At 63.8% G+C, this 56,554-nt stretch carries 58 protein-coding genes (1 of these 58 cut by a window edge); 41 read left to right on the top strand and 17 right to left on the bottom strand.

Features of this window, described 5'->3' with window-relative positions; translation table 11 throughout:
- The 7 genes from K7W41_RS16520 to K7W41_RS16550 form a co-directional block, all read left to right on the top strand.
- Positions 1–553: 5'-3' exonuclease (locus tag K7W41_RS16520; RefSeq protein WP_224610773.1), on the top strand; the 553-nt coding region annotated here is incomplete at its 5' end.
- Positions 554–588: 35 nt separating this feature from the next.
- Complete coding sequence (locus K7W41_RS16525) at positions 589–1,146, top strand: hypothetical protein (protein WP_224610775.1); 558 nt, start codon at positions 589–591, stop codon at positions 1,144–1,146.
- Between the two features lie 127 nt (positions 1,147–1,273).
- Positions 1,274–1,534 carry a hypothetical protein gene (locus K7W41_RS16530; RefSeq protein WP_224610777.1) on the top strand — a complete coding sequence of 87 codons (261 nt, stop codon included), beginning with the start codon at positions 1,274–1,276 and terminating at the stop codon, positions 1,532–1,534.
- Positions 1,535–1,732: 198 nt separating this feature from the next.
- Complete coding sequence (locus tag K7W41_RS16535) at positions 1,733–2,314, top strand: hypothetical protein (protein WP_224610779.1); 582 nt, start codon at positions 1,733–1,735, stop codon at positions 2,312–2,314.
- Positions 2,315–2,417: 103 nt separating this feature from the next.
- Entirely contained in the window at positions 2,418–3,461 is a 1,044-nt protein-coding gene (locus K7W41_RS16540) for a PEGA domain-containing protein (protein WP_224610781.1), read from the top strand.
- Positions 3,462–3,530: 69 nt separating this feature from the next.
- Positions 3,531–3,737: a PRTRC system protein C gene (locus K7W41_RS16545; RefSeq protein ID WP_224610783.1), complete on the top strand. Its 207-nt coding sequence runs from the start codon at positions 3,531–3,533 to the stop codon at positions 3,735–3,737.
- Positions 3,738–3,908: 171 nt separating this feature from the next.
- Positions 3,909–5,027: a hypothetical protein gene (locus K7W41_RS16550; RefSeq protein ID WP_224610785.1), complete on the top strand. Its 1,119-nt coding sequence runs from the start codon at positions 3,909–3,911 to the stop codon at positions 5,025–5,027.
- Between the two features lie 252 nt (positions 5,028–5,279).
- Here K7W41_RS16550 and K7W41_RS16555 read toward each other — a convergent pair whose 3' ends face one another.
- On the bottom strand, positions 5,280–5,441 hold the full coding sequence (locus tag K7W41_RS16555) for a hypothetical protein (RefSeq protein ID WP_224610786.1): 162 nt from the start codon (positions 5,439–5,441) through the stop codon (positions 5,280–5,282).
- A gap of 190 nt (positions 5,442–5,631) precedes the next feature.
- On the opposite strand from K7W41_RS16555, the gene K7W41_RS16560 reads away from it, so the two are divergent.
- The 4 genes from K7W41_RS16560 to K7W41_RS16575 all read left to right on the top strand — a co-directional run bounded on the left by K7W41_RS16560 (position 5,632) and on the right by K7W41_RS16575 (position 9,084).
- On the top strand, positions 5,632–6,792 hold the full coding sequence (locus tag K7W41_RS16560) for a hypothetical protein (protein ID WP_224610796.1): 1,161 nt from the start codon (positions 5,632–5,634) through the stop codon (positions 6,790–6,792).
- Positions 6,793–6,910: 118 nt separating this feature from the next.
- On the top strand, positions 6,911–7,576 hold the full coding sequence (locus tag K7W41_RS16565) for a hypothetical protein (RefSeq protein WP_224610797.1): 666 nt from the start codon (positions 6,911–6,913) through the stop codon (positions 7,574–7,576).
- A 63-nt stretch (positions 7,577–7,639) separates the two neighbouring features.
- A complete protein-coding gene (locus K7W41_RS16570) occupies positions 7,640–8,449 on the top strand; it encodes a PRTRC system ThiF family protein (protein WP_224610799.1) in 810 nt (269 codons plus the stop codon).
- Between the two features lie 56 nt (positions 8,450–8,505).
- Positions 8,506–9,084, top strand: coding sequence for a CAP domain-containing protein (locus K7W41_RS16575; protein ID WP_224610801.1), 579 nt, complete (start codon positions 8,506–8,508; stop codon positions 9,082–9,084).
- 165 nt (positions 9,085–9,249) lie between these two features.
- On the opposite strand, the gene K7W41_RS16580 is transcribed toward K7W41_RS16575, so the two are convergent.
- A complete protein-coding gene (locus tag K7W41_RS16580; protein ID WP_224610804.1) occupies positions 9,250–9,519 on the bottom strand; it encodes a helix-turn-helix domain-containing protein in 270 nt (89 codons plus the stop codon).
- Positions 9,520–9,652: 133 nt separating this feature from the next.
- On the opposite strand from K7W41_RS16580, the gene K7W41_RS16585 reads away from it, so the two are divergent.
- Positions 9,653–10,096, top strand: a complete 444-nt coding sequence (locus K7W41_RS16585) for a hypothetical protein (protein ID WP_224610807.1) — start codon at positions 9,653–9,655, stop codon at positions 10,094–10,096.
- 157 nt (positions 10,097–10,253) lie between these two features.
- On the opposite strand, the gene K7W41_RS16590 is transcribed toward K7W41_RS16585, so the two are convergent.
- The gene (locus tag K7W41_RS16590; protein WP_224610809.1) at positions 10,254–10,850 is read right to left on the bottom strand and encodes a hypothetical protein; all 597 of its coding nucleotides are present in this window, start codon (positions 10,848–10,850) and stop codon (positions 10,254–10,256) included.
- Between the two features lie 398 nt (positions 10,851–11,248).
- Here K7W41_RS16590 and K7W41_RS16595 point away from each other — a divergent pair, with 398 nt between their 5' ends.
- From K7W41_RS16595 to K7W41_RS16640, 10 genes are all read left to right on the top strand, one after another.
- Entirely contained in the window at positions 11,249–12,235 is a 987-nt protein-coding gene (locus K7W41_RS16595; RefSeq protein ID WP_224610811.1) for a serine hydrolase, read from the top strand.
- Complete coding sequence (locus K7W41_RS16600) at positions 12,232–14,877, top strand: hypothetical protein (protein WP_224610814.1); 2,646 nt, start codon at positions 12,232–12,234, stop codon at positions 14,875–14,877. The genes K7W41_RS16595 and K7W41_RS16600 overlap by 4 nt, the downstream gene beginning before the upstream one ends.
- A 273-nt stretch (positions 14,878–15,150) precedes the next feature.
- Entirely contained in the window at positions 15,151–15,624 is a 474-nt protein-coding gene (locus K7W41_RS16605; RefSeq protein WP_224610816.1) for a hypothetical protein, read from the top strand.
- Between the two features lie 34 nt (positions 15,625–15,658).
- Positions 15,659–16,330, top strand: coding sequence for a DsbA family protein (locus K7W41_RS16610; RefSeq protein WP_224610818.1), 672 nt, complete (start codon positions 15,659–15,661; stop codon positions 16,328–16,330).
- Positions 16,331–16,371: 41 nt separating this feature from the next.
- Entirely contained in the window at positions 16,372–17,517 is a 1,146-nt protein-coding gene (locus K7W41_RS16615; RefSeq protein WP_224610820.1) for an outer membrane protein, read from the top strand.
- A 100-nt stretch (positions 17,518–17,617) separates the two neighbouring features.
- Entirely contained in the window at positions 17,618–18,034 is a 417-nt protein-coding gene (locus K7W41_RS16620; protein ID WP_224610822.1) for a hypothetical protein, read from the top strand.
- Between the two features lie 20 nt (positions 18,035–18,054).
- A complete protein-coding gene (locus tag K7W41_RS16625; protein ID WP_224610824.1) occupies positions 18,055–20,295 on the top strand; it encodes a 3'-5' exonuclease in 2,241 nt (746 codons plus the stop codon).
- Positions 20,296–20,336: 41 nt separating this feature from the next.
- Positions 20,337–20,588, top strand: coding sequence for a hypothetical protein (locus tag K7W41_RS16630; RefSeq protein ID WP_224610826.1), 252 nt, complete (start codon positions 20,337–20,339; stop codon positions 20,586–20,588).
- 62 nt (positions 20,589–20,650) lie between these two features.
- Positions 20,651–21,139, top strand: coding sequence for a hypothetical protein (locus tag K7W41_RS16635; protein WP_224610828.1), 489 nt, complete (start codon positions 20,651–20,653; stop codon positions 21,137–21,139).
- 86 nt (positions 21,140–21,225) lie between these two features.
- Positions 21,226–21,783: a hypothetical protein gene (locus tag K7W41_RS16640; protein ID WP_224610830.1), complete on the top strand. Its 558-nt coding sequence runs from the start codon at positions 21,226–21,228 to the stop codon at positions 21,781–21,783.
- Between the two features lie 614 nt (positions 21,784–22,397).
- Here the strand turns inward: K7W41_RS16640 and K7W41_RS16645 are convergent.
- Positions 22,398–22,697 (bottom strand): hypothetical protein, encoded by a 300-nt coding sequence (locus K7W41_RS16645; RefSeq protein WP_224610839.1) that lies wholly within the window; start codon positions 22,695–22,697, stop codon positions 22,398–22,400.
- A gap of 135 nt (positions 22,698–22,832) precedes the next feature.
- Here K7W41_RS16645 and K7W41_RS16650 point away from each other — a divergent pair, with 135 nt between their 5' ends.
- Both K7W41_RS16650 and K7W41_RS16655 read left to right on the top strand, forming a co-directional pair.
- On the top strand, positions 22,833–23,144 hold the full coding sequence (locus K7W41_RS16650; RefSeq protein WP_224610841.1) for a hypothetical protein: 312 nt from the start codon (positions 22,833–22,835) through the stop codon (positions 23,142–23,144).
- A gap of 55 nt (positions 23,145–23,199) precedes the next feature.
- Positions 23,200–23,373 (top strand): hypothetical protein, encoded by a 174-nt coding sequence (locus tag K7W41_RS16655; protein ID WP_224610843.1) that lies wholly within the window; start codon positions 23,200–23,202, stop codon positions 23,371–23,373.
- A 172-nt stretch (positions 23,374–23,545) separates the two neighbouring features.
- On the opposite strand, the gene K7W41_RS16660 is transcribed toward K7W41_RS16655, so the two are convergent.
- From K7W41_RS16660 to K7W41_RS16670, 3 genes are all read right to left on the bottom strand, one after another.
- Positions 23,546–26,320, bottom strand: coding sequence for an ankyrin repeat domain-containing protein (locus K7W41_RS16660; RefSeq protein WP_224610845.1), 2,775 nt, complete (start codon positions 26,318–26,320; stop codon positions 23,546–23,548).
- A gap of 393 nt (positions 26,321–26,713) precedes the next feature.
- A complete protein-coding gene (locus tag K7W41_RS16665; RefSeq protein WP_224610847.1) occupies positions 26,714–27,280 on the bottom strand; it encodes a hypothetical protein in 567 nt (188 codons plus the stop codon).
- A gap of 63 nt (positions 27,281–27,343) precedes the next feature.
- Positions 27,344–28,789, bottom strand: coding sequence for a toll/interleukin-1 receptor domain-containing protein (locus K7W41_RS16670; RefSeq protein ID WP_224610848.1), 1,446 nt, complete (start codon positions 28,787–28,789; stop codon positions 27,344–27,346).
- 84 nt (positions 28,790–28,873) lie between these two features.
- Between K7W41_RS16670 and K7W41_RS16675 the strand changes: the two genes are divergently transcribed.
- Positions 28,874–30,376 carry an SEFIR domain-containing protein gene (locus K7W41_RS16675; protein WP_224610850.1) on the top strand — a complete coding sequence of 501 codons (1,503 nt, stop codon included), beginning with the start codon at positions 28,874–28,876 and terminating at the stop codon, positions 30,374–30,376.
- A 24-nt stretch (positions 30,377–30,400) separates the two neighbouring features.
- Here K7W41_RS16675 and K7W41_RS16680 read toward each other — a convergent pair whose 3' ends face one another.
- Both K7W41_RS16680 and K7W41_RS16685 read right to left on the bottom strand, forming a co-directional pair.
- The gene (locus tag K7W41_RS16680; protein WP_224610852.1) at positions 30,401–31,465 is read right to left on the bottom strand and encodes a hypothetical protein; all 1,065 of its coding nucleotides are present in this window, start codon (positions 31,463–31,465) and stop codon (positions 30,401–30,403) included.
- Positions 31,466–31,526: 61 nt separating this feature from the next.
- Entirely contained in the window at positions 31,527–32,381 is an 855-nt protein-coding gene (locus tag K7W41_RS16685) for a hypothetical protein (RefSeq protein ID WP_224610854.1), read from the bottom strand.
- A 50-nt stretch (positions 32,382–32,431) separates the two neighbouring features.
- Between K7W41_RS16685 and K7W41_RS16690 the strand changes: the two genes are divergently transcribed.
- Positions 32,432–33,856, top strand: coding sequence for a HEPN domain-containing protein (locus K7W41_RS16690; RefSeq protein WP_224610856.1), 1,425 nt, complete (start codon positions 32,432–32,434; stop codon positions 33,854–33,856).
- A 101-nt stretch (positions 33,857–33,957) separates the two neighbouring features.
- Here K7W41_RS16690 and K7W41_RS16695 read toward each other — a convergent pair whose 3' ends face one another.
- Both K7W41_RS16695 and K7W41_RS16700 read right to left on the bottom strand, forming a co-directional pair.
- Positions 33,958–35,328, bottom strand: coding sequence for a GmrSD restriction endonuclease domain-containing protein (locus K7W41_RS16695; RefSeq protein ID WP_224610858.1), 1,371 nt, complete (start codon positions 35,326–35,328; stop codon positions 33,958–33,960).
- A gap of 99 nt (positions 35,329–35,427) precedes the next feature.
- Complete coding sequence (locus K7W41_RS16700; protein WP_224610860.1) at positions 35,428–37,401, bottom strand: hypothetical protein; 1,974 nt, start codon at positions 37,399–37,401, stop codon at positions 35,428–35,430.
- Between the two features lie 143 nt (positions 37,402–37,544).
- On the opposite strand from K7W41_RS16700, the gene K7W41_RS16705 reads away from it, so the two are divergent.
- The gene (locus K7W41_RS16705) at positions 37,545–38,753 is read left to right on the top strand and encodes a redoxin domain-containing protein (protein ID WP_224610862.1); all 1,209 of its coding nucleotides are present in this window, start codon (positions 37,545–37,547) and stop codon (positions 38,751–38,753) included.
- 341 nt (positions 38,754–39,094) lie between these two features.
- Positions 39,095–39,958, top strand: a complete 864-nt coding sequence (locus tag K7W41_RS16710) for a hypothetical protein (RefSeq protein WP_224610864.1) — start codon at positions 39,095–39,097, stop codon at positions 39,956–39,958.
- Positions 39,959–40,077: 119 nt separating this feature from the next.
- On the opposite strand, the gene K7W41_RS16715 is transcribed toward K7W41_RS16710, so the two are convergent.
- The gene (locus K7W41_RS16715) at positions 40,078–41,787 is read right to left on the bottom strand and encodes a toll/interleukin-1 receptor domain-containing protein (RefSeq protein WP_224610867.1); all 1,710 of its coding nucleotides are present in this window, start codon (positions 41,785–41,787) and stop codon (positions 40,078–40,080) included.
- A gap of 81 nt (positions 41,788–41,868) precedes the next feature.
- Here K7W41_RS16715 and K7W41_RS16720 point away from each other — a divergent pair, with 81 nt between their 5' ends.
- The 11 genes from K7W41_RS16720 to rnhA all read left to right on the top strand — a co-directional run bounded on the left by K7W41_RS16720 (position 41,869) and on the right by rnhA (position 48,925).
- Complete coding sequence (locus K7W41_RS16720) at positions 41,869–42,510, top strand: hypothetical protein (RefSeq protein ID WP_224610869.1); 642 nt, start codon at positions 41,869–41,871, stop codon at positions 42,508–42,510.
- A gap of 363 nt (positions 42,511–42,873) precedes the next feature.
- Positions 42,874–43,431 (top strand): helix-turn-helix domain-containing protein, encoded by a 558-nt coding sequence (locus K7W41_RS16725; protein ID WP_224610871.1) that lies wholly within the window; start codon positions 42,874–42,876, stop codon positions 43,429–43,431.
- 84 nt (positions 43,432–43,515) lie between these two features.
- Entirely contained in the window at positions 43,516–43,797 is a 282-nt protein-coding gene (locus tag K7W41_RS16730; protein WP_224610873.1) for a hypothetical protein, read from the top strand.
- 9 nt (positions 43,798–43,806) lie between these two features.
- A complete protein-coding gene (locus K7W41_RS16735; RefSeq protein WP_224610875.1) occupies positions 43,807–44,013 on the top strand; it encodes a hypothetical protein in 207 nt (68 codons plus the stop codon).
- Positions 44,013–44,327 carry a hypothetical protein gene (locus K7W41_RS16740; RefSeq protein ID WP_224610877.1) on the top strand — a complete coding sequence of 105 codons (315 nt, stop codon included), beginning with the start codon at positions 44,013–44,015 and terminating at the stop codon, positions 44,325–44,327. Before K7W41_RS16735 ends, K7W41_RS16740 begins: the two co-directional genes overlap by 1 nt.
- A 118-nt stretch (positions 44,328–44,445) precedes the next feature.
- Positions 44,446–45,165 carry a hypothetical protein gene (locus K7W41_RS16745; protein WP_224610887.1) on the top strand — a complete coding sequence of 240 codons (720 nt, stop codon included), beginning with the start codon at positions 44,446–44,448 and terminating at the stop codon, positions 45,163–45,165.
- Positions 45,166–45,835: 670 nt separating this feature from the next.
- Positions 45,836–46,336: a hypothetical protein gene (locus K7W41_RS16750; RefSeq protein WP_224610889.1), complete on the top strand. Its 501-nt coding sequence runs from the start codon at positions 45,836–45,838 to the stop codon at positions 46,334–46,336.
- A gap of 18 nt (positions 46,337–46,354) precedes the next feature.
- The gene (locus K7W41_RS16755; protein WP_224610891.1) at positions 46,355–47,458 is read left to right on the top strand and encodes a hypothetical protein; all 1,104 of its coding nucleotides are present in this window, start codon (positions 46,355–46,357) and stop codon (positions 47,456–47,458) included.
- Between the two features lie 24 nt (positions 47,459–47,482).
- Positions 47,483–48,130, top strand: coding sequence for a hypothetical protein (locus K7W41_RS16760; RefSeq protein ID WP_224610893.1), 648 nt, complete (start codon positions 47,483–47,485; stop codon positions 48,128–48,130).
- A gap of 52 nt (positions 48,131–48,182) precedes the next feature.
- Positions 48,183–48,440, top strand: coding sequence for a hypothetical protein (locus tag K7W41_RS16765; RefSeq protein ID WP_224610895.1), 258 nt, complete (start codon positions 48,183–48,185; stop codon positions 48,438–48,440).
- A complete protein-coding gene (rnhA, locus tag K7W41_RS16770; protein WP_224610906.1) occupies positions 48,440–48,925 on the top strand; it encodes a ribonuclease HI in 486 nt (161 codons plus the stop codon). The genes K7W41_RS16765 and rnhA overlap by 1 nt, the downstream gene beginning before the upstream one ends.
- A 137-nt stretch (positions 48,926–49,062) precedes the next feature.
- Here the strand turns inward: rnhA and K7W41_RS16775 are convergent, their stop codons facing one another.
- The 4 genes from K7W41_RS16775 to K7W41_RS16790 all read right to left on the bottom strand — a co-directional run bounded on the left by K7W41_RS16775 (position 49,063) and on the right by K7W41_RS16790 (position 52,970).
- A complete protein-coding gene (locus K7W41_RS16775) occupies positions 49,063–50,016 on the bottom strand; it encodes a DUF6615 family protein (RefSeq protein ID WP_224610908.1) in 954 nt (317 codons plus the stop codon).
- Between the two features lie 121 nt (positions 50,017–50,137).
- Positions 50,138–51,739: a hypothetical protein gene (locus K7W41_RS16780; protein ID WP_224610910.1), complete on the bottom strand. Its 1,602-nt coding sequence runs from the start codon at positions 51,737–51,739 to the stop codon at positions 50,138–50,140.
- A gap of 54 nt (positions 51,740–51,793) precedes the next feature.
- On the bottom strand, positions 51,794–52,504 hold the full coding sequence (locus tag K7W41_RS16785) for a hypothetical protein (RefSeq protein WP_224610912.1): 711 nt from the start codon (positions 52,502–52,504) through the stop codon (positions 51,794–51,796).
- Positions 52,505–52,727: 223 nt separating this feature from the next.
- Complete coding sequence (locus K7W41_RS16790; RefSeq protein ID WP_224610914.1) at positions 52,728–52,970, bottom strand: hypothetical protein; 243 nt, start codon at positions 52,968–52,970, stop codon at positions 52,728–52,730.
- Between the two features lie 216 nt (positions 52,971–53,186).
- Between K7W41_RS16790 and K7W41_RS16795 the strand changes: the two genes are divergently transcribed.
- Both K7W41_RS16795 and K7W41_RS16800 read left to right on the top strand, forming a co-directional pair.
- Entirely contained in the window at positions 53,187–54,155 is a 969-nt protein-coding gene (locus tag K7W41_RS16795; protein WP_224610916.1) for a M41 family metallopeptidase, read from the top strand.
- 928 nt (positions 54,156–55,083) lie between these two features.
- Positions 55,084–55,446 carry an HU family DNA-binding protein gene (locus K7W41_RS16800; RefSeq protein ID WP_224611037.1) on the top strand — a complete coding sequence of 121 codons (363 nt, stop codon included), beginning with the start codon at positions 55,084–55,086 and terminating at the stop codon, positions 55,444–55,446.
- Positions 55,447–55,717: 271 nt separating this feature from the next.
- On the opposite strand, the gene K7W41_RS16805 is transcribed toward K7W41_RS16800, so the two are convergent.
- On the bottom strand, positions 55,718–56,554 hold the 3' portion of the coding sequence (locus K7W41_RS16805; protein ID WP_224610926.1) for a tyrosine-type recombinase/integrase. 156 nt of this gene lie beyond the right edge of the window; 837 of the gene's 993 nt are visible here — the last part of the coding sequence; its start codon lies beyond the right edge, outside the window; it ends in the stop codon at positions 55,718–55,720.

Consider the following 56,554-nt stretch of genomic DNA (forward strand, 5'->3'; position numbering starts at 1 on the left):
TCAAACGCTCTACCCCGCGTACAAGGGCCAGCGGAATCCCAAACCAGATGACTTGGAAGCGCTGCTGGGCCAGGCGGCCACGCTGATGACTCAGGCTGGCGCCATGCCGGCCGCAGCGCCGAATCATGAGGCCGATGATGTACTGGGTACGCTGGCCAGGCGTGCGCCGGGTCCTGTGGTCATCGTGACCAGCGACCGGGATCTGTTGAGCACGGTAACAGACCAGGTGTCTGTGTTTGACCCCCGAACCCGTCAGGTGATGACCCCAGCCGATGTCCAACGCAGATTTGGCGTTCCCCCAGCCCGCATGACCCTCTTCAAAAGTCTTTGTGGTGACGCGAGCGATAACATTCCAGGTGTTCACGGTCTGGGCGAGAAGGGGTCGGCACATCTGGCCCACCTTTACAGCACGGTTGACGAGGTCTTCGCACATGCACCCTCGGTGGAATTGAGGTACCGGAAACCGCTGCTGGCGGCCAATCGCAGCGAGATCGAGCTGTTCTTCCAACTGGTGACTGTCCGGGTGGATGCGCCCGTGGTCCGGGTTCGGTAGGCCTCCGCGTTCGAGCGTCACCCCAGAAGCCTGGGGTGGCGCAGGTCGCCATGTTGCCTCTTCCTCATCTGGCTCATTCCACCGTGACCTCATCGGACGGCCACCGACACAACCAAGCTGTCGTTCAAAGTTTCAGCGCACTGCTGACGCACCTTGAAGACAGTGCAGGCCGGACCCGGCTTGGCCAGTTGCTTGCTCGGCGGGAAACGGCAGTCATTCGGGGCCAGGGCGCACGGCTGCCGCTGGTTCTTTTTGACGGGCGTGCCTACGGCTGGAGCTCTCGTGGATGGCAGCGCACCAGCCTTCAGGCGCGGTCGACCACGATTGTCACGACCTACGATCTGACCCCCAGCCACCTGACTCTGAGCCTGCTGCGGGAGGAACTGACGCCCGAGCGCCTCGCCCTGCTGACGCCGACGTTGATTCGTCGGCCCGCGCAATGTGCGTGTTTGTGTCCACTGACCATCTTGGGTGTCTCTCCCCAGATGGCGGCCGAAATAGAGGCTCAACTCACCCCAGCCGACGAGGTGGCCAGTCGCCAGTGGCGCCCACCTGATCAGCGCGCGTCCGCTGGAGCGGGCGATGGTTTGTGACCTGGATCCGGCCCGCCAAACCCTCGCGCCGCAACTCTCAGACGCAGGGGCAGGTGCCCAGTGGAGGACCGTCATGATTGAGCAGCATCAAGCAGCATTGAATTGGGCCATCCAAGTGGCTGGTGGCATGACCACAAACTTTACCCTGGCCGAACAGCAGCTTCTCCAGAGCGCAGCCCAGAAACTCAAAGACGACCGACCGACCGAACTGACCACTGGCGAGTACCAAGTGCTGGAAGATGTGGTCATGTGTGGCGGCGTCCTGCTGGCTGCGGAAGGCGCCGGCATTCCAATGGGCCTGACCCTGCTGACTGCGCCTCCAGCCGCCGCCATTGACGCGGCGGAACTGTACTGCGCCCGCATGGCCACGGCGCTGGCCGTGGTCTGAAAGCGCCTGTATCTCAACAAACCCTCCCGCCTCACATCCTGGGAGGCGGGAGTTTTGCTGGGCTGCCAGCGCGCCTGTACCTGAAGCGCGCGCAGTATTGGCCTCCCGACACCTGTCCGCCGCAGGTGACCTGGAGACGTCATGGCACACCGTTATAAACCACTGGACACTGAACCCTCGCGCTCCACACAGTGCTTCATGCTTTCTGCTCCTCACCTCGCCCCTTCTTTGAACGTCGCGGCCGCGAATCTGCTCAGCGAACTGCGCCTCTTGCATCCCGATCAACCCGCCACAGTCGAGAGCCTAGTCAGCTTGATGGACGCGGTGACCACCCAGGCCACCAATCTGTTGGTCCGGCACGCCGCCTCCTTCAGTGTGGCCGTGGACCAGACCGGTCAGGATGTGGTGCTGGCGGTGCAAAGTGGCAGATATACCCACGGCCTCAGCGTGCGGGATCTGGCCCGGTCGATGATGTACGTCTCTGCCTCTGGTGACAACCTCCACTTGGCGTTTGAGGAGCAACTGCTCAACCGCGACGACGCCGTGGACGTTCTGCTGCGTCTTTCGGAGACGCCCGTCTGGAACGAACTCTTGACGCAATCCGTGCTGCACACTGTCCGGACTTTGCACCTCATTGCGGAAGAGCAGCTGGATCCCAAAACAGCGCAGCTGATCGCCCTGCAAGATGCCGCAGACGTCACTGGACAGACCCAGATTGCCTGTCAACCTCACTCAAACATCGTGTTCACGCATCCCCCGGCCGCCCGGCACCAGGCTTGACCGCGCGCGCAGCGTTCCCCGGTGCAGGTCACCGGGGGACGCTGCATGGAGCGCGTCACCCTTCGCTGCAGCGAAGGGCTCCAGGTGGGGGTCGGAGGACACTATGGACCAAGTCAAAGCCCAGGGCGTTGCCCCCAGCCACTATCTCCCCACGCCCAATACACATGACAGCTGCCTCTCAGACCTGACTGCGCTCTGGTACCTGGCTGTCAGTCAGGGCAAAGAGCGGGAAGCGCAGGCCCGCGCGGTATTCGCGCAGCATCCAGGCGCAAAAACAGACCTGAAGGCCGCACAGGCCGCGCAACACGGCCTACGCACACTCCTTGGTCTGGCGACCACACCACAGGAGGAGCACGTGCCTACAGCGGGCGTGCCCTTCGAAGCCAGTGGGTCAATGGCTGAGGGGCACGAGGCCGAGGACGCCGTGGTGCCTCTTTCGGAGGACCCGACGCCTCTTCCTTCGGCCGATGCTGAATTGCCGCTCGAGGGCTCTATTGAGAGCGTGGACGAGTCCGGTGACGCGGTCAAGGCCGCTCACGACCGGCTGATCGCGTGGCCCGGCGGTACGCTTGGGGAGGGTCTGATCAGCATGCTCTCGGCCCCTCTGGCGGTAGGCGAGACCGTGCAACTGGTGATCGCCCGAACGTCGGCCGGTCAGATTGTGGCCAGCATCGTTCCTCAGCATCTGGACGGCCAACCGGCTGATCTGCGAAAAGACCTTTCAGGCCGGGGCACACCGCAGGAACTGGACCTTGAATTTCTGGCCGCCCGCCCGCACCATCAGGCAACGCGGCAGACCGTTCAGGAACTGGCAGCTGCCTTGCTGGCCACCACTCAGGCGGTGGCCAGCAAGGCAGCCCAAGCCAGCAAGAAGAAAGCAGAAGAGGCCAAAGCGACCCAGCAGGCGGTGCAGCAGGCGACTCTCATCGTGACACCGAATGTCGAAGGCGCGTCCATCGTGGTTAAGGGTGAAGGCGGTCCATGGACCCCTGGCGCTGGCAAAAGCTGCAAGTTGGGGGCTGGAAAGTACACCGTTCGTGTCGAGGCGGTAGGCCATGATCCAACCGAAGAGGACGTGGTTCTGCGGCCCAAAGAGACAAAGACCATCAAAGTCACTCTCAAGGCCAGGCCTCAAGGTTTGTTCTGAGAAGGAACGTCACCCCGGAGCGCGCTCCGGGGTGATTGCTGTGCAGCTCAAATTCACCGGAGGAATGCCATGTCACACCTTGAAATCGTCCACCGCATCATTCAGTTCGACGGGCGCGAACTGACCGACCTGAACCCCACTGCGTCTGTAGAAGACGTCGTCAAACTCCACGCCCTGACCAATCCACAACTAGTCACGGCTGTCGTTGAAGGCCCGGTGATCCTTGATGGCAAACGCGTCTACACCGTCCAAAAACGCGCGGCGAACAAAGGCTGAGCGCTCATCAGGTCTCGCCACATGGATCAGAACCGCTCCGCTCTACCCGCCAGACGTGCAGTTTGCGCCCGCCCTCGTTCCGGATCAACAGCGGCTCGCTCAGCTGATTGCCCGCGCCCGCTCACAACAGACGCCCCTGCCCATCTCCAGCGAACAGATTCCGATGCTCCCTTGAGCCTGGCGCGTCAGCTGACAGACCTCCCTGTTCAACTGCAGGTGCCATTGACACTTCCACTTCACTGCCCTCACTTCGAGCACCACCGGGTTGCCCTCGCCGCATTGTTTGAGGCGGGGGTTTTGCCTCGCCTCCGGCGCCGCCCCCGTGAAAGTCCCCTGGCCTATACCCGCCGCGCCCTGGAGACCTGGGGTGAGACCCACCACCGCAGTCTGGAAATTCATCTGGACGGCGCAGAGGTGGTCCTTGAAGAGTGCGTGGACTATTTCCGCTACGGCAACAGTGACCTGCAGCCTGAAGTTGACGCTTCTGAGCTGATCATCCGGGCCTACGGGCCAGACGCCGAGTTGTTCTCTGCCGCAGATTTCCTCGACTGCACCCAGCGCATTCACCCCGCCTTGGGCGGCAGCCTGCTGGCCCACCTGGGGCGGGTGTCGGGCAGTGGGTTTGGCATCTTCACCCCTGACCAGGCGTGGGATCTGGCGGAGTCTCATTATTTCTGCTGTGATCAGGGTGAGTTCTGGCAGATGCAGCGGGAGGCAGCCGCAGACGGTTTGGAAAAGCCGGTAGCAGAACTGACCAATGCGGAGTTGAAAACCTTTATCCGGGCGCAGGGCATTCTGACCCCTGGCTCTTTCAAGCGGCAGATAGGTCTGGATGTCTTCCAGGCCGGTCAGCAGCCGCTAAGCCTGGAGGCGATTCACGCAGTCTTGGCGGCAGCACCCATAACAGCGTCTCAGCGGCAGCAGTTTGACCAGCTGCTGACTGGCCTGATGGAATTGAGCGCGTTGACAGCCCGCCTTGACGAAGTGTCCGGCGATGAAACATCCCTCCTTAAGCGGATGCACCAGGCGCCGCACGGCCGGATGGCCGTGGTTCTGGAGATCTGGCCCTGGGAACGCTTGGAGCACCGCTGGGGTCCGCTGCAAGAACTCTTGCGGGAATACGACGATCAGCGCATGCAGGGGAATGAACTTGAGGGTCCCAACTTCGCCATGTTCCTGACAGCGCGCAGCGACAGCGCCAGCCGGTTTCAGGAGGCCACTGAATTGATCAACGATGCACTCATGCTGACCCTGCAGCTGGCGCACCTGGTTGGTGCATGGACGGCCTGAGTTTCGGACCCTCCCGCCCTGACCCTGATGGGCAGGAGGATTATGACTGGCTCACACCGACATCAACACCGACATCAACTCTTCTCAGCGCTCGCTCTGGCGCACGTGTTTGGCCCGCCTCAACACTCCACCTTGCCGCCCCCGCCCCGGCTGGCCTCGGCGCCTGAGCGTGGCAGTCAGGTGGAGTACGAGGAGGCGGCCGACGCAGCGCGGGCCAGTCTTCGGGCAGCTTCCCAAACCCTGCGGGCCACCTTACGAGTAGACCAGCAGGGCTATCTTGATCTCGTCACGCAAGCAGCCCGGCAGCTGGCGACCTGTCAGGAGCGGGCGCAGCACCGGCGAAAACCTCAAACGGATCACCGTGCCAGCACCCAACACCGCCTGGCCCACGTCGCTTTGAGGCTCCAAGAGCACTTCGGATTAAGCGTACCTGCAGAAGAACTGCATGGGTTAGCGGAGCAGTGGCGCACCGCCCCCCCGGTGCGGGTGGTACCTGGAAGCATCGTCCGGCACGTCCCCTATCTCGGGCGCGACCTGTATCCCCTGTACGAAGTTCTTGAGTCGGGCGCCCACTGCCTCATTACGGTGCTCAAGGAGCGCCCGGGTGACTGATTCGCTGCTGGTGCAGATTGTCAAATCCTTTCAGCGAGTCCCTGAAGCTCAGCGCGCGGGCCTGTTGATGGCCCTTCAAGACGCGGCCAGTGTTCATCAGTCACTGCAGTACCTCCGGACGGCCCCTGCGCCGCTGTGTGGTGACACCCTCAAGGCTCACCTCATTCAGTGTTACGCCGTGCGGTGGGGGCTTGAAGATGCCGAAACAGCCACGGTATTGCAAGGTTTTGAAGAACCCGACGTGCCGGCGGCGAATGACCAGGCTGAGGCATTTAGGGCAGCGGAAGATTGGGTGTCGGCTCTGGCCGCAGAACTCTCCACCTATCTGGCCCAGGGTTGGACTGCAGCCGCGCTGGCACAGGCGCTGACTGAGCGGGGACAACGGGTTGGCCGTGGTGTAATCAAACAGTTGGCCCAGGGCCGCCACCTGCACAAAGCCACCAAAGAATTGCGCGCCGCGCTTCTGACCCTCCCTGGCCGGCCGCCAGTGGTCACGGCACAGATCCGTCAGGCCCTCGACCAATACGGCGCAGCACTTGAGCAGTTGGCCTGGACAGGTCCTGAGCAGCTCACGGGGTTTCTGGCCTCTCTTCCCCAAGAAGCCGCTGAGCCAGTGTGGAATCTGGTGGAAACCATCTACGGACAGCCAAGAGCCGACCTGAACCCGCAGTTGGCGCTGCCCGGTCCAGACTATGCCAGTGCAGCGCAGGTGGAGGCCTTGGGTGACCTCACCACCTATCTCCGGGTGCTGGCACAGGGTCAAGCCCTGCAAGAGGAACTGCACCGGATTCAAGAGCTGGGGTGGAGCATGGAGCAGCTCACCCCTTTTCTGCGGCAAGCAGGGTATAGCGGTCCAGCTCTGCACGATCCCCTGGCCATGCCGCTGAATCAATTGTGTGTGGTGACCACACATCTACAGGCTCTGACAGTTGGCCCGCACGAAAGGACGGAAGCTCCACAGGGGGCCGCGCCGCTCAAAATGGCAGAGGCGCGAGAACGCTTTTTGAGCGAGTGGTTTCTGACGCAGACGGTGATTCGGAGCCAGGATATCGCGCCCGTTTTCGGGCTTTCGCTGGCGGAAGCCATGGCCTTTCTGCGCTCCGTCTCCTGGCTTCAACCCGTACGGCAGGGCCTGTTTCGGCGCCGCAGCTAACTGGAGGACCTGAATCTCTCCCCGCACGGCGCTGGATAACACCTCACCCCGGGCACCAGGGTGCCCAAGGTCAGGCACAGGTATGTCTGTTCACCACCCTTACATTGACCCGAACCCCTTGACCCTGCAGATGGCCCTGCTGGTCTATGCCAACCATCAACAGATGGCTGTGATGCGCTCAGAGATCTCCGTGGTCAATGGACAAGCGCAGCTGAATAACGCCGTCGAGGTCACCAACGACACGGTGGCGTCACTCCTGAAGCTCACCAACCGCCGCCCGCTGACTTTGGTGGGTGAGGAGGTGTTGGCGCTGTCGTTTGACGCGTGCGCATGGTTTTCCCCAGCCCAAGAGCGGCCCCTGCTGTTTAACCCGGACCGGGACAAGGGGCTGGCGGAACTGAATGGGCGCGTCTTTCCCATGCCGCCTCTGGTTTTTGTGTCTCGTGGCCAATCCATCAAAATTTACGCCCTGTTCGAAAACAGCAAGCCGAAAGGAACAACAAAACTGGCGCTCGCCCCCTTTTACAACCTCTTTGACGACCACCGCCTGTGTTCTGGCGGGGCTACCCTCCCGTCAGGCGGAGATCCCCAGAACACAGAAGCCTGGGAACGCGTCGTGTTTCAGAGCAATTTCACTCACCGCGCCGGTCAAAAGGTGCGGTGGCACAGCAGCCACACGCATAAAGAACTTTGGGAAGCGGCAGCGCGGCGGGGTGACTTCGACCCCACCTGGCTGCTCCCTGCGGATCTGACCCTGGAAGAAGCAGTCCTGCAAAGCGCTTAGAAGGTGGTGTCCGAAGTGGGGCAGAGGTCACCCTGGCACCCGGTGCCAGGGTGCTCGGTGCCCATGCCAAAGTCGATCCCTTCTGCCCAACCCTGGGCACTGCACAAAAACCTGCTCGGCACCAAACCACTCAGCGTGGCGCTTGTTGGCGTGGGTGGCACCGGCTCAGAAGTGATGACCATCCTGACTCAGATGCACGCCGCACTGGTTGCCAAAGGGCGAGGAGGTCTGTACGTGCACGTGTTTGATCCAGATACGGTCTCAGAAGCGAATATCGTGCGCCAGCGGTATCACCACGCCGATTTGGGTCGGAACAAAGCCGAAGTCCTGGTCCGGCGGGTCAATCTGGCTTGTGGACTGAACTGGCGCAGCTACGCCCGCAAGTTTGACGGCGCCGCCGCTCGGGACTCATGGGACATCGTCTTGTCCTGCGTGGACACCCGCGCCGCGCGCGCGGCGCTTCACAAGGCCGCGTTCGCCTCGGGTCTCAGAAGCTGGCAGCTGTGGCTTGATTTTGGAAACATGGCTGACTACGGTCAGTGTGTGCTCGGTACGCCGCGTTCGCGCCAGCACGCATTGACCAACCCGTTGCCCTGCGCCACGGAACTTCATCCTGACCTGATTGATCTGACCGTGCCCGATGACGACGTGCCCAGTTGCTCTGTGCTGGAGGCCCTGAGCAAGCAAAATCTGATGGTCAACAAGATGGTGGCCACTCTTGGCATGCAGCTGCTCTGGGATGGCCTATGGACGGGGAAACTTCAGTACCACGGGTACTACTTTAATTTTGCGACGGGGCAGGCGGTGGCCCTGCCCGTTCCCCTGCCGACCCGGCGCCGGACGGTCCGGCAGGTCTCTGGCGCGGCCGCCTAGCGCGATGTCGGATATTTCATATCGTCCCGCAGTCTCGCGCAAACACCGTCAGTGGCATGACCAAGCGCCGCACGATGTGCTCTGCCGTCCTCCTCACCGCATGTGTGACTGCCTGTGGAGAAACCCCCAAGACCCCCGAGTACACCCCTGAACCCGCTTTCTCGCTCGCTCGGGCTGCTCTGGCGCCAGACGTCTTCGAAACCAGAGAAGCGCAGGCCCTGACAGTCATCAATGCGGCCAGGGCACAAGGGATTACCTGCGTGTCCGCCACTGGTGTCAAAACGGCGTATCCCCCTGCTGGCGCTCTCACTTTTGAAGGTCACCTGCAGCGGGCAGCGGAGTGGCACGCTCAGGACATGCGTGACCGAGCCTATATCGCGCACCAAGCCCCTGCGCCCGCGCCCTACGGTGCAGACCCGATTGACCGGGTTCTGCGTGCAGGCTACCAGCCACCCAAAGGTTTCCGGAATGGTGAAAATCTGGCTCTGGGCTACCGCAATCCGCAAGAAGTGGTGCAGGCGTGGCTGGACAGCAAACAGGGTCACTGCGAGACCCTCGCGAGGAAGGACTACGTCGATATCGGCGTGGCGGCCGTGGACAACTTCTGGGCTCTTGAGGTGGCCAGCCCCCTATAAAGACGAAGCAGACTCATGGGCGCTGTCCTTGTTAGGACGGCGCCTTTTCTGTGAGGACTTTGGCCGGACCCTTTCAGAGGGGCAGACCACCGCCTGGTCTCGGCAGAGGTGCCAGGCCACGCTCTGAGCCATGGGCCAGAGGCATCACCGCACCCCTGATGAAGTTCAGGGCAGAGGCTCTAACTCATCGCCTGCTGGAGCCTTCACGGCCTGACCAGTCCGGCTGTCGATGACGGTGATGGCGTAGCTCAACCCAACATGAGTCGATAAGGCATGCAGGTGCCGTGGTGGAATGCGGCGCTCTCCTTTCACCAACTGGCGGATGAACGGCGCAGTCACTCCAAGCGCGGTGGCGATTTTTTTGACCTGAGGATCGCGGGCCGGCAACTGGCGGAGCCTGCAAGAAATCAGCTGCTCAAACTCGTCGACAGTCATCTTCGCTTCAGTGTAAGCAGCGGAGGCCTGGCAGGGGCTTGCGCCGGGCCCGTCCTTGGATTACCCTTCCATTCAAAGCAAATGCTTTGAATGGTGCCCTGGTCTGTTCCAGGTGCCCAGAAGGAAACTCCCCATGACGACGCCTGCAACGCAAAATTCCCGTAATCCTCAACGCCTCCAACGCTGCATCCTCAACCTGGCCTACCGTCCTGGGGGAATCACACTGCGTCAACTTGCCAAGCTCTTGGGGCTTGGCCTGAGTGATGTGAGCACCTGCATCTATGGGCTGCTGATGGATGGACGCTTGTTTGAAACGCGTACCGATCGTCAGACGAGTTACCACACGGCTGTGGTTCACCTGGATCCCGGTCTCGAACAAGCCGGGGTCACGCAGCCCATGGTGAGTTACCTTGACCGCGGCGGACGATCGGAAACAGCTCAGCGCCTGGCACAACAGTTCGGTCTTGCCGTGGCCGTGGCCCGGGCCAATCTTGAGCGGGCGGTGGTCAATGGGCTCCTGGGAGCCCGGAATGTCGGATCCTTGCGCCTGTACACCACTGAGTCGCGCGCCACTTGAGCGGTCAGTGCAAGCGACTATTCTGACAAAGTCATACGCGGCCGGACCATAGCGCATGTCGGTGGTTCCTATCAGTTTCTCACATGCCTTGGAGTTGCGCTGGAGCAGCCTCGTCGTCGATGCTCACGCCCGGACACTCAAAGTGCTCAACGTTCGCTTAACGAACCCCCACCTGCCGAGGACTGGTCACCCAGCGGCCAGGAAACTGCCTTGGACCCCCCAGACGCTTTACTACGGCCTGTCCCGGTACGAAGAGTTGCGCCAGTGGGCAGCCCAGCATCACCTGCGAGTCCCTGAGGAGCACCAGGACATTGCGGGGGCCCGCGGTCGCCGAGGTGGCACGCTGACAATGGAGGCGGGCCGACTGGTGCTTCGCGGCGTCATAGATCCTGACCGCGACGTTGCACTCCGTGGCGTGCGCTCCCGACGTGTTTTGCAACGGGTGCAACTCTTTGACCTGTTTGATCTGGCGATCTTGCGGGTGTACTGCCACCAGCACGGAATTGAGCTGCTGGCCAATGTCCCAGCAGACCGCGCGGCATACGAGGCTGATCTGGCAGCGTGCCGCGTTGAACAGGCGGCCCGGGCCGCTGGACACCATTTGCCGGCGGTGGCTGGCGCTGTGATCAGCCGCTTGCACGCGGATCTCTTGGAGCGCGGCCTGCAGCCTGCACTGGTTACCGAGGTGCTGGAGCGGCGGGTGTTGGAGCGGGACCACACACCGGCGTTCGCCAGTGCGCTCGAACGTCATCATGCAGGCATGCGACGACTTCTGATGTCGCCTGTCATGGATTCACCGGGTTCCCCACGCTCCTGGGTTCGCTCAACCAGATTGGGGACGTTGACAGGCGCAGGCAATTAGACCTGTCTGAAGGGCAGCGCCGCAGGGCACGGTCATGGGTGTCCGGTCATTTCGGCAAGTGGCTGGTGTATGACCTTGCTTTTCCCTCCTGGCATCAGCAGCATGCATATCACGTGTCTGGGAGCACTTCTCTCCCCACCTTTCCGGTTCCCGAGGCTCTTATGAAAATACTGTCCACTGCCGTGATTTCGCTGCTCCTGCTCTGCTGTGTGTCAGCGGGTGCAGCCGCATTGCCCGCAGCTCCCCAGCCTCTGGGTGCACCAGTCACCTGCACCAGTGCCCTGGCGCCCGTGATCAGCCGCGTTCCCAGCACTCTGCCCCTGCCCGCAGGGGTCACTGGCCGCGTCAGCTTTTATGTCGCTGAGTACGACAACAAAACGAAGTTGCCTCTTCGTGCCCTTGTCCTCGGCGATCCTCAGGCAGTGCATCCGCTGGCCAGCCTCTTCAAGCCGCTGATTGTTCAGGCCCTGTTTCAAGACGTCGATGCGGGGAAAGTCAAGCTCAATGCGACGTATACGACGACAGCGGCCAACCGCTCCATCGAGCTCTATCCCCCAGGCACCAACAGCCTACAGGTCCTGGCCAAGCGGGCCATCTATCAGAGTGACAACACGGCTTCTGACATCCTGCACCTGGCTTACGGTCCTGAGCGGCTAGCCCGCGCGGTAAGACTCCAGAGTCCCTGCACCTCTGTACTCCTTACCACCAAGGCGTGGTGGGGTGCTCAGGCTGGTCTGATTCCATCCGTGATGACGCGCGATACGGCCGCTGGTGCCAGAGCGTACGGTGCGCAGCCGTTTGAGCAGCGTGTGCAGACCGCCAAAGCCCTGATTGCCGCTTCCCAGAAGCTCACAGGACCATCGGTCGAGCAACAACTCGACGTGTATTTCCATGGCCCGACCTACGCCAGCGACATGGAACTGAACATTCAGAACACCAGCACAGCCAGCGCCTACACCGATCTGATGTACCGGACGCTATCCGGGAACGCCCTCAAGACCCAAACGCGCGCGGCGTTCCGCACCATGCTGGCCACTGGATGCTGCCGCCCCAAAGCACCGAAATTCAACGCCACGTACTGGGCCGGAAAGGCAGGGAGTGGCTGGGGCATTTTGACGCTCACGGGTTACGTGGAAGGCAAGGACGGCCGTGTATACGCGTACACCTATCTCAATGATGGCAGCGTAACCACAGACTCAGAAGACATGGAGCTGCAAATTCGCCCTGTCGTGTTGTGGATTGAACAAAATCTGCTGGCGCTCCAGGCCCGCCGGTGACCCTGATTCGGCGGGACATCCTGCTGGCGCGACTTTCAGGCGCCACGGGTCATGTCCTGCTGTGTGCGCCTGCAGGCTACGGCAAAACCGCTGCGCTGGAGCAGTGGGCACAAGGCCGGACCGACACTGTTCTGGTCAAGGCTCTGGCCACAGACACCGTCGCCACCATCACCGCGCGTGCGCGCGCGATTGCACCCGACCACCGCGTGTGTTTGATTGACGACGCCCACCGCTTACCGCCAGAAGAGGTGGCAGCACTTCTCAAAATTCCCTCGAGTCTTCGCCAGTTGATGCTGGCGGTCCGGCATATTCAGTACCCACGGGTGCAACTGCTGCTTCAAAAGCGCGAACTGACCCTTTTTGACGCCGCTGACCTGGCCTTGAGCACGGGTGAGATTGCCAGGTTAGATGGCGCCGGCAACGTTCAGGACCTGGTGGCACAGACCCTGGGATGGCCAGCCCTTATCGGGGTGTCTCTGCATCCCCACGGGGACGTCGCCGCCTATCTGGATGATCTGTGGCACGACCTTGACGAAAGCATGCAGGAGCACCTCAGTGACGTCACCATCCAGAACCGCTGGGATACGTTCCTGCTGGTCATGCAGCGTGAGGGACAACTCAGCAACTTGTTGAACAGCGGCTTTCCTGTTATCCCGGTGGGGGGCCGGACCGAAGTTCATCCTGCCATGCGCCGGCACCTTCAAGAGCGTGAAGGCCTCGGCCTGGTTGAAGTGCGTCAGCAAGACACGGCGGTGCAGGACCTGCTCGATCTGGCTGGCCGCATCACCCCCAACGAGCTTGTCGAGTTGGTACAGGCTTTTTTTGAGCGGTACGGTGAAGATGATCAGGACATCGGCAAAAAGATTCAGCTGCTCGGGCATATCCCCCTGCAGACGCTGCCTCCCACCTTGCGGGATATCTATGCCAGTTACCTGATTACCAATGGCAAGACCCAGGATGCCGAGTATGTTCTGTTGAAACAAAGAGAATTTGAGGCAGATACTTCGCGAACGTATATTCTTCTCGGACGTCTGGCAAGTCGAGCCAATAATCTGGAAACGTGGGCACAGGTTCTTCATATGGCGCTTGAGCGCGCCCAGACAAATGAAGACTATTCCCGGTATTATGCCTATCTATCCAATTATTATGTGAGATGCAACCGCTATGAAGACGCAGAAGAGGCCGCACAAACCAATCTTCAATATGCGATTCGTTCCCGGAGCCTGAGTCAACATTTTAACGCGTTGAGCAATGTTGCATATGCCCGGCAGATGAAAGGTAACATGTTGGGCGCCAAAGATTCCGTCCTGGAAGGTCTTGATCTGGCTGAACGGGAAGGCAATCGCTTTTTGCCCCACGCAACATACATGATGTATCAGTTGAGTGAAATTCTCAAAGATACAGGTGAATTTGACGGAGCACTTGATCTGATTCAGCGGGGTTTAAGTATTCAGCACGCCAATCTGGCGAGTGTGCCCTACCTTTATAACACCCGTGGGCTCATCTATATGGAGTTTGGCCGTCTAGAGGATGCGTTGATGGCTTTTGAAGCTTCAATTGAAGCATTCACGGCGCGCCGCAACGTCCTTGGCCTTCTCATGCCGCATACCTTTGCCACCTATGCCCTGTACCGCCTGGGCTGGTTGGAGCGCATAGCTGAACATAGGCGTGCGCTGCGGGACGTGGTGCACCGTGTGACAGCCACCCGCGCGGAGTACACGGAGCCTGACGCCTACCTGCCCCTGGTGGAAGGCATTCACGGTCTGGTCAGGGGAGAGCACGAGAATGCGCTCGCTGCCTTCGAGTCTATTGCGCTCCAAGGGCGAGAAACGTATGACAGTGTTCTGCTGTCCCTGCTCCTGGCTGGCCGCGTGCGTGTGCAGCAAGGCACTTACACCAGGGCCCACGCCGAACAACTGGTGGCCATCTTGGACAAGCGGGGGAGCAGCACGGATGTCACGGCGCGGATGTACCGGGGTGATTTCGAGGAGGTCTATCGCGCCTGTCTGGAGCTGGGGGTGGCCCCAGAACGGTTCCGCCGCATCCTGGAAATTCCTGAGCCTCAGCTGGCTGAGCGACCAGCATATCCGCTAGATCCGCGGCGGAATGCCCAAAAGTCCATGTCGATGCTCCGTCACTTACTCAAGCAGCTTGACCCGGAAGTGGAGCGGAGCCTTCTGTCACTCAAACATGACCCACGAGGCTACCGCACCGAGCAAACGTTAGCCGTCCATTTGAAGGCGGATATTGACCCTTATCTGAGCGTGGACTTCAGTCCAGAAAATTCAAATCGAATGGAGCTTGAGGGGCTGCTATCCCACATTGCGGCGTTCCTGCCTGGGCTTCCAGAAAGCGTCTTCGCCCAGCAGGTCAATGCCGTGCTGGAAGACCGGACGGTGGCTGTTGCTCTGCACCTGGCCCAAAGTTACGAGCAGCAGGGTGAATTCCAGTCAGCGGCGCGCGTGCTGTTGCTTGGCCTGCGGTTCGTACCTGACCCCGAGTTGGGTGTTCACCTGAGCCATATGGTGCCGCTTCTTCCAGCCGCCTTTCGCGGACCGGTCCAGCAGGTGCTCTACCTGCTCAGTGGAGACGGCAATCAAGCCCTGGGGGACGTGATAACTGACGCCCTGATTGCCATGTAAGTGTGTCCAGGCGCCAGGATTTTTCATGGAACAACGTCAGCGTAGCTTGAAGGCGTTCAGCGAGTCCCCAGGTGGGACCTGAGCATCCCGGCGAATCGAGGCCGGGCAAAACGCGCCGTCTGACACCCCCCGCTCCACCTTTCCGGGGGGTTTTGTGATGTTCAGTATCATTGGCCGCTCGAAGATCAGCAGGTGGTTCCAAGCGCGGACCGCCGCACGCCTGGGTTGCGCATCAGAACGAAAAAAACTCTCGCGCTTGCGAGTCTTCAGGGTATGCGACGCACCTTCCTTCATGCTGACCGAGACACTTTTTCTCAGGATCAGAAAGAGCAAGCCATCCTCCTGTCCAAAGGAGAAGATGGAACCGCGCTGAGTGACGTCATGTCCAAGACTAGGCTGGGCCGCACCGCCGCCATGAGCCTCCTTAAACAACTGGAAGATGGCGGCATTCTCTACAGCACTTATGACCGAACACGGCGGCATCTTCGGTACAGATTCGACGGCTTTGACATTGACACCAGCGAGGTGTCGAAGGAACTCGAAGCCCTGCTCATCAGTACGCTGTCGACTGGACCTGCCACAGCCCCTCAGCTGGCCACAGCGCTGAGGCTGCCGTACGGTCAGGTGAAGTCAACCCTGGAATGGCTCCGGAGCAGTGGCATTTTGTTTGGGCCCCGCACGCAGAATGCCAGGATCTATTACTCAGCTGCCCAGGAAACGAACACCGTTGTCGCCAGCACAGGCTGAATGCCTCGAACCCTCGCGCTCCTAGCGTACAGCCATGTCAGACGAGGCGAACCGACAGCTATCCCCCGAACCGATAGATCCAAAGCGGCGCACCCTGCTGCTCGCCAGCATGACAGTGGGCGCCCTCCTCCTGGCCACTGTCATGCTGCTGCCCAGTGGAAGCGAGGACCGCGCCGTCCATACCTTCAGCACAGCAGATCGGCCTGTCTTGGGCCAGGCCGGCGTGGGGGCCCAGATTGTCCTTTTCAGCGACTACAAGTGTCCCAACTGCCGTGACTTCGAGCACCGGCACCTCCCGCTCATTGAGCAGCAGTTGGTCAAAACAGGTCAGGCGCATGTGGTGTTTCTCCAGTCGCCCTTTCTGGCGCCCGACAGCCTGACCGCCAGCGTGGCCGCAGAGTGTGCTTTTCAGCAGGGCAGCGCTCAGTTTCTGAAGTACAACGCGGCTCTCTATGCCGAACAAGGTGACGAGCGCGCCGCCTGGGCTACACCGCAACTGCTGCGGCGAGTAGCCAGGGCTGTGGGGCTCAATCTTCCCGCTTATGACCAGTGTGTCATCGGTCCAGTTGCAGGGGCGACCGTGAATTCTGATCTCGAACAGCACAAGGCAGCCGGGATGCTCGGAACACCAACCGTCTTTGTCAATGGCCGGCGGACACCAGCCGGAGTGAAAGAGATTCGGGCTGCGCTGAACGCGGCGCCGTAAGCCTCTAGCCACCAGACCCTCGCGCCAAGAAGGTATACATCATGCGAACAGTTCTGCTCACCCTCGCGCTTCTCGGTTCTTTCGCCCAGGCTCAGTCAGGCACGTCCCAGCCCTCAACCACGAAGACGCCTGAAGCCATCGTTGATGTGCCTGCTGGACATTGGGCCAGAGCAGGTGTTGACCTCCTGGTCCGGAAAGGCTTGATTCTGGGATATCCAGACGGCACGTTCCGGGGCAATCAGGCCATCTCGCGGTATGAGGCGGCGACCATCTTCGCTCGCCTACTGGCTCAGAACGTCTTTCAGTTGCCCAGTGTGCAGTCGCAACTCACCGTGGCCGACCTCGACGTTCTGGCCAAGGCTGTTCAAGAACTCGCTCTTCAGATCACGACCGTAAACACCAGACTCACAGACGTGGTCGGCGACGTCGACCGAATTCGTGAACGCCTTGGGTTGGTGGAGCGCACCTTGCAGCAGGTGGTCCAGGTGGCGGCCACCAAAACGGAGGTGGAGGCCGTAGCCGCGTCCAGCGCCACCAAAGCAGAGCTCAGCGCGGTTCAAAATGCTGCGGCGCAGAAAGCGGACGTTGCGGCGCTGGAAGCACGTATTGCGGCGTTGGAGCAGGAGAACAAGGCAGCTAAAGCGGCACTGGAGCAGGCCAAACCTGCCCCGGCACCTGCGCCGGCACCCTCCACTCCAGCCCCGGCAGATCTGCCCAACGTAACGTTCCGGCCGGATGTGCCCGCGCAGACCTTCGCTGGCGGGGGGGTCTCCAAATCGTTGCAGGACGGTTTGGCGTATCACGCCGTGGTTGGGCGCAACAACCTGATCGGGGACATGGGGCTGCGCGCGACGGCTGAGTATAGTGCCGCCGCAAAGGCGTACAGTCTCCAGCTCAACGCGACCCGCGCTTTTGGGAGTACCGACGGGCTCTTCCAACCGTACGTGGGGTTGGGCGGAGGCCTGCTGGTCAGCCCAGGCCGCACGGCACCGGCCTCTGGCCAGGCCGACGGCTACCTCAACGTACTGGGCGGGGTCAAATATGCCTTCACCGAGACGCTCAGCATCTTCGCTGAAGTGGACGGCCGCTATTACTTGAGCAATAAAGGCACTGGGACCGGGTTGGCCACGGACAGCAGCCGGGGAATCGGTGCAGGCGTGCGCCTGGGTGCTCATCTGAACTTCTGAAGGTGGCTGGGTGGGGGCGGGCGCGTCAAGCGCCCGCCCCTGACTTGTCCTACGGTTGTTGTGCTTGACGCCTCCGCCCCTGCGCCCGCACCCTGAAGGCATGACCGCCACGAACGCACCCCAACCACACCTCGCGTCCGTGCATAACCAACAGGCCTTCGCGATCTGCATCACCTCCACGTTGCAACTCCTTGGAGCGATTGAATTCGCGCCCGTGATAGGTCAGGCTCCGCCGCCCCGCGACCATCTAGAGGCCTACGCAGATCAACTGGAGCGGCATTCACAGGATGTGGCGGCCCTCGCCGGATCTCCCCGTGCCGACGTCATCTCGTCTGGGCGAGCCTGGTACAGCGAGGTCAGTCGCGTGCGGCGCTCCCCCCTCCAGGCGGCCTATCACGCCCTGCACTCCGCTGCCTGGTTGGGCCTAGAAAATGGCGTCAACGCAGCGTCGATGTTGGCAGGTGTGGCTGCTGCCTTGCGTGACCTGGCCCAGCTTCAGGAAAGGACCGTCCATTGAGCGTTGCGTCTTGGCCGGCTGTGAACGATCCACTGGTGTACGGCGCTGATTCAACGCCGGGCATTGTGGCCGTCCATGCCGATCTTTCCGGCCGCGCCCTGATCTGGCGCCGCGAAAATCAGCAGGTCAGATTAGAGCGCGCCCGCTTCCGCTCTTGGCTGTATGCGCGTGATCTGGCGGATGTTGAACATCTCGGCGCTCGGCTGGCGGGAGACGATGACCAGGCCCCGTTCAGCGTGCGCGAGTTGTCAGGCTCTCCTGGCAGCCTGCGGTATCTACTCAGCGCACACGACGGCCGAACTTTGCGGCAGGCGGTACTGACAGGGGCGCAGCGGCGTCTTGGCCGGCGCGTAACCAGCCTGCATGACCTCTCGGGCTACTACAGTGTTGGCGCAGTGGAGCAGTACCTCATGACCTCTGGGCGCACCTATTTCAAAGGTTTGGCCTTTGACGACGTGCACCGCCTGCAGTTTGACCTGGAAACCACCAGTTTGACGCCAGAGACTGGCCGCATCTTTATGGCAGCCATCCGGGACAACCAGGGCTTTGAGCAGGTTCTTGAAGCTCCGCAGCCAGAAGACGAGTCCGCGCTGATCCGCATGCTCATGCAGGTCATTACCAGCCGTAACCCTGACGTCATTGAGAACCACAATGTGATGCGCTTCGACTTGCCCTACCTTCTGGGCCGTGCCAAGGCACACGGCCTGGCACCGAACTTCAGCCGCCCCGGTGGTCCAGCTGGATTGTGGCAGGTTCAGGACGGCCGGTCATCGCCGCACTGGGCCTGCGCGGGCCGAGAAATTGTTGACACGCTGGACGCCGTGCGCCGCCTGGATCTGCCCTCCATGGGGCTCAAGGCCGTCTCTCAGCACCTGGGCCTTGCGCCGGCAGATCGGGTGTACCTGGAAGGAGCTCTGATCGCCCAGACTTACCAGACGGACCCTGAAAGGGTGCGCCGCTACGCCTTGCAAGACGTCGAAGAGGTGGACGCCTTGGCGCGCCAAGTGTTGGCCCCCTCGTTTGCCTTGGCCCAGATGGCACCCCGGCCGTATCACCGCCTGCCCTACGCCGGTACGGCCACTGGAATGCTTGAACCGATGCTGGTGCGCGCCTACCTACAAGCCGGACACGCCCTTCCTGGCTCCCCAGAGCGAACCACCACACCCCACAAGGGCGGTGCAGTCGAACTGTATGCCGAAGGGGTGCTGACCCACGTCGTCAAAGCGGACGTGGCCAGCATGTATCCCAGCATCATTCGTCACGACCGAATTGGGTCGGCGGCCGACCCCCTGGGCGTGTTTCTCCACCTCATGGATCATCTGACGGCTCTGCGCCTCCACCACAAGGCTGCGGCGAAACGGGGCGAACACGGCGAACACGATGCTATCCAAGGGGCCATGAAACTGGTCGTTAATTCGGGATACGGGTATCTCGGCGCTGGCCGTTTGGCCCTGTTCGGTGACCAGCAGGCCGCTGACCGGATTACTGCCCGGGGCCGCGAGTTGCTGGGCACAGTGGTGCGGGCCCTTCAGGCTCGTGGCGTGACGCTTATCGAAGCGGACACGGACGGGGTCTTCTTCGCCACACCAGAGGCCTGGACAGAAGAGCAGGAGCGACACCTGATTGCTGAAGTGGACGCTTCCTTGCCGGACGGTATTGCCCTGGAATTTGATGGTCGCGCCCAGGCCATGCTCAGTCACGAGATCAAAAATTACGTGCTCCTGCGGTATGACGGACGCCTGGAACTGCGCGGCGCCGCGTTTGAATCCAGCCGGACCGAATCGTATGGCCGGGCCTTTTTGCATCAAGCGCTGCGCTGCCTCCTGTCTGGCGATGTTCCAGGCGTCCGTCAGGCATACCTCAAGGCCCTGAACAACCTGGAGGCGCGCGCCTGCACAAACGCCGACGTGGCCAGCCGCGTGCGGCTCACCAAGTCACCCGAGGCCTATGCCGGAACGCGCCCGACCCGCAAGGAGGCGGCATATGAAGCGCTGACCGTCTTGAAGCGGTCATGGCAGCCAGGTGAACGGGTCACGCTGTATCACCGCGCGGGGCATGGTCTCACACCACTGGATGTCAACCCAGAGGGCCGGGATTACGATGTGAGCCATTACGCAGGGGCGCTGATCGGTGGGTACGCCTCGCGCCTGCGCAAAGGCCTGAATCCAGAGGATTTCCGGCAGATCTTCAATCACGCGGGCCAGCCTGGTCTCTTTGATCGGCCGTTCGACGAGATGAAACCTCAGTGGTCTGCACTTTGACGCCTTGACATTCGCAGTCTCCCGCCACAACGCTGCCGGCCATGTCTGTGTCCTCCGATTTTGTCGCACGTGCTCAAGATGCGGCCCAGCAACTGTTGCAGGGGCTCACCGGCTTGCCGCCTTGTCCTGAAGTCTTGATGGCACTCAGCGAAGTGCGGGCCGCCCTTCAGGCTCTGCAAAACGCGCCAGAACGCCTGTGCTGGTCTCACCGGCAGATCCTGCTCCAGGTGGTGGCTCGGGTTGACGAGGCGCAGCGCCTCATGGCACCTCCTCCTCCAGCGCTCCAGGCCTGATGTATACCGTCTATGTCTCAGGGCACGCCGCAGACTGCCCTGGCCCAGGAGGCTTCGGCCTGGTGCTGACCCTGCAGGGCCGGGTCACCTGGGATCAGGATGGGGTGTTGCCCAGCACCACCGCGGATGAAGCGCAGCTCATCGCCGTGCGCGAGGCCCTACGCGCTGTGCCTGAAGACACCTCCCCGGCCATCGTAACGGGCAGTGACCTTGCTCACCGGCTGATAGAAGGCCGTCAGCGGCCTCGACAACCGGAACTGATACAGACCTTGCGGGAAATCAGGGATCTGCTGCGTCTGCGCCGTCTTCGACTACAGATGTTCCATACCGAGGCCGGTACGATGCACCATCTTCGCCGCGCGCAGGCGCTCGCCGAACTGGCAGCGGCGCGCGCGCGGCAAAGCGTGAACTGTCCAGCCTGTCCGCGGTGTGGCGACCGGACCCTGCTCAAGCATGTCACCGCGGGGCGCTTCCGGGGGTCGCGGATCTGGGGATGCGTCAACTTCCCAAACTGCAAAGGATTCATTCCTCTGTATCAGGCCAAAGATTGACCAGGGGTGGGGTTCGCCATTCTGCAGGCGCGGCGTCGACCAGATCGCCAGTGGCTGAAAAACTCACGCGCCCACACTGTAGGGCCATGCTTCAAGCTTCTCGCCCGGCCGCCATAGCACTGCTGACCTACCTGCTGGCCTTGCCAGCCACTGTGGTGCTGGCCGCCGCTGTTCCGGTCGGTTTTCTCCTTTCACAAGAGAGTCTGACGTTTCCCGCGCTGGCTGGGCTCGGCACACTCGTCGTCAGCATAGGCCTCGCTCTCAAGGGCCACGCGCATAACCGTACAGAACAGGGGCTGCTGCCGATTCAGATGGCAGCTGTCTTGCTGGCCGCCTTCACGAGCCAGAGTGGGGTGGCCATGTGCGCACTGTGGGCGCTGAGCTGCACCCTGGCCCTCGCGGTACCGGTTCGTTTCGCGTTGCCCATCGCCGTTGCCGTCATGCAAATCAGCGCCGGCATTCTGCTGACCACGCTGACAGGCGGCAGCACCGCGGAACTGCTGGGTATGGTGCTTGGCCCAGGCCTTTTTTTGCTGCCTCCCCAAACACGCGGTGTTCGTACGCGGCCCTTCCTGCGAGCATTGGCCGCCGGGCTGACCGGGTTGAGTTTACTGTTGTTGGCCTTGCAAGCATTTCAGCGCTGACGTTCAGAGGAGATGATCCTGATGTTGTTGAGTTTGCTGTTCTTCAATGACTCAATGGGTGTGGCGTCATGAAGCGGCGCCGACAAGCGTGGCAGGACAGCGGGAGGATGCCGGCGGGCGTCATGCGGACGCCGTATGGGACGTTCATCGTTCTGGGCCCAGCGTTCGTGGCCCCCCGCGCTCAATTGGAGCCGCGAACGGTTCACCAGTGCCTGGCAGTTCACCGGCAAGGAGGACGGCGAAAGCGGCGCCGGTGAAGCGCATTCCCCCCTGGAAGGGTCAAGCTGAATCTCTCGGCGCCTCTCCAGACCACTGCTTGGTCAGAGCGGACACACACGGCCGCCTTGCTCTCTTGAGGCACACCTATGCCATTGGGCTTAGCTTCCGGTCCTCCGCTGCACTGTTCGGGGTATAGATCCGTTGATCTGTCCTGAGCGTGCGTTCCAAATCTTTGTCGACGAGAAGTCGGAAGCGCTGTTAGGTCCTGGTTTCTGAAGGCCAGTGCCCCGCACCTGGCTTGCCCAAACATCTAAGTGGACGCCTTGGATCAGCATCTTCAACAGGCGTAAGCCGGGCGAAGTCACGTGCCCACGCCACCTGTCACGCACAGGTCTTTACAGAAGGGTTTCCTTGTCGGGCATATCCAGACGGTCCACTTTCCTGATCCACAGTTCAGCGTCATAGTCTCGATGGGCGTGGTCGAGCGCCGTATGCATCACCCGGGTCACCTCAAAACACCCCTCTTCAACAAACGACGCCTCGCCCAGGAAAGAAACGAATTCGCCGACCCGAGGTATGACCCGCACTACGGCGGGCCAGTTTCTGGACGCCTGATGTTCCTGCCGGTACTTGAACGACACTAAAAATTTGCCGTCCTGTTCCGCCTGTTGCCGCTCTGATGCTCTGGTGGTCATGTCTGCCGTCTACGTTCTTCTTCAGCAGGCTCCTGATATGGGCGGGCTGACTGACCTGCTCCTGCCCAGAGGACTGCTGTCGCAGGGCGCCCTCAGGCCTTGACGTATGCAGTCACGCGTCACCATCGTCCAGCCATGATGCTCTGGAGTCTCGCGGGCAGCTTGGTGCTGACCTCAATCGCTCTGCTTCTCCTCTATACCCGTTCCTGGCGTGTGACCCCAGCCGCCCAGGAAGTGGGCCGCCATCTGGGGCTCAATGGACGGTCAAGCGTGCTTCTGCTGATAGGTAGCGGCAATGGCGTCGTGTTGACCTGGCCTGGCTGGACTGATCTTCAGGCGCTGGCGGCCTGGGGTGTCGGCGCTGCGGCGCTGAGCCTGGTGATGGTCCTGGCTTGGTTTGGTTGGAGTGCTTGGCGGGCAGAGGGGCGCAACGCCGACCACTCCTGACGCGTCACATTTTCGGCTCCGAACTGACCGCCTCTCTGCCATGCTGGGTTTTCCCGTGACGACCCATGACCATGCAAATCAGGAGCAGGTGGTCCTACTTCTGCATTACCTTGAAACCATTGCGCTTTGCGGTGCCCTACAGGCAGCTGACCTGCCCTTGTCAAGCAGTTCCAGTGGCGAGCAACTCGACATCGTGATCATGGAGGTGGAGCAGGCGGACGGGGGCTAAGCGGCGTCCTGCTTTACGACGACCTGCCGCCTGCGCATCAAGCAGACTGCGGCGCGCAATGAAAGAGGGGCGGTAGGGCCCACCAGCCGGCTTTTCTAGGCACTGGGGATAAAGGCCCGAGCACGACGACCCCGCACCCCACCCGATTGGCCCTCGCTTGCAGCGCGGCGCCTCAACGCACCACCAGAATCTTGACGTCCTGCTCAGGTGCGCCGTACAGGTCGAACGCCAAGGCCATGGTTTCATCCACGATGGCCTCCAGGCTCACTTCACTCAAGTTCCAAGCCTGCGCATGGTTGAGTGCGTCGCGTTCCGCTTCAGGCAGCCAGCCTGAAGCGGCCAGGCGCGCCTGATAGGCCCCGGTGACTTCGAAGGTTTCGCCCCGGGTTTCAGGTCCCGCCACCTCACCGACCAGCCACGCAGGATCGTCACCCAGCACAAATTGAAAAAAGGCCTGACCAAAGTCCACCACCACAGGATCCCCCTCCTCCTGCGCCGTGCGGGCTTCCCGGAGGGTGTCCAGCACCGCCGCACGGATAGCCGCCCGGTCTTGCCGGTTCACACGCCGCTCAAAGGTGGGCGTGGATCCCGCGCGGAGGTGATCGGGCAAGCTCTCGCCGAGTAGAAGTTCCCGAACCACGCCCTTGAAACCAGACGCCCGAAGTTCTTGCAGTGCCTCCGGCGCAATACCCTCGGGGCCCCGCCAACTCTGCCAGATCAACAGGGCGTGCAGAGCGTCGTCACTGAGATGCTGGAGGTCACCAGCGGCCAACACCTCGTCACCCGTGTCCATCAGGGCGTGGACCCGGCCCTCGTCATCGGGCACCACCAGGCGGATGGCTCGCAGTCGCCGCAGCGTTCGGGCAAGCGTCACGGGTGTGGTGCTCTCAGGCCACTGGGCATGGAGCGCGGCCGCCGTCACACCTGAAGCCGAGCCGAGCAGCACACTCAGCAAGGTGTGGTCGTGGGCACCGTCGTATCGCGTCCCGACCTCAGCAGGCACGGTCACACCTGGATCACGGGGTGAGTGCGCTGCGGCCCACGTTTCTGGGGACAATCTCGGTAAGGTGGTCCCCAGGGGCCGAACTGGCGCGAAGGACCGAACTTGGAATGGGCGCACCTCATCTCTGAAGGCCTCGGGAAGATGGGCGTACCGAAGGGCCATCGCCTGGATCAGGGGTTGCCAGTGCCAGGTACCTGTGGGGGTGGTCACCGGCAGAAAGAGATCAGGGTTGGGCATGAAGGTGCCTCCTGGCATCTGAACCCACAGCTCTAGGGAGTGGCCACTCTCCAGCGCGTCGTTCTGAGTCAGCAAGCTGGCCAATTCAGTTGCGCCCTGCAGAAGGTCACTGGGGGCATCGGCGGGCAAATCCGGCCAGGCGAGGGTATGGGCCGTAAAGCCCTCAATCTCGCCGTTCGAATTCAGACCCAACTCAGGGTAGGCGTCCGGAGAAATATTCCCTGACTCCGCAAACCGAAGTCCGCGAAATCGGCTGAGCATCCGCAGAAGGATGTGATACTCCCCTTGCTCCCGAACAAGGCGGTGCTGACGGCCTTCAAGCTGTACGTCAAGGTGTGAGGGAGCAAGCCGATCAAACACGCCGGCGAACGGACCCTGCCGGTAGGTGGCGTCAAGCGCGGCATGGATGACCGCGTGCATCACCGCCGTCATGCCAGCTTCGTCCACGGCGTCTGGATTCGCTCCGCGCGCCAGCAGTTCCTCAATGAGAGGCAGGTTCCCTGCCAGTGCCGCCAGCATCAGGGGGGTGGCCCCGAAGCGGTTGCGGTGCTCCGTGCCGTACAGGTCACACTGGTGGTGCAGCCATTTGGTGTTCTTGCGCCGGGCCTCAGCTGTCTCCTTAGCGATCAGCTGGCCGCGGGCCTTGACGCGGGCCAGGGTCTCCATACTGGGTTGCCGGGCCGGGGCGTAGCTGGCTTCACTCTCAAGAACCGTCAGCGTGTGCACGTTGGTGTACCACAGGGCAAAGTCGAATACCGTCCGCAGATGCTGACCCTTCCGGTCGCCCTCAAACAGGATTTGACTGGTCAGTCCCTCCACTTCCGCCAGGCTCGGCACCGCCCAGGGCACCGGCTTGTACTGCAGCACCTCCTGTGTGATGGCCTGCGCCTGCTCCGTTTTTCCCTGGGCCTCCAGGCGCTGCGCTTCGGCCGCCCACTCCTGCGTGGTAGAAACACGTGCCTCGACATGCGGCGCAGCCGTCTCGCTCAGATCCAGCAGCCTCAACAAGGGATGTTGGGGGTCCTCTTCCACCAGAATGACCTGCTTGACGGCCCTCGTCAGCGCCACAAACAGGGCATTGATATAGAACTTTGCGTGTTCAAGCGACTTGTCCGCCTTGTTTCGGGCCCGGGCGTAGGTTAAGTCGCCCAGATCCTCGGGCCGCAGGTCGCCGGCGATCTCGGTATAGATCCGCCGCTGCGCCCCGACCAGGTTGAACAGCACCACCCCGTCGTATTCCAGACCCTTGACCTCCTGCACCGAAAAGAGCAGCGGCGTCTGAAAGGAGGCGCGGGCGGCTGCCTTGTCTTCCTCTCGCAGAACGATGACGGCAAAGCGCGCGTCACGCCGGATCGCCCCGTTGAGCGCGTCAACCGCCTCAGGGGCCAGCGGCAGGACGCTGACTTGCCCTTCGGTGTCGGAGGCCGCCGTGACCAGGAAGGTGCTGTCCTTGTCGATACTGCCGAACCGGGCATTCTTGATCCGCAGCACCTGATTGGCAGCGGACGTGATGAGCCGGGCGTTGCGGAAATTTTGGTGCAGCACGTTCAGGGGCAGCGTGCCGTCCCCCTGCTTCCAGAACAGCCCCCGCACCGCCGCCCAGGAGAAGAAGTTGGGATGGACTACCTGATTGGCGTCGCCACACAGCAGGAAGGCCGAAGGGTCTTTCAAGGTGCGCAGAAGCAGGGCCAGCTGCACAGGCGTCATGTCCTGCACCTCGTCCACCACCAGGGCGTCATAGGTGGACCGGGCCAGGGAAAGGCGGCTGTACGCCAGCAGATTCGGGTCGTGGAGGTCAGCGCCCGCCATCCACGTGCGGGCGCGCTCGTACAGGGCGTACACCTCGGCGCGGCGCTCGGGGGGATAGAGCGACTGCCGCACGCCCAGGGCCAGATAGGCGTCCAGTTCCAAAGGTCCGGTGGGCGCGCTCGTCAATACGCCCCGGAACTCCTCGAACAACGCGTGGGCGTCTGTAAAGGTGGGTCTGGGCTGCAGGCGGGCAAACCAGGTCTGGAAGGCGGAAAAAGTCAACTCAGGGCCGTCGAGCACGCGCAGGGTGGCCAGCAGGTCGGCATACGAGAGAAACGAGACGCGCAGCCCCTAAGGCGCGTGGCCTTGGGTGTAGAGCCGCTGCGCCTCCCGGGCCAGGTGGGCACTCAGGGTGACGTACAGAACGTGGCCGCTCATCGCCCGCACCTTCTCCAGGGCCAGCGCGGTCTTGCCGCTGCCAGCCGAGCCCAGCAGCACCAGCGGCAGGGGCGCGCTGTAGATGGCGTCCTGGGAGTCGTCAAAGGAGAGAACCTTATCCAGCAGGTGGAACACTGGGCGCACCGGATGCAGGTAAGGCAGGCGTTGAGTGGGTTGAGCCTGTTCTGCCGGCACCACGATGTCGCCTTCTTTGATGCGCGCGCCGCGCAGGAAGCGGGACTTCTCGTAGCGGTGCCAGGGAATCACCTCCAGGAGCAGGCAGACCGTTTCACCGGCATGCTCGGCGAACGTCAGCAGCAGGCGGTGGGTGTCGCTGAGTTTAGCCCGGTGGTAGGGGTGACCCACCAATTTTTTTACGTCGGCGCTGGCAAAATCGCCCCGGCTCAGGGCAGCGTGCACCTTCTCAAACTGGGCTTCAACGCCGCTGGGATCCAGGTGCCGGTAGGTCAGAACGCGCAAAGGGTCTCCTGAGTGAAAAGGGCAGGGGAGGACAGAGGTCTGGAGCATACTGCCCCTGTCCGGTCAGGGCCGGGTGCCGATGTTTGACTGATCGAAGGTGTGGCGCGGGTTGGCGCCGCCCAGCACGCCCGAGGCACCTGGAATTCGGATGATCTGGTCGAAGGTGTTCAGGAATGTCGCCACGTCAGGCACCCGGAACACGGGCAGCCAGCGCTCAATCTCTGCGCGGCTGTTCAAGCGCAAAAAGAGGGGCAGCTTCTGCGCTCGCCAGGCGTAGGGCAGCGCTGGCCGCCAGACCGCGGCTTCTGGATACCGGTCCGGTTGAAGTCGCCGCTCAGCCATGCTTCCCACGGTCAGCAGGGCGTCGGCCTGCATCAGGTCGTCCCACGACACGCTCTGCAAGGTGGCCCGGTCGCTGAGTACCAGGTGTGTCAGCTGCGCCTCGTCCTCCTGCGTCACCCGTCCCGGAAACGCCCGCGCCAGATACCGCGTGTCCTTGCGGAGAAAGCCAAACTCGGTGGCCACCTGCTCGTCCCACTGCCTGGCCAGGTAAGGGGCCGCCAGTAACCCACCCAGCAGATCTGGACGGTCTTCCTGCATCAACACGGCCGCCAGATACAGCGTCAGCTCCATCACCGCCATGCGCGTGTGGGCGGTTTCCTCCGGCTGCACCTTCCACTGGGTGCGGTGGCGCCACCAGAGGTTCCCCAGCGGCTCCAACAGGCCGAGCAGCATGCGCACCGTGAGGAGGTCTTCGCGCACCAAGAAGCGGACGACATCCACCAGCGCGTCGCGGGCGGGGAGGGTCAGAGTCAACTGCTGGGCCGCGATCTGGGCGTCATAGTGGCCATTCGACGAGGGAGAATGGAACCGGTCAAACACCGCCAGCACGGCGTCCCTGAATTCGGCCCAGGGGGTCAGGACGCCGCGCCCCCGCTCCACGGCCTGGCGCACCAAGCGGGCTTTGGCATGGATCTGCACGTCGCCTGGATCGTCCTCAAAGAGAAAAGCCGGCGGCGTTCCGATGGGCACCGGTGGTTCGGGACGGTCATGGAGAAAACGCAGCAGCCGGTCATAGTTCCGGTCCAGCAGCTCGTCCGTGCTCATGTCAATGTGAAGCCTCGAAGCAAACATGGCTGGCACGTACCCTCGGCCCCGGTCATCGGTTTCAAAGACCACCGCCACATACTTGTTCGGCCCTTCCCCGATCTGCGCGTAGACCTCGGGGCTCATGATGCTGCCCTCGGTGCCACTGCCTCCCTCCCGGCCGTCCACCTTGACCTGATAGCGCTGGTCACAGACCGCCACCACTTTCTTCAGGAGGGGGTCGCTGGCGATGCGCTCCATGAAGTGGTAGAGGTCGTCACCGTCGCGCAGGTGCGTCTGATCGAGCATGGCGTCTACACCGTCGACCCGGAGGCGGTCCACCAAGGCCTTGACGCGCGCCTTATGGGCTTCACTGGTCCAGGCATAGCTAAAAAAGGCTTTGGGCACAGGCAGCGGCGTCACCCCGACAGTGTAAGAAAGAGAAACGGTGCAGGACCGTGCTGCGGCGCCCGCTCCGAGTCCTCGGCCGCACCTACACTCAAGCCCATGACCACGCCTGCAGCTGAGACGCCCGTCAAAACGTTTATCAGTTACGCCTGGACCAGTGAGTCGCATAAGGCCCGGGTGCGCGCCTTGGCAGATCGCCTCCGGCTCAAAGGCATTGACGTCATCCTGGACCAGTACCATCTGCGCGACGGCGAAGATGCCAACGCCTTTATGGAACTGGTCGCCACGCAGGGACCAGTGAAAAAGGTGGTCGTGATCTGCGACCCCAAATATGTTCAGCGCATGAATGCACGTCAGGGGGGCAGTGGCCAGGAAGGCACCATCATGAGCCCCCACGTCATGGCTCAGCTTCAAGGGCCTGTGGACACGGCTGGAGAGCGGGAGCGGCGCTATGTGGCCGTGATTTTCGACCGCGACCCTGCGCTCCCCGTGAGCAGCCCGGGGCATGTTCCCACGATGTTCGCGTCCAGTGTCTACATCGACATGAGCACGGACGAACTGATGGACGAGAATTTTGAGCGGTTGCAACGGTTCCTGCTGGATAAACCTGCCCTGGTCGCGCCGCCGCTGGGCCAGGTACCAGCACACCTGCGGGGTGACGCGCCACCAGCCCTCCCCAGCCGGGCGCAGGCGGGCGCGCTGCGCCGGGCGGTCGAACGGGAAAAAGGCGTAGCGGGCGCCTTCCAGGATTACGTGGATCAGGTGCTCTCGGCCTTGGGGCAACTGCCACCGGCCACGGAAGAGCGCGAATTCAGTATGGGCCGCGCCATTGAGGCGGCCGATCAGTTCACGCCGGTGCGGGACGAATGGGTGGAGATGCTCAGGCTCGTCATTCGTCAGGACATGCTGCCGGTCGATGTTTTGGGAGACGCCCTGGAGCGGATGCTGAATCTGCCCCGAGAACGGGCCGACCAGACCCAGTTGCCTGAGTCGGCCTTTGCCTATCTGGATGTGCTGCGCCTGGAACTGATCCTGTATACGGCCGCCCTCCTGATCGAAGCTCGGGCCGTGGAGGCCCTCCAGGCGCTGACCGAGCGGACATATTTCGCCGTGTACCCGTCCAGTCAACAGCCCGTGACGTTGGGGCGCCTGGGCCGTGTCAGCGATGAGGCCCTGCTGCGTCAACGCTACAACGCCCTGACTGAGCGGTCCTGGACATCGCCAGTGGGGGTGTGGCTTCAGACCCGGGCCAGCTTGCAGGCTGTACCGTGGGAGAAACTGCTGGAAGCTGATCTTATGCTGGCCCTGAAGACCGCGCTGGAGCGCCAGTCCACCACAGCACAGGCCAGTCAGTGGCACCCGGTCACCGGACCAGGCTGGCAACGGCGGGGCCCCGTGCCGTTGTTTGAGCGGTTTACCAGCCGCCGGGTTCTGGGGCCTTGGTTGCCCTTCTTCCGCGCGGCCTCAGCAGACGAGTTGCGAACTCAACTGCACGCTGCCTTTCCAGACCGGAGTTACAGTCAATTGATGCAGGACAAGTGGCGCGAGTGGTCCGTCCTTTCGGATCACCTGTCGTTAGACCGGTTGGGGAGCCTCAACTAAGGGCAAGGCCGGTTCTGTTTCCCCTCAGGGCGCGCAGCTGAGCGAGGCGGCCACCTGCTGGGCTTCAGTGATCAAGGCCTGGGCCCGGGCCAGGGCGGCCGCGCGCGCGGCCGTCGCCTGCGCCTGGGCCGTCTGGAGCTGGGCGGCCCACTGCTCTGTCTGACTGGCGGCCGCCTGGAGCGCTTCCAGATCCACGGCCCACCGCACCGTTGACAGGGGGGTAATGCCTTGGAGCTGCGCGGCGTTCTGCGCCACGCTCCTGAGGGTCAGCCGCAGGGCCGTGGCCGCTTCAAGATGACGGTCGGCGGTGGCCAGTGCGCGCGCCAGTTCGGCGGTGTCATACCCGGTCAATTGCGACAGGCCGTACCCGGTCAGCTGGGCGAGGTCGTAGCCCTGGACCGTCTGCACGTCGTAACACTCTCTTGACCGCCGCGCCTGTTCCGCATCCTTCAGCAGGGTGCGCTGGTCTGTCTCCAGGGCCGCCAGATCAGTCCGGAAGAGGGCCGACACCTCGGCCAGGGCCCGCAGGTCCTCCTGCACGTCGCGTCCGAGTTGCGCCGCCGCGGACAAGGCGGCTGCGGCGTCGGCATTGGTCTCGCGCACGGCCCGGGTCTGGGCATCGACCTTGGCCTGCTGGGCCGCCCGCTCCTGCGCGGCTTGCTGGGCGGCTTGCCGCTGGCGCTGCACCTGCGCCTGAAAGCGGGCCACCAGGCTGTTGTAGGCCTCGAGGCTGCCCTTGGTAAAGATGACGGACGCAATGCCGGCTGATTGCGGGCGGTTGAGGGTCAGCGTCTGGGCGGCCAGGGTGCCGGTCCACAAGACGCTGCTGCTTGTCCCCAGCACGGTCTGGGCGAACTTGACACTGACGGCGCTTCCCTGCCGGGTGCCGGTGAAGACGGCATTCTGAGTGCTCAGCCGGGTGCCCTGCTCGGTGATGGCCACGAACTGATAGGTGCCACTGAGCTGACCGCCCGGGCCTTCCGTCCATTGCAGCAGCTCGGCGCCGTCCGCGTATGCTTTAACGAAAACGGCGGGAGCGGCCTGGGCAGTCGAACCCAGCAGCAGCAACAGAGACAGGGTGCGCTTCACAGCGTCCATTGTAGAAACCCTTTGACCTCAGCCGCCGTTTCCTCGCAGAGCCAGGGAAGACTTACACCGCGAGTTGACGGCGCAGATCTTCTCGTTTGCGTTCATACCGCCCTTCAATACCAAGGCGGGCATGAAAGGCGTCAGCAAACGTCAGCGCTGTATTGATAGCCCACCGGGCACAGGCTGGGGTCATAACCCCATGGGGGAGATAGGTGGGAAACTCAGGGTGTCGAGGAAAGCGTCCCTGCAGGGAGGGTTCCAGTTTCGCCTGCTTCAGCAGCTGACCATCCAGGACTTCAACCGAGACAACATCGGGATGCGTGAACACGTTGCGCAATTTCAGCAGCACCCTGACTGCCTCAAACTCAGGATCGGTCTCCTGGAATGGGGTCTGCCCAGCGGCGGTCAATACGGCATTGTGTTTGGTCAGTAGGGGAGACAGCTGACCAGGAACGGCATCGCTATTCTTCCAGAGCGTCTTCTCCAACGTCTCCCGCGCGTGACGAGGAAGGGCGGCCCAGGCGGTCTCTGAAAACGGCTCCAGGCCCATCGCGGCGCGCACCACGTTGGAGGCCCTGAGCAGCTGGTCCCTGTCCTTCATGCGGCCGTTCAGCGCCTGCCGTAATGGGGTCAGGAGGCCTTCAGGCAGCCCGGAATGCCGCCCTTCAGGCAGAACGTCGACGGCCAGCTCCATCAAATTGGCATCCAAAAAGCTCACGGACTGGTCAAGCGCGGCCACCACAGTGCTGCACAGGGCGGACCAACCCGGCTTGTTTGGTGCAGCGCCCGCCAGCTGCAGCTGTTCAGCCATCCCAGCCTGATACACCGCACCGAAGGCGTACCGCGTGGCCAGGAAGGCTTTTTGACTCACACGTGCTTGCTCATTCACTTGTCCTTGCTCAGCTTGTTCGTGCACGTCATGAGGGTACGCGTCATGACGACCCCTCCTCTCTATGCTGGAAGGGCATGCTGCCTGAACCCTTTGTTTCGTACATCACCCAGGAAGTGCTGACTCTGGCCACCACCTTGGAGCGGCTGGCTGTAGCACCCGATGTGGCTGGCGCCCGGTGGCTCCGAGGCTGGCCCCGGGCCATCATCGGGCGCCCAGAAGATGAGCAGAGCGCCCAGAACATTGCGGAGAAGTTGCATCGTCACTGGGCGCGGGCCGTCACTCTGGTGGAGGTGGATTGGCGGACCAAAGAACTCTTGTGCCGGCATCTCGATGCGAAAAGCTGGGAGGTCCACTTTGAAGGCCTTGAAGATTTGGCTGAACCGCACCAGAGCCTGATGGCTGAGCACGTTCAGTCACTCACTCGTGAGGGCTTGACGGAGGCTCGAATTCGGGAGTGGCTGACCAAGCTGGATGCGGAATATAGCCAGGAGGTTTTGCTCACCACGGTCATTCCCTTGTCGGGCATCCAGACCACCATGTCATCGCTCACACTGGGCCCCCTCCGGCTGGTCTCCCGGTACGCCTTGGATGAGGAACTGCGGAGCCACAGCTGGCCTGGCGTTTCCTCATACGCTCAGCAGCGGCTGGCCGCTCATCTTGCCCAGTCGACAGCGATCACATTTGCCGTCTACAGCGGGACAGGCACCTATCCGAAAGTCGAGGGGGAGGCGATCCGAGCGTTGCAGCGTCTCTTTGAGCTGCTGTGGTATGCCGCTCCCGTCCTTCGGCCAGGCGAAGCCCTCATGTTCGGTATTTATGGCCAGGTGGCGGCCCGCGAGGTGCAGCAAGGCTTTCGCAGTTGGGGCGTGACCCACCATACAGACCTGGAAGAGAAGACGGGGGGCGCTATGGATGTCCCTTCTTTTCATGTGCAAGAACTGGTACTCAGGGACGAAGATCTTCAAGTGCTGAAGCAGTTGCATGTCTTTGAACTGGCAACCTTTTCGGAGACGAGCAAAGATAGTCTTCTGTCTGTGTTGAGAGAAGCGGTGCACTGGCTCGCAACGGCCGCGCAGCAAACGAGGCCGCACCATCAGGTGATCAGCCTGGCGACCTGTCTTGAGACCCTCTATGGATCCAGAAAGGACACGTCTATCTCGCAGTTGGTCAGTGAACGCTGCGCCCTGTCGCTGGCGACCTCCGTAGAAGACCGGCTGGCACTGCAGAGAAAAGTCAAAGACTTTTATGGGCTGCGCAGCAGCAGTGTGCATGGTCAAGGCGGCAAGGTCACCGCTCAGAACGCCGCAGAATTTCAGCTGCTGGCTTATAAGGCCGTCAGCGCATTCATTGACCGGATGGCTTGGTTTCAGAATCGTGACGCCTATGTTGCCCATTTTGAGCGCTGGAAAATGGGGGAGGTGCCGGCACCACTACTTCAGCAGCAAGCGACGAGAGGCGATCAGCAGACGGACCTCTCAAGGTCTGAGGAGCAGGAATGAGAGCGGCATCCCCTTTCAGGGCCGCGCTTACCTGTGGCTGTGAAGAGGCAAGTTCCCGCCCTCTTCACTTTAAAAGCCCCTGACGCCAGCCTGAGCCGCCTTCAGTCCTCACGGCCGCCCCGGGCCCGGTTGCAATACCGGTGGGTCAGTCGGGCATTCTCCGGAATGGTCTGCCCGCCCCGCCAGTAATGCACGATGTGGTCGACTTCAGCGTCGTCCAGCGTTTGAATCTGCTGACTGCAGATCGCGCAGCTGGAGTCCGCCTCAAAGAGGGCCTTTTTGAGTTTTCGGCTGAACGTTCGGCTGTCGGACCTGGGTGGGCCCACGACGGCGTCCATGCGCCGGCGCCACGTGTCTGCCCGGTACCGCACGCGGTCGGCCTTGTCGCCCGTGCTGGTGACATATTCCGCAAAGGTCGCGTCGTAGGTCATGACATCGAGGAATTCTTCGTAGATCCGGTCGGCGTTCGGAATGATGTCGGACTTCTGGTAAAAGCTGAAGGTGTACAGCAGAGTGTCCCAGAGGGCAAAGTTCAGGCGCTCTTCCCACATGCCGTCCGGCTGAGTGGCGGTGCCTGGCTGGTACCGGCGAAAGGCTCGGGGTCCAAAGACAGCCCAGGCCATGTCAATGGAGCGGGTGAACAACTCTTCAAGGTGTTTCAGCGCTGCGTCAGACGGGTCACGGTGGTCTTCCAGTTCCCGGTTCATCACCTGCTTCATGTTGCCCCGGTAATGCAGGTGCGTCAGCCGTTGGAGCGCAAAAAACCGCAGAATTAGCTGTCGGTCGGCCATCCGATTGTGTGGGGCACTCAGACCCTGGATGTCCAGGAACGGTTTGTACTGGCTGATCTGAGCGAGCAGGGTGTTGTACCGGCCGCGGTAGACGCAATTACGGAGCTCCTGGTCATTCAGCTTTTCGGCGCCGAGATTGAGCCGCTCAAACACTTCAAATTTGACGTCTGGGTGGGACTCAGCCTTGATGACGATGACCCGCAGGGTGGCCTCAAGAATCAAGTTCTGCGTCGCGCTGTCCAGATCGGAAAACCGCTTGCCGTTCAGTTCATTCAGCACCTGCAGGCCACTGAGTTTGAAGTCCCGTTTCTGCCCGCTGGGTCCGGGAAAGGTCCCGGCCACGAAGGCGCTGATGCTGGTGAGCCGCTGCTGTCCGTCCACGACGTCCTGTTTGCCACCAGCAGCTTCGGCCACATACACCACGGGAATAGGAATGTTCAGCAGCAAAGACTCAATCAAGCGGCTGGCCTTGGTGCTGTTCCAGACGAAGTTGCGCTGAAACTCAGGCTGCAAGATCAAAGCCCCGCGACTAATCCTCCCACACAGCGTTTCTACGGGCAGATCTTGAATGACCGTTTGCACCCGCCGCTCGTGCTTGGGAATGTCCAGGGCCGGTAGGTCCTGCTCGGGGGTGTCACTGTTCAGCGTGTCGGGCTCATTCCGGCCTTGGGTGTCCAGCATGACGTTCACTGTATCCAACGGCGGGCGGCATACCGGGCAAAAACTGGCGGCGATGGGAGTATCCACACGAACTTGTGGCGCGCGGTTGACCCCTCTTCCTCAGGCCACCGGCTCCAACGCCGCAAGCGCGCCGCTCACCTGCTGCATGATGTGCCAGGCGACCTGGCTGGGGTTGAGCCCCGACGGGTGCAGCAGGAACGGCACCCCTGCCTCGCGGGCAGCTTCACGCAGCGACGCGTGGGCGTGCGCTCCCCACCGCAGCGCGAAAATCGCCAGTGCAGTGCCGGGCTGCCGCAGGTGAGGCGCCGCCTGCAGGCCGTGGTCGTAGCGCCGCGACGGAATCCAATCCAGGTCTGAGAGCCCCAGCGCCTCCACCAGCGCCTGCCGGTGGGCCGGGTCCGGCACCCCTCCCAGCAGCACCACCCGCCGGCCCCGCAGCAGCCGGCGGGCCTGACTCACGTGCACCGGCCACGCCGGTGTCTGCATCACCCGGGCAGGTCGCGACTCCGGCACAGTGAGCACCGGCACAGGGTCCGCCGTGGTCACCGGCTCGTCTAGAGGCACAGCCACCGGCCGCGCTTTCACCAGCTGCACCTGCTGGGCATACGTGGTCACCGCGTCATCCAGCTGAGCCGGAGTCAAGGGCACCGATGCCAGGGGAACCGTCACCCCAGCGGCCCGGATCAGCCCGGCCAGCGTCTCCAGTTCTGGGAGCCCATGTCCCTGACGGCGCACCACGCCCGCCAGGTGACCGGCCAGCTGATGCAGTGACGTCCACAGCCCCAGGTGGTCCGGGGCCGAGTCCAGCAGGGTCAGGTTCATGACCACCAGGTGCAGGGCGTGTTCGAGGGTGAGGGCGTCGTCTGGACGCCGGGGGGGCCAGGCCCAGAGGGGGTCCACTCCGCCGAGTTCCGCCGCGGCAGCTAGGGTGGCACTGAGGGCCATGCCCTGGCTGCGGGGCGAGGTGACCAGCGCCCAGCGCGCCACCAGGGTCAGGCGCACCTGATCCCGGGCCGAGAGCGGCTGGGGCCGCTCATGCAGGTCGTCAAACATGGTCCAGAGCACGTCATCGGTGGTGCGGCTGTACGCCGTGGCGTGCCCCGCCGCCACATGCCGGGCCCGGCGCAGGGCGTGCGCAGCGTCGAGCAGGGCGTTTGGTGCGACCGGCACGACCGTTCCCGGCTGAAACGCCCAGAGTCGGGGCCGACCGATCTCCCGGTGGAGGGCCTGCAGCTCGGTCCACAGGGCCCGCAGCTCGCCGGCGGGGGCGCAGCGCCGGGCGGCCAGGCTCTGGGCGCTCAGGACCACGCTGGCGGCGGCGGTCAGCAGGTCCAGCACGTCCAGATTTGGCAGCTGTCCGCGCGCTTTGGTCCACAGAGCCAGGGTGGCCCCCAGTGCCAGGGCGTGAGCGAGATCGTCCGCCACCGCGTTCTCGCCGAAAGGCCGCGCCGGTGTCTCGCGGGGCTGAGCCCAGGCCTCCAAGCGGGTGTGCCGCTCAGGTACCGGCCCTTGGTCAAAGGGCGGCCCGACCAGCGCAAACCGGTCGGTGGGCGCTGGCGCCATCAGGAGATCCAGCCAGACGGGCAGCGTGCCCTCCGTGAACGCTTCGTCCACCGTCAGGCCACTCTGGTGGGCGAGGGTCAAGAGCACCAGAGCCGCTTCGGGGAGTTCCTCTAGAAACAGCGCGGAGCCGTCTCCAGGCACACCGGCCTGCTCCAGCCGTTTCTCCAGGCGCAGGGCCAGAGGCGTGCAGCTGAGATCCACGGTGTACAGCGTCAGGACCACCCCCAGGGCCCAGTCGTGGGTCTCAGGCGTCCAGCGGACCCGGGCGGTGTCTAAGAGTCGCCAGACGAGGGCACTGAGCCGCAGGAGCAGCGCCGCGCGCACCACGGCAGCGGTGCCCTGGGCAAAGAGCTGCTGGGCCCAGCCTGGGAGGTCCGGGCCGCCCTCCGGGTGGGTGTCCAGCCAGTCCTGGAGCTGCTGCGCAGCGGCGTCAATCTCCCGCGCCTCCACGGGCATCTGGTCGAGTGGCCGCAGGCTTGGGGTGGGGGGCCGTGCCGGTCGAAGCGCCATGCCGCTCACGGTGTGTGCGCGCGAGTGGCGGGCACAAGGGGAAGAGCGTCACCCGCCTGACCGGCGGGTGTGCAGCCGTCTACCGCACCCTTGAGTTCGCGAACAAAACTCTCGCGCCGTCAAGCTGCGGTCGAGGAGGCTGTATGCACACCCTAACCGCACTTCACCAAGTCCCCCTGACCACTGGCCCGCGGACCCTGTCCCTTCACGCGCCAGAAGTGGCGTTTACGGCCGCTGTGGCCCTGTCGGGGGGCGACGTGTGCGGGGTGCAGAGCCCCGTGACCCCCAGCTGGCACACCACCCTGCGTCAGCATGGGGTTCACCCGGCCACCCTGGTCGACGCCCAGGATCAGGCCCGCCACCTGGGCCAGGCGCTGGCCTACCTTCAGCGCCGGGGCGTGATCACCGCCGAAGAACTCGCGCACCTGGCCCAGGAACGCCTGCTGCACGCCCTGCTGCCCCTGTTGCCCTACCGGGTGGAGATGACGATTCGCCCCAGCGCGGGGGCGCCCCTGGAACAGACCCCCCGGGTTCCGGTGCTGGAGGGGGTCAAGGCGTTGGCGGCGCTGCAACCGGCGGGCCGCCCCGTCCATCTCTCTTTACAACAGGCGTACGCGGCGTCCCCCGCCCAGGTGGTGCTGGAAGACGACGGCACGCCGGCGGCGCTGGTCTACCGCGCCGCCCTGCAGGGGATGACTCTGCAGGAGATGGCCCGGCGCCTGCCGCTGCGGTGGGATGAGTTGCGGCGCACGGTGCTGACGCTGACCGCCGCCGGTGACATCTGGCCGGCCGAACAGACCCGGCCTGGCCGCGTGCAGCCTCAGCTCCAGGCGGGCGAACTGGCGCCCGACTTCATCCTGCCCGCCCTGGTCGGCCCCCCGGTGCGGTTGTCCTCGCTGCGGGGCGGGCGCGTCTGGTTGAGCTTCAACCGCCAATCGACCTGCGCCATCTGCAATCCGCACCACGCCGCTGTGATCGCCGTCCAGCCAGGGCTCAGGGCGGCCGGCGTGCAGACGGTGAGCATCTGGGGCAGCAGTGTGGCTGACCTGGCCGGCGGCATCGGGCGGCAACATCCGCCGTACGCGGTGCTGGCGGACCCCGGCGACGTCACCTATGACCGCTACGGCCTGCACCGCAGCCTGAGCGGCACCCTGGACCCGCGCAATGTGGCCACGATGGTGAAGGGCTTCCGGATGATGGGGGCGAAGGCCCTGAAAAGTGACGGGGAGCTCCTACGGATGCCGGCGGAATTCCTGATCGAGCCGGACGGGCGGGTCTCGCGCGCCCACTACGCCGCGTTCGGAGCGGACTTTCTGCCGCTGGAAGACGTGCTGGCCTGGGCGCAGTCGTGACCGGGCTGGAGGGGCTGCTGGTGGCCCTCGACCTGCTGTGCCTGGCACTGATGTGCACCCGGCCTGGGCAGCGAGCGGGTCTGAGGGCCAAGTGGTCAGCCCGGGGAGCTTGTCCGGGCCCCAGGCCGCGGTTGAGACACTGACACCGCGCCCCAGTGATGCACTGGGGCGACCCGTCCACAGGAAGGCTCATCCTTTGCTACATTGCGGGCGGAACCTCATCCTCTGCCTCACGCCGGGGCCGAACAGGACTGCAGCGAATACACTTCACCCACTGTCAACCCGTCTCATCCCACTGGGCGTGAACGAATACCGGCGTGCACGCTCAACAGGGGAGACCGATGTTGACACTTCAACTGCACGCCGCCCTGGCCACGGCCATCCAGACCTACGCCCAGCGCTTTCAGGGTGGCCGCGTTCAGCGCACGACTGCCCTGAATGCGGCAGGCATGCTGCTCGGATACCCGAACCACCGCATGGCCCGGTATGACCTGGAGGCTGGCGACGAGCCCAGTGTGGCGGAGATCATTCTTGGCCAGACCTACCTCACCCGGGCGGAGCAAGCGCTTCATCACGTAGCGAGACAAAGCAACCACACGGGACTGCTGACCCCTGTAGATGCCGCCGCGTTTGCGCAGGAGATGTTGGTGTCATATGACCTCGCCCTCTGGCAAGCACTCGGGATCGATGAAGAAGCGTTGTGGGCGCTGGTCGATCCGGGCCACAGCACCGTGGTCGCGGATGCCCGGCCCTGGGTGTGCCGTGCCTTGCAACGGGGACTGGCCTACGTGCTGGGCCAGCGCTACATCGGGCAATTTGGCATGATCGACAATCAGCGGTTCTACACTGTCATCCAACGCCAGCAACTGGCTGACGTCAATGGGTCTTCACCACGAACAGGGCGAGTTCGCCGGGGGATGGAATTTAGCTATCAGAAGCTGCGGCCCAACATTTTTTACCGCGCCCGTGTGGATTTCTCGACACCACGGCTGGCTCTGCCCTTCCTGACGCCAGAGATGGAGGCCGACTACGACGCGTACATGATGAGCCTGTGCGACAGCGTGCACGCGGTGTACGCCCAGCCATCCCAACAGGCGGCCACCGCGTGGGCCAACCTGTGTGGATCTTCCCCAGTTAGAGAGGGTTTCACGCTCATCAGTGTGGCAGGTGACCGGTTGAACTTTGAATGGGTGCCTACCCGGTAAGGCCCCAGGGGACGCGAAGAGTGCTGAGGCCAGGCCTCAGCACTCTTTTTGAGCCCATGGAGACAGAGAAAACATCACTTGGACGTCACGGGTGTAGCCCAGGCTGGTTTTGGGAATCTTCAGAGCAATTCACCCATTGCTTCGATCAGCGGCGCTCGGTACAGGTCTGGGCGCTGGGCGTAAGAATGTACCAGATACGCCGTCGCGGTCGCGAAGTCGGGAACGTGCGCTGCCAGCGCCGAATAGTCTCGCCGCAAGAACGCTTTGAGGGTGTGCGCGTGCTCCCGCGCGAGGTACTGGCCGACAGCGATCTTCATGGTTCCCGCTCCCGGATACTCCCGCTGCCAGGCATAGGCGAACGCCACGTCACCCACGAAATCCCCCTCAATCTCATACAGACGCGGGTCAAGTCGCCGGGGCAGATAGGGGATCAGCCACCCGTTCTGAGGGTTGAAGAGCCGGTCGTAGAACCTTGCTTTCTCAGCTGCAGCTTGTGAATCAGAGAGGGTGTGCCGAATGGCCGCGAGGTAGTAGTACCTCGTCTCACCCAGCAGCCGCTCCGGGCTTCCGAAGCGCTCGGGGGAAACCACGGTGTGCATCAGCTCATCCAGGAACGCGTACTGCCGGTGGGCGGTGGCCAGCGTCATGGCACCCAGCACGGCCAGGTACGCTCCGCGGCCCAGGTTCATATCTTGAGTGTCGAAATTCACGGTGTGACCATGAGGTCTCAGGGTCCGCGCGATTTCCCCCAAGCATTCACCGACAGTCTGAACTTCCCTGCCAGTTGGGATCAGGGCCCCCAGCGCCTGGAGGACCGGATAAACGAGTGCTTCTATAGGTTCTGCGGCGTCCGCTTCCGCCTGCCGGTGCGGCGGAATGGCGCGCAAGCCCGCTACATACGCGGCCGTAGCCGTCACCAGTTGTTCTTCCGGCCGCACTTGCGGTGCGGCCTGAGGAGATGCCGGCTGCGTCTCTGTACTGGACACCGCGACGGCATCCTGCATCTCGATCTCTGTCTCCACCACTGCAGTGACCTGACTCGCCTGATTGAACGCCTGGATGAATGCCTGGTCGACCAGGAGCTTGGTCAGCTTCCCTCTGGGCTGCAGCGTGGCCACCTTTCCAGCGCCGCGCACGTTCACGAACGCGCGGGTGACGCGCTGCTCAAGCCATTCACCGGTTTCCAAAAAGTTCAGCGCCTGCTGGACGTCCACGTCCGTGTCGAGGATGTGCCACGACGCGGGCGGGGTACTCATCAATTCCTTGACCAGGTCGCGCTCCTCACCCAGCCGGAGCTGAAGCGTGACGAGCGCTGCCACCACCGCCTGTGAAGAGGCCGGCCGGGGATACCGCGCCGGTCCTATTGGCGGAAGGTCTGGCTCTACGCCATAAATGGCGTCGACCAAATCGTTAAATTCCTGCTCAGGATCGTCCGGATTCACCAAGTTGGAAAAAATCCTGGTCTGGAGGTACCGGGGGACGGCCTGCTCCCACGCCTGATCACCCAGCTCGAAGAGTACGGGGAGAAATTTCGTGTTTTCCGTATCGCGGTAGACTTCGGCACTCACGATCTGGGTTTCAGTTCCCACGCCTCCGGTCCGCCCATCCGCTTTCTGCTTGTAGGTCGGGTCCAAGAGGAGCAGCACCTTATCGGCCCGCTCGACGCTGCGCTCCATGAAGTGATTCATGTCCTGACCCAGTTTGAGGTGCCACTGGTCCAGAATGACTTCTACACCCGCCGTCCTGAGCCGGCGCGCGAACGCGTCGACCTTCGCTCTGTATTCCGGAGTATTCCGCGCGTACGAAAGAAAGGCCAGCGGGTGCGTCATGGCCGAAATCCTAACGTCTCCGCTTCCCGCGCCGACTTCAACGTGATCGCTGATGCCCACACGTGCTGCCTACAATGCCCCATGTCCCTGCGTGCGTCCCCACCTCTCCAATCGGGTGACCTGGTGGTGTTCCGTGCGCCCCTGGACCGCCAGTACCCCGGGCTGGTGCGGGTTCAGGCGGTGCAGGCCCCGCTGCGTCTTGGGGACGCACAGACCGTGGTGGTGACCTGGGGTGGCGTTCGGCTGCCCGGGGCATATGCCGCCGCCCAGCTGCGCCGGGTCGCGATCACCGGCAAACGGAGGCCGCCCCATGAAATCCATCGCCTGTTGGCGCCGAGGCTGCTGCAGGGCCAGGGGTGGCAGGTCGGCGAGTGGGTCTGGCTGTGGGTGCCAGACTTTGGCGTCCTGATTGACGGCGTGCTGGCGCAGGTGACGCAGGTGAAACGGAACCGCGCCTGGGTAGACCTGCTGCCGGGGGTGCGGTTCGCCCCCGATGGCCGGAGTTCTGGGCGGCAGGGTCTGATCACGCCGCTGGAGGTACAAACCACCTACGTGCTGGCCCGGAGTGTCCGGGAAGAACAGGCCGACCTGGCGCGCGCCCAGGGCCGGCCGGCGGCGCTGCGGGCCCATGACCTGTTAAAGAACCGAAGTCACGAGCGAGCCACCCTGCTCCGCGACGTTTGGGCGGATGCGGTGAATAGTTTGCCACCGTCAGCCTCCTGAGCGTGAGCTTTTTGCGTGCGCCATCGTGCGCATGCGCATCCGGGGCACCAACCTTCAGACTGACCGAACCAGGTTCCGAGCTCGCCGTTCGTGTGGGCCACGCAGGGAACCAGCGGGCGATTCGCCTGGGCATCGTCCGAGGAATGGGGGCTGAATAGCCCCCTCGCCAGGCGGTCAATTCGCAGTGGCTTCTCCTTACCCGAGGCCGGCCCTGCCTCCAGAGGTGTGGGACGCCGAGATGTTTCTTCGGACGTTCCACAGTTTTGGTAGTTACAGCCACGTCAAAGGACACCTTGTCTCTATCTCAGTTGATAGGCTGATATGTCGAAGTCTATGGTCTTAAATTGAAGTACAATGGCGCCTATGAACTGGTCAGAGGTCGAACGCACGTTGAAAGCTGCCGCCCAGGAGCGGCGAGGGGCTCAGAGCGAGATTGCCCGCCGCCTGGGCATTAAACCAGGCAGCGTCTCCAACTACATCACCGGCACCAACAGTATTCCGCCGCATCACCTGGACACCATTCTCGCAGTGCTGGGCATGACGCTTCACCTCGGAGACGCCTCAACGGTGGATGTTCGAAACGTGTTGATTGCCATGACGGAACAGCCTGATCGGCAGTTCTTCGAATCCGATGACCGTGGGCGGCAGATTTACCGGTACGGCGAGACCGAGATTGCCGGCACCACCGACCTGGTCTGGTACACGCCCGCCCGGTGGTGGGTCAAATTGAGGGATCCGAAGTTTCGGCCGCATGCGCTCGGAACACTTGAATACACGGGTGACAGCGCGTTCGTGGACGTCTACCGTGTGGTGGACGGTCCCTTTAAGGGATACCGGGTGGCCGCGTCGCCCAAGTTGATCCACCTGTCGGCGCCGGATCTTCCCGGAATGCACGAGGTCGCGGCCCCCTTCCCAGATTAAGGTCCAGGGCATGCCCCTGCCCATCCCCCCTGATGGCGCCCCCTGTCACGGTCTCATCGGGGCCGTCCTCTCTAAGATCCGTCTATGCTGCCCGCCGCTCTGCGCCCTGTGCTGCTGGTGATCGTGCCGCCAGATTGGGAGGCTGATCCAGCTGCGCTGGCCGAGCTCCGACGCTGCCTCTCCGATGAATACGGCGCCCGGCTCCACCTGAGGCAAGCCCAGGCGCCTATGAAGGCGCCACTGCCACTGTTCTGCGGGCACTGGCCAGCGGGCCTCACCCGGCACGCCCGGCGCGACGTGCACCCTCGCGTCGACCAGGCCTTTTTCACCCTGGATTGGCTGGGTCTGGAAGACAGCGCGGTGTAGGCTGCACCCGTGACCGACAGCGAGATGGAGATCATCGAGGTGCTGGAGATCTCGGGCGGGCTGGCCAGTGTGCGCCTGCCAGATACCAGCATCGAAGTGTGGCCGCTCGCGGTGCTGCCAGTCAGCGTGGAGGTGGGCGATCACGTGGGTGTGACCATCCAGGACGGTGCGTGGACGACGCTGCTGTTGCTCAGGCCTGCGGGGATGCTGGCCTAGTGGACGACTGGGCCTGGTCAGCAGACGACGTGCGCCGCGCCCCCCTGCTTCCCATTGGACCGGCCGAGAAGCGGACCCTGCGCGGCCTGCTGCGCCGCAACGACCTGGGGCACATGGACGAAACCGTGGAGGCGCTGCGGCACAGCCTGACCGAAGGCTATCTGGACCCGGCGGACCGTGAAGTGTTGTACAGCCTGACGAAAGAGCGGCTGGGGGTGATCTCGTCGCAGGGGCGGCCGCTGCCCGCGACGCTGGTGCAGGTGTATCAGCGCCTCAAACCCCAGCCGAGGCGACCCCGGGGTCTGCGGGCCTGATTCGGGCGGGGGCCTGGTTTTCAGCAGCACCTGACTGGGCCCTCCTAAGGGACGCCGCAGGTCGGGTCATTCAGCCGCCGATTTTCGTTCTCCATTCCAACTCGCTACGCTGACCACCATGCATTTTCACACGTATTTCGAGATCAACGAGTTCACTGGCCAGGATGTCCACGCCCTCCAGGCGGCTCATCCCTTGCATGACGCGGTGCGGGTCGCCGGACGTCTTCATCAGCCAACGGTCCCGCTTGCCCAGGTGCAGCGCCCAGCCGGCCACGTCATGCCTATTGACGTTCTCTGGTGGGGGCCCGGGTTGGTTCAAACGAGCACCCTGACGACGGCAAACGGTATGTTCGAGGTGGATCTGGCCACCCCCCCGCAGAGGGCGACGATGGTCAAGATCAGTGCCTCGACACCACACATACACATGACCGCCACGCACGAGTTGGGCCATGTGATGGACCACCTGCTGAAGGTGCACCTGATCGGCCCGGCGCACGTCACCACAGAACAGGGCCTGTATGCCTCTGAAGCTCTTCATTCCGCCCTACACCCGTGGTGGACCGCGGTACAGTCGACAGCGGTCTATCAGATCTTGCACGCCACGCAGCGCAACCGCGTGCGCTTCGGCGAGGTTTCACGGGGACTGACGCTCGATAGTCCCGCAGAGTGCTTCGCGTGCAGTTTTGCGCAGTTGGTGGCCACCGACACGCAGAACCCGACGTTCCTGGCAGAGCTCCAGATTCTGCAGAAGGCACGGTCGCCCCGGTACTGGAGTGACGCCGAGTTCGTACCAGTCGGCGACGCTATGCGGGCGCTGTTCACTCGTCTGGGTTGGTAGGACACCGAAATCGTCCGCCCTCCCCGGGCGCCGGTGTTCCTCAGGTGTGCGCCACCTGTTTCTGGCTCGGCCGCTGCCGTGTTGAACTATGCCCCGCGCTGTTGCCCTAGCGCCTCAAACGCTTGACGTCTGAGGCGCACCTATGGTGTGCTGCGCGCGCAGGCGGCCGGATGGGGATTCGGTTGTGGTGGAGAACTCACGCCTGCCAGGCGGTCCCCCAGGCAGGGTGGACCGCCCTGCTCATGGGCACCGTGATGTGACGTTCTGTTCCTAAACCCCCGCGCCGCTGTGCTGGGCGGTATGACGTCTGCGCCGACTGATCTGCTTCAGGAACTGAGCGACCGCCTCCATGGGGCGGGCCTGCCGCTCCCTCAGGCCCAGAGTGAGGCCCGCTGCATCCTCGCCCTGGTGTGCCCAGAGACTGGAGACGCGGCAGACACCACCCTGCTGGGCACGCCGGTGAGTGGTCTCTTGCGCCACGGCCTCTTGCGGCATCAGCGGCGGGTGAGAGGGGGAGCGCACTGAAGAACGCCAGCCCCTGCGTCATCCCACGCGGTCCACAGTGCATAGGGAGGCCCGAGGGGAGCTCAACGCACCCGTCACCCACCAAACCCTTGCGCGCGGCACCCTCGGACGTGAGCCCCCTCACGCCCTTCCCGGAGGTGCCGTCATGCGCCCTGCCCATCCGACCTGCCTGCGCGTTTCCGAGTTGCTCTCTTCTCCCTTTGATCAGGTCCTGGTCACCGCACAGCTCTTTGCTCCTGATGGCGCCCTGCTGTGCCCTGGCCTGACCTATCTGCTTGTGCGGCGCCGGGGGCTCTGGCAGGTCCAGGTCTGGCACCCGACCGACCCGGCGCCTCAGACCCGCCTGCCCACCTACCGGTTGCATCTGAGTGCCCACGACCTGCGCCGGGCCCACTTACGGCGCGCCCACCCACAGCCGGGGTGGCTCCCCTGGGGGCGAGCGGGCGCCCTGCTGCTGGTTGGCACCTTCGCGGCCGCGCAGGGAACGGCGAGTCATGGCGGTCTTGACGCCGAAGTGCTGCTCTCTGGGCTTGCGGCCATGCTGCTCGTCGCCTGGCCGGTGCGCCCCTTCTGCCCCCGCACCTTCGTGGGTCGCCTGCAGGTCAGTCCCTGGTCCGCAGACGCTTACGGTGTCCTTTCCGACTGACCCCGTACAGTGCCGGCTGTGGCCCGCCGCTCCCCCTTTCCTGCCACCGGTGCCTTTTTCACCCTCACCCACGGCAGCCAAGTTCATCTGAATCCAGAGACCCACACCTGGACGCCGGAGTGGCTGGGCGTCGCGGACGAGCGCGACCTGATTCCCTACCGCACCCTCCAGGCGGCCCTTGAGGCGCTGCCCGTGCCCCTGGAACAGGGCCAAGTGGCGCAGGCGATCACGGCGCTGGAGGGGTGCCAATTGCGCTGGGTGGCGCCGCCTAAGATCAAACCCACCACCCTTCCGCCGCCATTGCCTCGCCCGGCCGCACCGCCCTACGGCAGCCTCACCGGCTACCTGCGCGGCACGCCCGAAGCCCGCCAGGCCATCCGCACCGCGCTGGGCGTCCGGACTCACCCGGCCCCCGCCCCCATGCTCGCCCCGCCACAGGGCGCCAATCCTGGTCTCGTCGGCATGGCTTTCGACTACGCCTTCCGCTTCCTGCTCGAAGGCCTGCACCCTGGTCTGGTGGCGGTCAAAGGGGGCCTTATCGCCCGGCAGGCCGCCCTAGATCTGGAGCATGACCGGACACGGGCGGCGGTGGACGAGGCGGCCATGACCCTGCAGGAAGTCGCGTACGGATTGCCGTTCGAGGCCCGGCATGCCCACGCGGCCGTGGTGCTGGCGTCCTACGAGGTGGTGGTGCGCACCGGCCTGTTCACCGACCTGGCCGGGGTGGTGCCCCGCGAGGCCCGCCAGGACGTGCTCGCCCTGATTCGGGCCGTCCCGCGTGAGCTGTTCCAGGCGCAGACCCAACTGATTCTCAATCCTCGCTTTCCCGCGGCCAGCCGCTTCGGGGGCGCCGACGCGGACGTGCTGCTCGACGACCTGCTCATCGAGGTCAAAGCCACCCGGCATCTCCAACTGGACGGGGCGTATCTCCAGCAATTGACGGGGTACCTGGTGCTGGACCGCCTGGGCGGCACGGTGGGCAGTGCGCTGCCTATTCGCCGTCTGGGGGTGTACTACGCCCGACATGGGGTCTTGCAGATTCTGCTCGTCAAGGACCTGTACCGGCCGGGTTTGCTGCCCCAGCTGGTGAGCTGGTTCGACGAGAGTTTGCCGAGGGGGTAGCGGTCCAGCGCCAGGACAACCCAAGTGCACAAGTCTCGCGCGGGCACCGTGTGGGGTATGGCCCGCCGCTCGCCCCTGACCCCTGCCTTGACCGCCACAGAAACCCCCTGGCCCCCGCCCTTCCCAGACGTCGTCCTGGACTGGCCAGTGCCCCGGGGGCAGAAGACGACGCCTGCGCGCTGGGTGGGGGGTGACGCGGCCCAATACCGGGCCTATTTCCTGGAGATCCTGGCGGATGGGGGTGAGGACGCCCTGGCCCCCATCTGGAACGACGCGCCACGTGGCCCCCAAGCCCGCCTGACCCGCTGGTACTGCCCCGGGGTGCCCATGTACGCCACGGGCCAGCAGGAGCAGACCGAAGGTGAGCGGCCCTTCTATGCCTTCCTGGTGCCGGCGCAGGCCGCCCTGCTGGCGTTGGAGCGGGGCCTGGTGACTTGCCGACCCCAGGCGGCAGAGCCAGATCTGGAGCGCGCTGAGCCGGCCAGCGGCCCCCTGGACGAGGCCCTGGACTTTGTCCGTGTGGATCCGGATGACCGGGAAGGGGGTCCCTACACCTTTGACGGGACCTGCTTCGGCTGCGCCGCCCAGAGCCTAGCGCTGAACCGCTGGAACCTCTGTTTTCCCTGCGCCACGGACCTGGAGCACCAGACCTATCCGCCGGAACCGACGTGAGCCCCAGCGGCCGGCCTGGTTTGCCATGATGGAGGCTGGAGGAGCCCACACCATGCAACATGCCTGGGAGTACGTCATCAAAGCCGCACAGCACCTGCACGCCCAGGGGCATCCCCACCTCACCCGGGCGCAGTTGATGGCTGAAGCCCTGCGTCTTGGCTGGCCCCATGAAGCCGTGACGCTGGGCACGCACATCTCCGACCACATGCGCTCGGACCGGGAGACCGCCACTCATCCCTACCTCGACCGAGTGGCCCGCAATGCTTACCGCCTGAACGAGGCCGGTCAGCGCGCCGTGCAGGGGCTGTGATGGCCGACACCACATCCCTCCCCACGGTCCGGCTGGTGACCGATGGCGCCTGTTCCGGCAACCCTGGCCCCGGCGGCTGGGCCTGCATCCTCTCCATGGGCAGTCACGTCAAGGAACTGAGTGGGGGAGAGCCCCAGACGACGAACAACCGCATGGAGCTGACGGCGCTCCTCGAAGGCCTGCAGGCCCTTAAGCGGCCCTGCGCCGTGCACGTCGTCAGCGATTCCCGCTACGTCATCGACGCCTTCGAGAAAGACTGGCTGAGCAGCTGGCAACGCAAGAACTGGAAGAACGTCAAGAATCCGGACCTCTGGCAAGCCCTGACCCAGGCGGCCCGGGGGCATACCCTCACCTTTGAGTGGGTGCAGGGCCATGCGGGGCATCCCGAGAACGAGCGGGCCGATCAGCTCGCGGTGCAGGCCCGCGACGCTGCCGCCAAGATGCCCCGAGAGCCCCGGGAAGGGCCTGTGGGTGGATTGTTCTAAAAACCTTTTGTCACCAGGTGCTGCCCCGCCCTGCCTGGAGGGTTTAGCTCCGCCGCCTCAGTCCAGATCGGTCGTCAAAGGTCACGGGCCACATGAAGGTGCATCCTCCATCTTGGTGAGTGGAGCGCCTTGCCAGGTCACCCTTCTTGCGGAGGTGCATCCTCCCTCGGGAACGCATTCTCGTCATCGGCGTTCGAGACAACGGCGTATTTGGGCAACAGGATTCGCTTGATGCTGTTGAGAAAGAGGACGTCTTCAAGGAATCGGTCTGGATCAGCTCTGACCTCTTCCACAAGGTCTGTCTGGGTCTCTTGAAACCACGCCGGGTCGCCTCTCAGGGCCAACACCTCTTCACGAGGGAGCTCCAGCAGCGCACTCACCACCTCCTGGGCCGTCAGGTTCAGAATTCGACTGGTGCTGGAACTGACCCCGGTCGCCACCATGGCTGCAACCTCAGTGTCAGCCACTTCCGACGCCTGACTGATCAAGCTGGAGATTTGTAGGGGGCGCGTTGGGCAGTTGCACACTAGACATCGCCAGGGGGCGGCGCCGCCCTGATGGATTGGTGTGAAAAAACGCCCGCCATACGTCCCCAGTGCCGTTCTGATGAACGTGAGATCGGCCACGCTGCACCCTAGCTGCTCTGAGCTCAAACTCAGGTGGCAATGCCAGGTGGTCGCATCAGCAGTAGGGTCATGGTTGAACAAGACGTAGAGTGGCGCTGCGCCAGTCAATTTCGAATACAGCTCAAGGACATCAATCTGTGGGATGACCATTCCGGGTAAGACGAGACTCGACCCTTTGACGGGGTGGTGCAGGGCGTCATACCGGCCACTGGGTGACACCTTTTTTGCCTGCACGGCAAAGGACCGCCAAACACCACGGTGGCGGATGAACCACTCCCAATCAGTACCCTTATGTTTCTCGTCCTGCTTGGACGTCTTGAGCACCCGGTGCCGGGTGCTCCACCGCATGAGATCGAGGAGATTGATGTCCGTGAACGTCTCTTCCCCTTGATGGCATTTGAGCGCCCAACCCCACCGCGTTCTGTGCCACGTCCGCCGGGCCAATTCTTCGAGATCTGCCTGCATGCAAAACACTCCTGGACTCCGCCCTGTTGAATGGCGACACTGACGCTGAAACGACCCTGAATCCTCTGCTGCACAGCATGCGGCCCTGGAGGGTCACGTTCAACCATTCTGGTCCAGCCCGTCACGGTTTGGGCCGAAAGGCCCGGCCCCCCGCGGCATGCACCGGCACCAGGGCGGTGCCCCCTGGGCCCCGCACCGCCAGCTCGCCCACGCACCGTAGGGCTTCAGCAGCCCCCTTGGGATGGGCGCAGCGCACGAACCCTGGCCAGGGCGCTGGGCCAGCAAAGGCGCAGTGACCACACCCATCCCTGGCCTGATCCGCCACCGCGCGGGCAAGCTGGCCCCGCAGCCGCAGCACCTGGTCCAGGCCTGCGCGGCCCTGAAGCCCGTCCAAGAGTGGACTGAACACCGGCGCGTCGACCAGCAGCCCCGGCAGGGTGGCCACCAGGGCCGCGCCCCGGTCGCCCCGGTAGGCCACGCGCAGCACCTCGGCGGCCACCCGGTCGCGCACCGCCAGCCAATCCGGCCGCTCCGCGCTGGGCCGGGCCACGGTCAGGGCGTCGCGCCGGTCTGTGACCCCCGTCAGTGTCTCCCGCACTGTCTGGTCCAGCGTCCGGGCCGCCAGGAATGCCCCGGCGGCGTGCGGGTAAACGCGGCCTCCCAGTCGCACAGGCGTACGTGCCCACAGGCTCAGCAGGTCGGTGTCTGCCCAGGTGCCCGGAAACCACGGGCGGGGGTTTTGAAGTTCGGGTGGAGGCCGTCTGGGAAGGGGCGGCTGAGGGCGCTGGAGGGGCAGGACGCGCGCTGGAGCAGATGGGCTGGGCGGTCGGCTGGGGACCGGCTCGGCTTGAGCCTGGCGCAGCGTGGCCAGCGAGAGCGGCTCGACCGTGCCCAACAGGTCGACGTGCATCTCGCCCCACCCGGGTCGGATGACCGGGGCCCCGGCCCGCCAGGTGCCGCGCTTCAGGGCTTCTTCGGGCTGCCGGGTGCTGCCCTTGGGAACGACGAGGACCGCGACATGCACGTCACACCCCGCCGCCTTGAGGTGGCCGAGCGTGCCCGCCTGGGTGGTGGTCATGCTGAGGGGATCGGCTTCCTGCGCGTCCGTCCGGGCGCGGCGCTTGACCTCGATGACGACGGGCGTCTGACCCGCCAGGGCCAGGACATCCACGTTCGTGAAGGCGCCCGGGTCCGCGGCCGCCACCCGCTCGATGTAGGCACTCTCGATCAGGGCCGCGCCCAGGGTCTCTTCGGGCACACTGGCCCAGCGGGAGAGGTCTGGCAGCAGGGGACCGGGGGGCAGGTTCAGTCGCCCTTCTGGTTTCGAGGCGCCTGGGGTCAAGATCGGTGCGCCGCGCACCACCGCCGTGCGCAGGGGCCAGGCCGTGAACGTCAGGGCCTGCTCAGTGGCAGTCCACTGCACATACCGGACGCCGTGAAGCCCTTGAATGGTGCGGGCCAGCAGATCAGCATCCGCAGCGCTTAAATCGCCAGGGGGCACCGGGGCCAACACAATCCAGGTCCAGTCTTTGGGCTGACGCAGGACGCGCTCGAGCACATCCTGCCGCCGGGTGCGGCGCCGCACCGCCCAGAGTCCAAACGTGGCCACCTGGTGCCCCTCTTCGGCCAAGGCCCGCCGCATCGCCTGTTCTGAGACCAGGGCGTCCAGGGGCGCCCGGTCCTGAAACGGCAGGGCCAGAAGCGCGGCCAGTGGGAGCGGCATGTCCCCATGATGTCGCACCACTGAGGCCGATGCCTGCGGGGGGCTGGCCGCGCCTCAGTAGCCCAAGAACTCAGCGTAAGAGACCCACTGGGCGGCGTAGGTCCGTTGGGGTGTGGAGGTCAACCCTGGGGGCAATCGCCGGGCCGCATAGGCCTTCCGGTACTGGTTGAACGTTTTGAAGCCCAAGGGCCGCACGGCGGCGCAGGCCTCCTCGTAGGGCAAGACTGAACCGGGCGGCTGAAAGACGTGGGAGGCCCGGGAAAACAGAGCGGGCCAGCCGGGCCAGTGGGGGCGGTACGTCACCTGAGGCGAGAAGGGGAACGCGAGCGGGAGGGTTCGCGCGCGCACCGCTGCGTCGTAATCGGCGCGCGTGGCGATGGCCAGGCCCTGGGCATTCAGGTGGCGCAGCAGCGTCTGGCTTTCGTCCAAGGTCAGCAGCCGGGGATCACGGGCGCAGGCCTGCCAGGAAAAGTGCGTCTGGCGCCAGTCGTTCGCTGGCGCCTCGGGGCGCCGCACCCAGCCCGCCCGACTCCTGGACGCGCCGATCAGCACTTCGTGGAGACGGAAAACGACGGGTTGACCGTCCTGCCAGCGCCAACCCACCAGGCTGCCCTGTGGCGTGACCGTCCATTGGGCATTCAGGATTTCATCGGACACAGGACGGTCCACCCGGAGGGGCTGGGCGAAACCGGTGAGCCAGGTGGCGCCCTTGAGCGGCGTGGTCGTCAGCGTCAGGGGCGCCGGAAGGGGGAGCAACGTCGTCACCCTGTCAGTGTGCAGGCGCGTGGGTGCGAGCGCCGAGGGCCGCTCAGCTGAGATCCTGGCTGATCAGGCCCTGGAGAGACGGCGGGGCCCTGGCGAACGCGGGAGGAAGGCCAAAGTCTTCCGCCGCCACACTGCGCCCATGACGGACGATGATCCCCTCACGAGCGGCGGCAGATCAGCCTCCTTCCCCTCTCACCAGGGTGAGCCTTCACCCCAGCCGGCCTCAGTCCACAGCGCTGTCGGCCACGATCTCCAGGCGCTGCCACCCCAGGTGGCCCAGTGGTGTCAGGCCCAGGCCGAGGTTCAGGGCTTGACCGTGGAGACGTTCATCGACCAGCGCCTGGCCCATCTCCTGTCCAGTGGCACGGCCCTGAGCGCCGCGAACGCCCAGGCCATCACCGCCCACGTTCTCGCCGTCATTCGAGCGGAGCGTCCACGCCGCGAGCCCTGCAAGGAAGGCCCTCATGTTTGATGTCGTATTCCCCCGCTCCGGACAAACAACATGGCTGCGCGATCTGGTCCAGTGCCTGCCGTTCTTCACCCCTCAGCCCGACGAGGACACGGCGCAATGAGGTTGCCCCCAGCGTTGCGGGGCCGCGTCGTCCTGACCTGGACCCAGGTCACGCAGTGGCCGCATTGGCGAGTGGCGGCGCGGCTGTTGATCGTCTGCTTCCCTGTGTTCGTGGCGTTTGCCCTGTATGAGGCGGCGCCTGCGCCTGAGACCATCCTTGCCCGCGGCGCACTCAATGTCCTCGCTAAGTTTGCTCCTCTTGTCGTGGGCGTTGTCTTCGTCTGGAGCGCCATAAAATTTGTCATGGCAGGCGGCCCTGGCCTGCTGGCGGAAGTGGTGTCCTTCCTGCGGAATTTCGCCTTGGGCGGTTTGCTCCTGGCCACCTTGATCAAGCTGCTTGGCGACCCCATCGCACAGGGCCTGCGGGCCGAGCCCCTGGCCACCGCCACCGGTGTAGCGACCCTGTTCCTCCTGGCCCTGATGACCGACCGGGTGTACCAGAGAGGAAAGTCCAGCAGCGTTGAGGCGCTCTTTCAACCAGGCCCATCGGTAGAGGCCGTGCCTCGTGGTGCTCTCCCCTCCGAACGCGACGTCCAGGTCATGGCGGTGCACGAAGCGGCGCACGTCCTGGTGTGGGGCGGCCATCCCGGTTATCCCCCACAGCGGCTGCGACTGAACCCGAGTGGCCACCCGGCGGGCACCGTCACCGTGGCGGCCTCCCATCGCCTGGCCGACCGCACCGAATTGGAGCGTCACATGCTGTGCAGCCTGGCGGGGGTGGCCGCCGAAACCCAGGTCTTCGGAACGACCTTTGCGGGGTCTCATCAGGATCTGGTGCAGCACGCCGCCCTGGCCCGTCAATTCCTGGCGGCGGCCCCCGAGCGGCCGGGCCTCATCCATGACGCCAGCACGCCCGAGGAACTGGCCTTCAACGAGCAGATGATTCGGGGCTTGCGCCTGGACCATTTGGAGATGCTGGCCGGGTTTTTCACGGCACACCGAGACCTGCTGGACGAGCTTGCCGCTCTGGCCAGGGTCAAGGGGCAATTGGAGCAGGAGGACCTGAAACCCTTCCTTGACCGGGTTACGGCACCTTTACCTTCGATGAAATCAGAGGAGGTTTGCGCCTCTTCGGCCTGATGGGGGTGCCCTCCAGGGACTGACTCGCGCCGCGACCCGTTGTCGCGGCCTTTTTCGCGCTTGCCCCTTGAGGTCCTGCGCCACTGCATGGAGCGGCATGATGCCTGCACCTGATTCAGCAACCACCGGACCCACCCGTTTTGGCAGGATCTGGACCCCCAGGCGGAACTCCGGCAGCTGGCACAACGGGGCGCGCCGCTGCCCCTGGAATCGTCTGGACTGGGGTGCCTCCCGCCACGGTGGGGTTGCTCCTGGACGTCCTCCATCCCCGGAGCTGACGGTGGGCTTGCCTCCGGGGCGGCCCACGTGCGTGTCCGACCGGTCCGCGACGCACTGAACTGACAAACCCTCCCGACGCCGACCATCACCTTGGCTTGACCCCTACCACTGGCAAGCCGAAGTTCGCCCGTTGTCCACGTCCTTTCATCCGAGGTGTCTCATGTTGAGCTCTGTTCCTGGCCTGAATCAGCCCCTTGACCCTGTGTTGCTGGCGCCCCGCGCCGACCCGCCGTATACCCCGGAGGAACTGAGGCCGGCTGTTCGGTTCCTGCTGGGTCTGGATCAGTGGTCGGCTCCTGACCAGAGCTTCTTCCAACGAGTAGAGCACGACTTGCTGAGCGCCCTGCTGGGGGCGCTGCTGCCGAACAAGCCGGTGGACGATGTGCTGGTTCAGCTGTCCGGGTTGTCATTCACTGACCTGTCTGCGCTACCTCTGGCCGATTCGCCCGCAGAGCTTCACCTACTGGCGGTGCTCCAACGCATGCGAGGCATGAGGCCAGCCACGAGCGAGTCGCTGTGGTTGGGGATTCAGAGCAAGATTCAGGCCAGCCTGATGGTTCCCTCTGCAGCGCGGCACGGCCAGCAGGCAGAAGTGGCGACCACTGAGGCTCCGCTTGCATTTCCACCCGCCAGCCGCCACACTCGCGCCATGACCAAGAAAGCAGCGAAAGCCCCGGCGAAGAAAGCGTCCCCCAAAGCGGCGGTGGCTGCGCCCACCAAGGCCGCTTCAGACGCGGGCAAAATCGGCAAGACCCAGTTGGTGGACTTGGTTGCGGACAAGACCGGCCTGACCAAAAAGCAGAGCGAAGAAGCCGTGGTGGCGGCTCTGGACATCATGGTGAACGCAGTGAAAGCGGGGCAGAGCGTCGGTCTGCCCGGCCTTGGCACCCTGAGTGTGAGAGAGACTGCGGCCCGCACCGGCGTCAGGCCCGGCACCAGCGAGAAGATTCAGATTCCTGCCGGCAAGAAAGTCGCCTTCAAGGTCGCCAGCACCCTAAAAGGCGACCTTTAATTCAGGGAAAGAGGCGCCCCATGGCTTGACCCTGGGGCGCCTCTCGCTGCCGGGCACGTGTGGCATCCCGACGCTAGGCTGCAGGTGTGGAGCAGGTACCCAAGGGAAAAGGAGAAAGGCGATCCTGTGAGATCGCCTTTGATGCTGGAGAAGATACCACCCTATTCAACAAGCCGCCAGGAGATGCATCACAATGCACGGCATGAGCAGCTCTCTCCTCTCCAGGACAGCGAAAACCCTTGGTATCTGAACGAGAGCACTGTCGTTGAAGTTACCACCCGGCGAGGTCGTCTTTGAGGTCGTCCGCCGCGAGTTGGGCATACCCTTTCCGCGTGGTATCGACACTTTCATGCCCCAGGTGCGCCGCCACCCGGCCGAAATCCTTGATCTGCCGGAGCAGGCGCGTGCCCGCATACTTCCGCCCCGGGTGAAAGCCACGGAACGGGACGCCTGCGGCTTTGAACGCTTTCTCCACATGGTACCGAGCGGTCATCATGTGGCCATATCGGAAGACGTACTCGCGTGGGGTGGTGCGTTTCCCATCTTGATGATCCGGTCCGCCGGGGCCGTACAGCCCTCGGTAGTGCCGGGCGGCTCGGGCGAGGCTGGTGCTCATGGCCACCAGGCGGGCCTTGCGCCCTTTCCCGCTGCGCACATGCAGGCGCCGGCCTGCTTCATCCACGTCGTCCCACTGCAGCGCCAGCGCTTCACTAATGCGCAGCCCAGCATGGGCGGTCACAAACAGTAGGAACTTCACGTGCACATCGGCGTGGTCCAGCACGTCAGCCAACTCGTCTTCGGAATAGGGGGGACGTTTGACGATGCCCGGCGTGCGGTCCTTGGGCACCCTGGCGTCCCGGAAGGGGTCAGCGTCAGTGGCCCCAGCCCAGCGCAGGGCCCGGTACAGGCAGCTCGCGGCCGCGACCTTGAGTTGTACCCCTGCCGGTTTGCGCCCGGCTGCAAGCATGTGGTTGATGTAGCTCTGGGCGTCATGCCGCCCCGGCCGCAGGAGGTTGACGGCCTGCTCCGTGGCGTACTCGAGAAACTGCCGAACTCCAAGGGCATAGGCTTCGGTGGTCCGGGGACTGGTCAGCACGCCACTTCCACC

Source organism: Deinococcus multiflagellatus (assembly GCF_020166415.1).
In the GTDB taxonomy this organism is placed as follows: domain Bacteria; phylum Deinococcota; class Deinococci; order Deinococcales; family Deinococcaceae; genus Deinococcus; species Deinococcus multiflagellatus.

Bases quoted from the DNA above. Each gene is read 5' to 3' on its own strand.
- rnhA (WP_224610906.1), top strand. From the start codon at position 48,440: ATGGCCGACACCACATCCCTCCCCACGGTCCGGCTGGTGACCGATGGC.
- K7W41_RS16780 (WP_224610910.1), bottom strand. From the start codon at position 51,739: ATGCCGCTCCCACTGGCCGCGCTTCTGGCCCTGCCGTTTCAGGACCGG.
- K7W41_RS16725 (WP_224610871.1), top strand. From the start codon at position 42,874: ATGAACTGGTCAGAGGTCGAACGCACGTTGAAAGCTGCCGCCCAGGAG.
- K7W41_RS16720 (WP_224610869.1), top strand. From the start codon at position 41,869: ATGTCCCTGCGTGCGTCCCCACCTCTCCAATCGGGTGACCTGGTGGTG.
- K7W41_RS16620 (WP_224610822.1), top strand. From the start codon at position 17,618: ATGACCGCCACGAACGCACCCCAACCACACCTCGCGTCCGTGCATAAC.
- K7W41_RS16715 (WP_224610867.1), bottom strand. From the start codon at position 41,787: ATGACGCACCCGCTGGCCTTTCTTTCGTACGCGCGGAATACTCCGGAA.
- K7W41_RS16700 (WP_224610860.1), bottom strand. From the start codon at position 37,401: ATGGCGCTTCGACCGGCACGGCCCCCCACCCCAAGCCTGCGGCCACTC.
- K7W41_RS16630 (WP_224610826.1), top strand. From the start codon at position 20,337: ATGTCTGTGTCCTCCGATTTTGTCGCACGTGCTCAAGATGCGGCCCAG.
- K7W41_RS16545 (WP_224610783.1), top strand. From the start codon at position 3,531: ATGTCACACCTTGAAATCGTCCACCGCATCATTCAGTTCGACGGGCGC.
- K7W41_RS16790 (WP_224610914.1), bottom strand. From the start codon at position 52,970: ATGAGGGCCTTCCTTGCAGGGCTCGCGGCGTGGACGCTCCGCTCGAAT.
- K7W41_RS16750 (WP_224610889.1), top strand. From the start codon at position 45,836: ATGCGCCCTGCCCATCCGACCTGCCTGCGCGTTTCCGAGTTGCTCTCT.
- K7W41_RS16540 (WP_224610781.1), top strand. From the start codon at position 2,418: ATGGACCAAGTCAAAGCCCAGGGCGTTGCCCCCAGCCACTATCTCCCC.
- K7W41_RS16615 (WP_224610820.1), top strand. From the start codon at position 16,372: ATGCGAACAGTTCTGCTCACCCTCGCGCTTCTCGGTTCTTTCGCCCAG.
- K7W41_RS16530 (WP_224610777.1), top strand. From the start codon at position 1,274: ATGACCACAAACTTTACCCTGGCCGAACAGCAGCTTCTCCAGAGCGCA.
- K7W41_RS16675 (WP_224610850.1), top strand. From the start codon at position 28,874: ATGACCACGCCTGCAGCTGAGACGCCCGTCAAAACGTTTATCAGTTAC.
- K7W41_RS16660 (WP_224610845.1), bottom strand. From the start codon at position 26,320: ATGACGCCTGTGCAGCTGGCCCTGCTTCTGCGCACCTTGAAAGACCCT.
- K7W41_RS16570 (WP_224610799.1), top strand. From the start codon at position 7,640: ATGCCAAAGTCGATCCCTTCTGCCCAACCCTGGGCACTGCACAAAAAC.
- K7W41_RS16705 (WP_224610862.1), top strand. From the start codon at position 37,545: ATGCACACCCTAACCGCACTTCACCAAGTCCCCCTGACCACTGGCCCG.
- K7W41_RS16800 (WP_224611037.1), top strand. From the start codon at position 55,084: ATGACCAAGAAAGCAGCGAAAGCCCCGGCGAAGAAAGCGTCCCCCAAA.
- K7W41_RS16745 (WP_224610887.1), top strand. From the start codon at position 44,446: ATGCATTTTCACACGTATTTCGAGATCAACGAGTTCACTGGCCAGGAT.
- K7W41_RS16535 (WP_224610779.1), top strand. From the start codon at position 1,733: ATGCTTTCTGCTCCTCACCTCGCCCCTTCTTTGAACGTCGCGGCCGCG.
- K7W41_RS16775 (WP_224610908.1), bottom strand. From the start codon at position 50,016: ATGCAGGCAGATCTCGAAGAATTGGCCCGGCGGACGTGGCACAGAACG.
- K7W41_RS16590 (WP_224610809.1), bottom strand. From the start codon at position 10,850: ATGATGACGTTCGAGCGCACTGGCGAACGCCGGTGTGTGGTCCCGCTC.
- K7W41_RS16650 (WP_224610841.1), top strand. From the start codon at position 22,833: ATGATGCTCTGGAGTCTCGCGGGCAGCTTGGTGCTGACCTCAATCGCT.
- K7W41_RS16765 (WP_224610895.1), top strand. From the start codon at position 48,183: ATGCAACATGCCTGGGAGTACGTCATCAAAGCCGCACAGCACCTGCAC.
- K7W41_RS16640 (WP_224610830.1), top strand. From the start codon at position 21,226: ATGCTTCAAGCTTCTCGCCCGGCCGCCATAGCACTGCTGACCTACCTG.
- K7W41_RS16610 (WP_224610818.1), top strand. From the start codon at position 15,659: ATGTCAGACGAGGCGAACCGACAGCTATCCCCCGAACCGATAGATCCA.
- K7W41_RS16645 (WP_224610839.1), bottom strand. From the start codon at position 22,697: ATGACCACCAGAGCATCAGAGCGGCAACAGGCGGAACAGGACGGCAAA.
- K7W41_RS16580 (WP_224610804.1), bottom strand. From the start codon at position 9,519: ATGACTGTCGACGAGTTTGAGCAGCTGATTTCTTGCAGGCTCCGCCAG.
- K7W41_RS16710 (WP_224610864.1), top strand. From the start codon at position 39,095: ATGTTGACACTTCAACTGCACGCCGCCCTGGCCACGGCCATCCAGACC.
- K7W41_RS16585 (WP_224610807.1), top strand. From the start codon at position 9,653: ATGACGACGCCTGCAACGCAAAATTCCCGTAATCCTCAACGCCTCCAA.
- K7W41_RS16730 (WP_224610873.1), top strand. From the start codon at position 43,516: ATGCTGCCCGCCGCTCTGCGCCCTGTGCTGCTGGTGATCGTGCCGCCA.
- K7W41_RS16695 (WP_224610858.1), bottom strand. From the start codon at position 35,328: ATGCTGGACACCCAAGGCCGGAATGAGCCCGACACGCTGAACAGTGAC.
- K7W41_RS16575 (WP_224610801.1), top strand. From the start codon at position 8,506: ATGACCAAGCGCCGCACGATGTGCTCTGCCGTCCTCCTCACCGCATGT.
- K7W41_RS16690 (WP_224610856.1), top strand. From the start codon at position 32,432: ATGCTGCCTGAACCCTTTGTTTCGTACATCACCCAGGAAGTGCTGACT.
- K7W41_RS16605 (WP_224610816.1), top strand. From the start codon at position 15,151: ATGCGACGCACCTTCCTTCATGCTGACCGAGACACTTTTTCTCAGGAT.